Annotated in this window: 51 protein-coding genes (2 of these 51 cut by a window edge); 29 read left to right on the top strand and 22 right to left on the bottom strand. The window is 74.0% G+C overall.

Features of this window, described 5'->3' with window-relative positions:
* On the bottom strand, positions 1-132 hold the 5' end (the start) of the coding sequence (locus V1L54_RS08385) for a hypothetical protein (RefSeq protein WP_330117254.1). The gene continues 807 nt to the left of window position 1, outside the view; 132 of the gene's 939 nt are visible here — the first part of the coding sequence; it begins with the start codon at positions 130-132; the stop codon falls past the left edge of the window.
* A 260-nt stretch (positions 133-392) separates the two neighbouring features.
* Between V1L54_RS08385 and purN the strand changes: the two genes are divergently transcribed.
* Both purN and purH read left to right on the top strand, forming a co-directional pair.
* Entirely contained in the window at positions 393-1,046 is a 654-nt protein-coding gene (gene purN, locus V1L54_RS08380) for a phosphoribosylglycinamide formyltransferase (protein ID WP_330117253.1), read from the top strand.
* A complete protein-coding gene (gene purH / locus V1L54_RS08375; protein ID WP_330117252.1) occupies positions 1,039-2,616 on the top strand; it encodes a bifunctional phosphoribosylaminoimidazolecarboxamide formyltransferase/IMP cyclohydrolase in 1,578 nt (525 codons plus the stop codon). Before purN ends, purH begins: the two co-directional genes overlap by 8 nt.
* A gap of 96 nt (positions 2,617-2,712) precedes the next feature.
* Here purH and V1L54_RS08370 read toward each other — a convergent pair whose 3' ends face one another.
* Together V1L54_RS08370 and V1L54_RS08365 are read right to left on the bottom strand one after the other, a co-directional pair.
* Complete coding sequence (locus V1L54_RS08370) at positions 2,713-3,258, bottom strand: hypothetical protein (protein WP_330117251.1); 546 nt, start codon at positions 3,256-3,258, stop codon at positions 2,713-2,715.
* A 119-nt stretch (positions 3,259-3,377) separates the two neighbouring features.
* Positions 3,378-4,094: an RDD family protein gene (locus tag V1L54_RS08365; protein ID WP_330117250.1), complete on the bottom strand. Its 717-nt coding sequence runs from the start codon at positions 4,092-4,094 to the stop codon at positions 3,378-3,380.
* Between the two features lie 392 nt (positions 4,095-4,486).
* Between V1L54_RS08365 and V1L54_RS08360 the strand changes: the two genes are divergently transcribed.
* The 7 genes from V1L54_RS08360 (at position 4,487) to V1L54_RS08330 (ending at position 11,546) form a co-directional block, all read left to right on the top strand.
* Positions 4,487-5,356 carry a bifunctional methylenetetrahydrofolate dehydrogenase/methenyltetrahydrofolate cyclohydrolase gene (locus V1L54_RS08360; protein ID WP_330117249.1) on the top strand — a complete coding sequence of 290 codons (870 nt, stop codon included), beginning with the start codon at positions 4,487-4,489 and terminating at the stop codon, positions 5,354-5,356.
* Positions 5,346-5,888, top strand: coding sequence for a DUF3017 domain-containing protein (locus V1L54_RS08355; RefSeq protein ID WP_443076537.1), 543 nt, complete (start codon positions 5,346-5,348; stop codon positions 5,886-5,888). The genes V1L54_RS08360 and V1L54_RS08355 overlap by 11 nt, the downstream gene beginning before the upstream one ends.
* A 225-nt stretch (positions 5,889-6,113) precedes the next feature.
* Positions 6,114-7,043: a helix-turn-helix domain-containing protein gene (locus V1L54_RS08350; protein ID WP_330117248.1), complete on the top strand. Its 930-nt coding sequence runs from the start codon at positions 6,114-6,116 to the stop codon at positions 7,041-7,043.
* A gap of 236 nt (positions 7,044-7,279) precedes the next feature.
* Positions 7,280-8,269 carry a malate dehydrogenase gene (locus tag V1L54_RS08345; RefSeq protein WP_330117247.1) on the top strand — a complete coding sequence of 330 codons (990 nt, stop codon included), beginning with the start codon at positions 7,280-7,282 and terminating at the stop codon, positions 8,267-8,269.
* Between the two features lie 185 nt (positions 8,270-8,454).
* Entirely contained in the window at positions 8,455-10,227 is a 1,773-nt protein-coding gene (locus V1L54_RS08340) for an AbeC-like domain-containing protein (RefSeq protein ID WP_330117246.1), read from the top strand.
* The gene (locus V1L54_RS08335) at positions 10,214-10,594 is read left to right on the top strand and encodes a hypothetical protein (protein ID WP_330117245.1); all 381 of its coding nucleotides are present in this window, start codon (positions 10,214-10,216) and stop codon (positions 10,592-10,594) included. The genes V1L54_RS08340 and V1L54_RS08335 overlap by 14 nt, the downstream gene beginning before the upstream one ends.
* A 22-nt stretch (positions 10,595-10,616) precedes the next feature.
* Positions 10,617-11,546: a serine/threonine kinase C-terminal domain-containing protein gene (locus V1L54_RS08330; RefSeq protein ID WP_330117244.1), complete on the top strand. Its 930-nt coding sequence runs from the start codon at positions 10,617-10,619 to the stop codon at positions 11,544-11,546.
* A gap of 233 nt (positions 11,547-11,779) precedes the next feature.
* Here V1L54_RS08330 and V1L54_RS08325 read toward each other — a convergent pair whose 3' ends face one another.
* Together V1L54_RS08325 and rocD are read right to left on the bottom strand one after the other, a co-directional pair.
* Positions 11,780-12,283 (bottom strand): carboxymuconolactone decarboxylase family protein, encoded by a 504-nt coding sequence (locus tag V1L54_RS08325; RefSeq protein ID WP_330117243.1) that lies wholly within the window; start codon positions 12,281-12,283, stop codon positions 11,780-11,782.
* A gap of 89 nt (positions 12,284-12,372) precedes the next feature.
* Positions 12,373-13,623, bottom strand: a complete 1,251-nt coding sequence (gene rocD / locus V1L54_RS08320) for an ornithine--oxo-acid transaminase (RefSeq protein ID WP_330117242.1) — start codon at positions 13,621-13,623, stop codon at positions 12,373-12,375.
* 258 nt (positions 13,624-13,881) lie between these two features.
* Between rocD and trpS the strand changes: the two genes are divergently transcribed.
* Both trpS and V1L54_RS08310 read left to right on the top strand, forming a co-directional pair.
* Positions 13,882-14,907 (top strand): tryptophan--tRNA ligase, encoded by a 1,026-nt coding sequence (gene trpS / locus V1L54_RS08315; protein ID WP_330117241.1) that lies wholly within the window; start codon positions 13,882-13,884, stop codon positions 14,905-14,907.
* Positions 14,908-14,978: 71 nt separating this feature from the next.
* The gene (locus tag V1L54_RS08310; RefSeq protein WP_330117240.1) at positions 14,979-15,563 is read left to right on the top strand and encodes a 2'-5' RNA ligase family protein; all 585 of its coding nucleotides are present in this window, start codon (positions 14,979-14,981) and stop codon (positions 15,561-15,563) included.
* 44 nt (positions 15,564-15,607) lie between these two features.
* Here V1L54_RS08310 and V1L54_RS08305 read toward each other — a convergent pair whose 3' ends face one another.
* Positions 15,608-17,047, bottom strand: coding sequence for a D-alanyl-D-alanine carboxypeptidase family protein (locus V1L54_RS08305; protein ID WP_330117239.1), 1,440 nt, complete (start codon positions 17,045-17,047; stop codon positions 15,608-15,610).
* Between the two features lie 111 nt (positions 17,048-17,158).
* On the opposite strand from V1L54_RS08305, the gene V1L54_RS08300 reads away from it, so the two are divergent.
* The 3 genes from V1L54_RS08300 (at position 17,159) to V1L54_RS08290 (ending at position 20,576) form a co-directional block, all read left to right on the top strand.
* Positions 17,159-17,401 carry an SCO4848 family membrane protein gene (locus V1L54_RS08300; protein ID WP_330117238.1) on the top strand — a complete coding sequence of 81 codons (243 nt, stop codon included), beginning with the start codon at positions 17,159-17,161 and terminating at the stop codon, positions 17,399-17,401.
* Between the two features lie 73 nt (positions 17,402-17,474).
* Positions 17,475-18,833 (top strand): metallophosphoesterase, encoded by a 1,359-nt coding sequence (locus V1L54_RS08295; RefSeq protein WP_330117237.1) that lies wholly within the window; start codon positions 17,475-17,477, stop codon positions 18,831-18,833.
* A 171-nt stretch (positions 18,834-19,004) separates the two neighbouring features.
* The gene (locus V1L54_RS08290) at positions 19,005-20,576 is read left to right on the top strand and encodes an ABC transporter substrate-binding protein (protein WP_330117236.1); all 1,572 of its coding nucleotides are present in this window, start codon (positions 19,005-19,007) and stop codon (positions 20,574-20,576) included.
* A 492-nt stretch (positions 20,577-21,068) separates the two neighbouring features.
* On the opposite strand, the gene V1L54_RS08285 is transcribed toward V1L54_RS08290, so the two are convergent.
* The 8 genes from V1L54_RS08285 to V1L54_RS08255 form a co-directional block, all read right to left on the bottom strand.
* Complete coding sequence (locus V1L54_RS08285) at positions 21,069-21,653, bottom strand: TetR/AcrR family transcriptional regulator (RefSeq protein WP_330117235.1); 585 nt, start codon at positions 21,651-21,653, stop codon at positions 21,069-21,071.
* Complete coding sequence (locus tag V1L54_RS08280) at positions 21,650-22,015, bottom strand: DUF1304 domain-containing protein (RefSeq protein ID WP_330117234.1); 366 nt, start codon at positions 22,013-22,015, stop codon at positions 21,650-21,652. The genes V1L54_RS08285 and V1L54_RS08280 overlap by 4 nt, the downstream gene beginning before the upstream one ends.
* Before the next feature lie 88 nt (positions 22,016-22,103).
* Positions 22,104-22,322 (bottom strand): DUF5980 family protein, encoded by a 219-nt coding sequence (locus tag V1L54_RS29445; protein WP_443076535.1) that lies wholly within the window; start codon positions 22,320-22,322, stop codon positions 22,104-22,106.
* Between the two features lie 77 nt (positions 22,323-22,399).
* Positions 22,400-23,176, bottom strand: a complete 777-nt coding sequence (locus V1L54_RS08275; RefSeq protein ID WP_330117233.1) for a succinate dehydrogenase iron-sulfur subunit — start codon at positions 23,174-23,176, stop codon at positions 22,400-22,402.
* Positions 23,176-24,930: a succinate dehydrogenase flavoprotein subunit gene (gene sdhA, locus V1L54_RS08270; protein WP_330117232.1), complete on the bottom strand. Its 1,755-nt coding sequence runs from the start codon at positions 24,928-24,930 to the stop codon at positions 23,176-23,178. The genes V1L54_RS08275 and sdhA overlap by 1 nt, the downstream gene beginning before the upstream one ends.
* 23 nt (positions 24,931-24,953) lie before the next feature.
* Entirely contained in the window at positions 24,954-25,385 is a 432-nt protein-coding gene (locus tag V1L54_RS08265) for a succinate dehydrogenase hydrophobic membrane anchor subunit (protein ID WP_330117231.1), read from the bottom strand.
* A gap of 3 nt (positions 25,386-25,388) precedes the next feature.
* The gene (gene sdhC, locus V1L54_RS08260; RefSeq protein WP_330117230.1) at positions 25,389-25,769 is read right to left on the bottom strand and encodes a succinate dehydrogenase, cytochrome b556 subunit; all 381 of its coding nucleotides are present in this window, start codon (positions 25,767-25,769) and stop codon (positions 25,389-25,391) included.
* A gap of 133 nt (positions 25,770-25,902) precedes the next feature.
* Entirely contained in the window at positions 25,903-26,520 is a 618-nt protein-coding gene (locus tag V1L54_RS08255; protein ID WP_330117229.1) for a 2-oxo-4-hydroxy-4-carboxy-5-ureidoimidazoline decarboxylase, read from the bottom strand.
* Between the two features lie 396 nt (positions 26,521-26,916).
* Between V1L54_RS08255 and V1L54_RS08250 the strand changes: the two genes are divergently transcribed.
* Complete coding sequence (locus tag V1L54_RS08250) at positions 26,917-28,626, top strand: beta-N-acetylhexosaminidase (protein WP_443076534.1); 1,710 nt, start codon at positions 26,917-26,919, stop codon at positions 28,624-28,626.
* 36 nt (positions 28,627-28,662) lie between these two features.
* Here V1L54_RS08250 and V1L54_RS08245 read toward each other — a convergent pair whose 3' ends face one another.
* From V1L54_RS08245 to V1L54_RS08230, 4 genes are all read right to left on the bottom strand, one after another.
* On the bottom strand, positions 28,663-29,571 hold the full coding sequence (locus V1L54_RS08245; protein ID WP_330117227.1) for an ABC transporter permease: 909 nt from the start codon (positions 29,569-29,571) through the stop codon (positions 28,663-28,665).
* A complete protein-coding gene (locus V1L54_RS08240) occupies positions 29,568-32,339 on the bottom strand; it encodes a CocE/NonD family hydrolase (protein WP_330117226.1) in 2,772 nt (923 codons plus the stop codon). Before V1L54_RS08240 ends, V1L54_RS08245 begins: the two co-directional genes overlap by 4 nt.
* 129 nt (positions 32,340-32,468) lie before the next feature.
* A complete protein-coding gene (locus tag V1L54_RS08235) occupies positions 32,469-33,662 on the bottom strand; it encodes a hypothetical protein (protein ID WP_330117225.1) in 1,194 nt (397 codons plus the stop codon).
* Positions 33,659-34,291 carry an RNA polymerase sigma factor gene (locus V1L54_RS08230; protein WP_330117224.1) on the bottom strand — a complete coding sequence of 211 codons (633 nt, stop codon included), beginning with the start codon at positions 34,289-34,291 and terminating at the stop codon, positions 33,659-33,661. Before V1L54_RS08230 ends, V1L54_RS08235 begins: the two co-directional genes overlap by 4 nt.
* A 1,073-nt stretch (positions 34,292-35,364) precedes the next feature.
* Here V1L54_RS08230 and V1L54_RS08225 point away from each other — a divergent pair.
* Both V1L54_RS08225 and V1L54_RS08220 read left to right on the top strand, forming a co-directional pair.
* Positions 35,365-36,012 carry an RNA polymerase sigma factor gene (locus tag V1L54_RS08225; protein ID WP_330117223.1) on the top strand — a complete coding sequence of 216 codons (648 nt, stop codon included), beginning with the start codon at positions 35,365-35,367 and terminating at the stop codon, positions 36,010-36,012.
* Entirely contained in the window at positions 36,009-37,277 is a 1,269-nt protein-coding gene (locus V1L54_RS08220) for a hypothetical protein (protein WP_330117222.1), read from the top strand. The genes V1L54_RS08225 and V1L54_RS08220 overlap by 4 nt, the downstream gene beginning before the upstream one ends.
* A 197-nt stretch (positions 37,278-37,474) precedes the next feature.
* Here the strand turns inward: V1L54_RS08220 and V1L54_RS08215 are convergent, their stop codons facing one another.
* The gene (locus V1L54_RS08215) at positions 37,475-38,449 is read right to left on the bottom strand and encodes a L,D-transpeptidase family protein (RefSeq protein WP_330117221.1); all 975 of its coding nucleotides are present in this window, start codon (positions 38,447-38,449) and stop codon (positions 37,475-37,477) included.
* Positions 38,450-38,743: 294 nt separating this feature from the next.
* Between V1L54_RS08215 and V1L54_RS08210 the strand changes: the two genes are divergently transcribed.
* Positions 38,744-40,342, top strand: a complete 1,599-nt coding sequence (locus tag V1L54_RS08210) for an acyl-CoA mutase large subunit family protein (protein ID WP_330117220.1) — start codon at positions 38,744-38,746, stop codon at positions 40,340-40,342.
* A gap of 114 nt (positions 40,343-40,456) precedes the next feature.
* On the opposite strand, the gene V1L54_RS08205 is transcribed toward V1L54_RS08210, so the two are convergent.
* The 3 genes from V1L54_RS08205 to V1L54_RS08195 all read right to left on the bottom strand — a co-directional run bounded on the left by V1L54_RS08205 (position 40,457) and on the right by V1L54_RS08195 (position 43,326).
* Complete coding sequence (locus V1L54_RS08205) at positions 40,457-40,609, bottom strand: SCO1431 family membrane protein (protein WP_330117219.1); 153 nt, start codon at positions 40,607-40,609, stop codon at positions 40,457-40,459.
* Positions 40,610-40,903: 294 nt separating this feature from the next.
* Positions 40,904-42,307, bottom strand: a complete 1,404-nt coding sequence (locus tag V1L54_RS08200; protein WP_330117218.1) for a polysialyltransferase family glycosyltransferase — start codon at positions 42,305-42,307, stop codon at positions 40,904-40,906.
* Entirely contained in the window at positions 42,304-43,326 is a 1,023-nt protein-coding gene (locus V1L54_RS08195) for a glycosyltransferase family 2 protein (RefSeq protein WP_330117278.1), read from the bottom strand. Before V1L54_RS08195 ends, V1L54_RS08200 begins: the two co-directional genes overlap by 4 nt.
* A gap of 187 nt (positions 43,327-43,513) precedes the next feature.
* Between V1L54_RS08195 and V1L54_RS08190 the strand changes: the two genes are divergently transcribed.
* From V1L54_RS08190 to V1L54_RS08140, 11 genes are all read left to right on the top strand, one after another.
* On the top strand, positions 43,514-44,875 hold the full coding sequence (locus tag V1L54_RS08190; RefSeq protein WP_330117217.1) for a DUF6716 putative glycosyltransferase: 1,362 nt from the start codon (positions 43,514-43,516) through the stop codon (positions 44,873-44,875).
* A 77-nt stretch (positions 44,876-44,952) separates the two neighbouring features.
* Complete coding sequence (locus V1L54_RS08185) at positions 44,953-46,200, top strand: cytidylyltransferase domain-containing protein (RefSeq protein ID WP_330117216.1); 1,248 nt, start codon at positions 44,953-44,955, stop codon at positions 46,198-46,200.
* A gap of 2 nt (positions 46,201-46,202) precedes the next feature.
* Positions 46,203-47,147 (top strand): N-acetylneuraminate synthase family protein, encoded by a 945-nt coding sequence (locus V1L54_RS08180; RefSeq protein WP_330117215.1) that lies wholly within the window; start codon positions 46,203-46,205, stop codon positions 47,145-47,147.
* 74 nt (positions 47,148-47,221) lie between these two features.
* Complete coding sequence (locus tag V1L54_RS08175) at positions 47,222-48,412, top strand: hypothetical protein (protein ID WP_330117214.1); 1,191 nt, start codon at positions 47,222-47,224, stop codon at positions 48,410-48,412.
* Positions 48,413-48,680: 268 nt separating this feature from the next.
* Complete coding sequence (locus V1L54_RS08170; protein ID WP_330117213.1) at positions 48,681-49,928, top strand: amidohydrolase; 1,248 nt, start codon at positions 48,681-48,683, stop codon at positions 49,926-49,928.
* Between the two features lie 324 nt (positions 49,929-50,252).
* A complete protein-coding gene (locus tag V1L54_RS08165) occupies positions 50,253-51,317 on the top strand; it encodes a BMP family lipoprotein (protein WP_330117212.1) in 1,065 nt (354 codons plus the stop codon).
* 280 nt (positions 51,318-51,597) lie between these two features.
* Positions 51,598-53,223, top strand: a complete 1,626-nt coding sequence (locus V1L54_RS08160) for an ABC transporter ATP-binding protein (protein ID WP_330117277.1) — start codon at positions 51,598-51,600, stop codon at positions 53,221-53,223.
* Complete coding sequence (locus V1L54_RS08155) at positions 53,220-54,344, top strand: ABC transporter permease (protein ID WP_330117211.1); 1,125 nt, start codon at positions 53,220-53,222, stop codon at positions 54,342-54,344. Before V1L54_RS08160 ends, V1L54_RS08155 begins: the two co-directional genes overlap by 4 nt.
* Positions 54,341-55,600 carry an ABC transporter permease gene (locus V1L54_RS08150; RefSeq protein WP_330117210.1) on the top strand — a complete coding sequence of 420 codons (1,260 nt, stop codon included), beginning with the start codon at positions 54,341-54,343 and terminating at the stop codon, positions 55,598-55,600. Before V1L54_RS08155 ends, V1L54_RS08150 begins: the two co-directional genes overlap by 4 nt.
* Complete coding sequence (locus tag V1L54_RS08145) at positions 55,597-56,010, top strand: cytidine deaminase (protein WP_330117209.1); 414 nt, start codon at positions 55,597-55,599, stop codon at positions 56,008-56,010. The genes V1L54_RS08150 and V1L54_RS08145 overlap by 4 nt, the downstream gene beginning before the upstream one ends.
* A 42-nt stretch (positions 56,011-56,052) precedes the next feature.
* A protein-coding gene (locus V1L54_RS08140; protein ID WP_330117208.1) for a thymidine phosphorylase crosses the window boundary here: on the top strand, positions 56,053-56,771 show its 5' portion. Its footprint extends 571 nt past the window's final position; only the first 719 of its 1,290 coding nucleotides appear in the window; it begins with the start codon at positions 56,053-56,055; its stop codon lies off the right edge, out of view.

Genomic DNA, 56,771 nt, shown 5'->3' with positions numbered 1-56,771 from the left:
GCTGCGGGTGTCCCGGGTGTCCCGGCCGGCCGGTCCGGAGAAGGACCACCGCTTCCGGAGCAGGACCGAGACAGTCCCGGTCGTGGTGCCGGTCGAAGGTGCGAGGGCCGCACGGCGGCGTCGGTCCGTCATGTGGTCTGATTCTTCCCCTTGGTGTCGTCCCGGCCCGGTGCTGACGGCCCCGGTGCGGCGCGCCGCCGGATACCGGTGCGTAGCGCAGACGCTACCGGGCGGCCGTCCCCCCGTCCCGAGGGGGCTGCCCGGTGTGCCGGTATCGTTGCCGACGGTCGGCCGTGCCACAGGGTTCCCCGGGACGAACGCCCCCGTGAACCCGCACGACCGCACGGACGACCGCACACAGCCGCACCACCCATCCGAGAGAGAGCCCCGTCGTGGCTTCCGCTTCCCGATCCTCCGCCCCCCACTCCCCGGCCCGCCTCGTGGTGCTCGTGTCGGGTTCGGGAACGAACCTCCAGGCCCTGCTCGACACCGTGGCCGAACGGGGACCGGCCGGCTACGGCGCCGAGGTCGTCGCCGTCGGGGCCGACCGCGACGGCATCGCCGGGCTGGAGCGGGCCGAGCGCGCCGGGCTGCCGACGTTCGTGTGCCGGGTGCGGGACCACGACAGCCGGGCCGCCTGGGACCGGGCGCTGGCCGAGGCGGTGGCGGCGTACGAACCCGATCTGGTGGTGTCCGCCGGGTTCATGAAGATAGTGGGCGAGGAGTTCCTGGCCCGGTTCGGCGGGCGCTTCGTCAACACCCACCCCGCCCTGCTCCCCAGCTTTCCCGGCGCCCACGGGGTGCGTGACGCGCTCGCGTACGGCGTGAAGGTCACCGGGTGCACCGTCCACTTCGTCGACGACGGGGTCGACACCGGCCCGATCATCGCCCAGGGCGTGGTCGAGGTGCGGGATGAGGACGACGAGTCCGCCCTCCACGAGCGGATCAAGGAAGTCGAGCGACGGCTGCTCGTCGACACCGTGGGACGGCTCGCCCGCCACGGCTACCGCATTGAGGCAAGAAAGGTCATCCTCGGTCATGACTGAAGGCTCCGAGAGCACCGCGCCCACCCGGCGTCCCGTCCGCCGCGCGCTGATCAGCGTCTACGACAAGACGGGCCTGGAGGAGCTGGCCCGCGGTCTGGACGCGGCGGGCGTGCGGCTCGTCTCGACCGGCTCGACGGCCGCGCGGATCGCCGCGGCGGGCGTGGCGGTCACCCCGGTCGAGGAGCTGACCGGCTTCCCCGAGTGCCTGGACGGCCGGGTGAAGACCCTGCACCCGCGCGTCCACGCGGGCATCCTCGCCGACCTGCGGCTGGACGACCACCGCCGGCAGCTCCAGGAGCTGGAGGTGGAGCCCTTCGACCTCGTCGTCGTCAACCTCTACCCCTTCCGGCAGACCGTCGCCTCCGGCGCCTCCCCGGACGAGTGCGTGGAGCAGATCGACATCGGCGGCCCCTCGATGGTCCGCGCCGCCGCCAAGAACCACCCGTCCGTGGCCGTCGTCGTCAACCCCGGCCGGTACGGCGAGGTGCTGAAGGCCGTCGACGGGGGCGGGTTCGACCTGGCGGAGCGCAGGCGGCTGGCCGCCGAGGCGTTCGCGCACACCGCCGCGTACGACGTGGCCGTCGCCTCCTGGTTCGCGGGCGACTACGCCCCGGCCGACGACTCCGGCTTCCCCGAGTTCCTGGGCGCCTCCTACGAGCGCCGCAGCGTCCTGCGGTACGGCGAGAACCCGCACCAGCCCGCCGCCCTCTACAGCGACGGCAGCGGCGGTCTGGCCGAGGCCGAGCAGCTGCACGGCAAGGAGATGTCCTACAACAACTACACGGACACCGAGGCCGCGCGGCGGGCCGCGTACGACCACGCCGAGCCGTGCGTGGCGATCATCAAGCACGCCAACCCCTGCGGCATCGCCGTCGGCGCGGACGTCGCCGAGGCGCACCGCAGGGCCCACGCCTGCGACCCGCTGTCCGCCTTCGGCGGCGTGATCGCCGTCAACCGCCCGGTGTCGGTGGCCATGGCCGAGCAGGTCGCCGAGATCTTCACCGAGGTCGTCGTCGCGCCGGACTACGAGGACGGCGCAGTGGAGGTGCTCGCCCGCAAGAAGAACATCCGGGTGCTGCGCTGCCCCGGGGCGCCCGCCGCGCGCCTGGAGCACAAGCCGGTCGACGGCGGCGCGCTGCTCCAGGTCGTCGACCGCCTCCAGGCCGGCGGCGACGACCCGGCGAACTGGACCCTGGCCGCCGGCGAGGCGCTCGGCGAGGCGGAGCTGGCCGAGCTGGCCTTCGCATGGCGCGCCTGCCGGGCGGTGAAGTCCAACGCGATCCTGCTGGCCAAGGAGGGCGCCACGGTCGGCGTCGGCATGGGCCAGGTCAACCGGGTGGACTCCGCGAAGCTCGCCGTCCAGCGGGCCGGCGAGGAGCGGGCCCGCGGCTCGTACGCCGCCTCCGACGCGTTCTTCCCCTTCCCCGACGGGTTCCAGGTCCTGGCGGACGCCGGGGTGCGGGCCGTGGTCCAGCCGGGCGGCTCCGTCCGCGACGAGCAGGTGGTCGAGGCCGCGAAGGCGGCGGGCGTGACGATGTACCTCACCGGCACCCGGCACTTCTTCCACTGAGTCCACTGAGCCCACCGGGCCCGGCGGCCCGGTACGGCACCGGGCCCGGCGGCCCCGCACCGCGGGGACGCCGGGCCCGTGCGCCCGTGCGGGGATTCAGGCCTGCGGGCGGTTGAACCAGGCCGCCGACTCGGCCGAGGCCAGCAGCACCAGGCAGAAGACGCCCACGGCCATCCACAGCAGGCCGAGCGGGATGGCGGCGATGCCGATCAGGACGAGGACGGCGGCCCAGACGATGGCCCCGATCCGCAGCCCGCTGCCGCCCTGCGGGAACCTCGTGGCGAGCGCGATGCCGACGAGCGCGTGGAGCAGGAAGAAGCCGAACATCACGTAGTACACGCCGGTGTCGACGTTCAGCTCGCCGTAGGTCTCCTCCAGCGTGTTCTGCGAGGCCGCGAAGACGACGATGGCCAGCAGCGAGAACAGCGCCTGGATCCCGCCGGCGATGTAGAGGATCAGCCGGGCCGAGTTGACCTTGCCCGGCATCGTCCCGGGCGGCCCGCCCGGTGAGCCGTACGGGCCGGGCGGCGGTGCCAGCGGGTGCCCGGAGGACGGTCCGTCCGGCCCGTGGCCGGGAGGGTGGTCCGAGGGGCTGTCGTAGGGGTTCTTCCGGTACGGGTTGTTCGGGTCGGAGCTGCTCATGGCGGTCCTCCGGGCGTAGGGGGCGGCGGCCGGACGGCGAGGGCCGCGCCGCGGGTTGCCCCCCGCGGCGCGGCCCTCGGCGTGTGAGCCCGAGCGCGGTGCCCGTACGACGGGCCGCGCTACTTCTTGATGACCACCGTTCCCGCTGCCCGGTCGTGCCATCCCTGCAACTTGCCGCTGTTGTCGAAGAACGGCGACAGGTAGACCAGGATCGCGCCGATGTAGCAGAGGAACGCGCCGACCATGGGGATGATGTAGCGGATGAAGCTGCCGCCGACACCCGGCAGCCGGCCGTCGGCCTCCTTGACGACCTTCAGGCCGAGCGCCATCTTCCCGACGGTGGCGCCCTTGAAGGCGATCATCAGCCACTCGTAGACCAGCATCAGCACCGAGAGCACGGCGATCACGGCGAAGATCGCGGCGATGCCGCCGAGGGCCTGCTCGGCGTTGTCGTTGACGCACTGGTTGTAGCCGGGGTCGAGGGAGCTGCCGCAGTCCTCCAGGTCGGAGGAGAGGCCGATCACGCCGCCCAGTCCGGCGAAGAGGGCGATCCAGTACACCACGGTGATGATCAGACCGTCGACGAGGCGGGCCAGGAAGCGCTGACCCATCGTGGCGACCTTGACCGTGCCCAGGTAGGCGATGTTCAGGTAGCCGTTGTTCGCCTGGACGGTGCCGGGCGGGACGGGGTAGCCCCCGGCCGGGGGCTGCTGCGGGTAGCCGTAACCGCCCTGCGGAGGCACGCCCTGCTGCGGGTAGCCGTAACCGGGCTGCTGGGGCTGCTGGGGCTGCTGGTAGGGGTTCGGCTGGCCGCCGGGCGGCGGGGGGTAACTCATGAGCGGTTTCCTCCGAGCGGAAGAGTCGGGGACGATCAGGGCCGGTAGGGCGTCCCGGAGGACGCCCGGGGGCACACTTCGCCGTCCCAGCAGCCGCGCTGCGTGAGAGCCGGACCGTGCATGAGTGTGTCTCCCCCCGTTCGCCGTACCGCCGGCCTCGCGGCGGTGACGGCACGGCGCCTCATGGTGGTGGGCGGACGGGTGTACTGTCCAGCCAGGATCGGGGGATGTGGCGATTCCGCAACGCACCGGGAACGCTCCGCGGACCTGCGCGCACGCGGCGCCGCGGCCGTGTGGCGGCGTCGGCACGCTCCGTGGCGGACCGGCGGCCGCGGGCCCCGGCGGGCCGGGGCGATTGGAGACCGGCCCCCCGTATCCGGGAGGATGGGCCCATGACCGCCCAGATTCTCGACGGCAAGGCCACCGCAGCCGCGATCAAGTCCGAACTCACCGCCCGGGTCGAGGCCCTGAAGGCCCGCGGCGTCCAGCCCGGCCTGGGCACGCTCCTGGTCGGGGACGACGTGGGCAGCCAGAAGTACGTGGCGGGCAAGCACCGCGACTGCGCCCAGGTCGGCATCGCCTCCATCCAGCGCGAGCTGCCCGGCACCGCCGGGCAGGAGGAGATCGAGGCCGTCGTCCGCGAGCTGAACGAGGACCCCGCCTGCACCGGCTACATCGTGCAGCTCCCGCTGCCGCGCGGGGTGGACACCAACCGCGTCCTGGAGCTGATGGACCCGGCCAAGGACGCCGACGGACTGCACCCGACGAACCTCGGCCGGCTGGTGCTGAACGAGCCGGCGCCGCTGCCGTGCACACCCAACGGCATCATCGAGCTGCTCCGCCGGCACGGGGTGGAGATCAACGGGGCGAACGTGGCCGTCGTCGGCCGCGGCATCACCGTCGGCCGCTCCATCGGACTGCTGTTCACCCGCCGCACCGAGAACGCGACGGTGACCCTGTGCCACACCGGCACCCGTGACCTGGGCGCGCGGCTGCGCGAGGCGGACATCGTGGTGGCGGCGGCCGGTTCGCCGCACCTGGTGCTCCCCGAGTACGTCCGGCCGGGCGCGGCCGTGCTGGACGTGGGCGTCAGCCGGGACGCCACCGGGAAGATCGTCGGGGATGTCCACCCGGACGTCGCCGAGGTCGCCGGCTGGCTCTCCCCGAACCCGGGCGGCGTCGGCCCCATGACCCGGGCGATGCTGCTGGCGAACGTCGTCCGGGCCGCCGAGCGCGCCGTGGAGGCGGGCGGTGTCGGCTGAGGCCGGAAGCACCGGAAGCACCGGAAGCACCGGAAGCACCGGAAGCACCGGTGACGCCGTCTCCGCCGGGAACGACGGCGGCACGGCGGAGACGGCGGAGCACGACGGCATGGGGCGGCAGGCGGAGAAGGACGACGGGGCCCCGCGACGCCGCTCGCGGCGCTTCCCGCTGATCACCCGGGACACCGCCCGGCCCGAGGGCGGCGGACGGGCCGCCCCCGGGGACGCCCCCGCCCCCGCGCGGCAGTGGCCGCTGCTGTGCGTACTGGCCGGGGCGGCGGCCGGGCTGCTGGTGACCCTCGGCGACTTCCGCGCGGGCATCCTCACCATCGGCGCGGCCATGCTCCTCGGCGCCCTGCTGCGCTGGTCGGTGCCGTCGGTGGGGATGCTGGCGGTGCGCTCCCGCTTCACGGACGTGCTGACCTACGGTGTGCTGGGTGCCACGATCACACTGCTGGCGATGATGGCGCAGCCGAACCCCTGGCTGGAGATCCCTCTTCTGGAGGGCATCCTCCACTTCTCGATCCGGTAGCCGCCCGGACGGCGCCAGGGGGCGCTCTTCCGGCTGCGTGCGCCGGGGGAGCCCACCGCCGGGCCCACCGGTTTTCCGGTGGAGACGGGGCAGCCCGTGCGCGGTGGGACAATATTTCGGATTCACTCCGTGTGCCCCGCCGGGAACTGATGTCGCGGTCGCGCACATCCCCGTGGACGGGGGCAGGGACGGGGCACGGGCACACATGCACGAGGGGGGAGGCAGATGCCTCGCTGGAAGGCGTTGCCGCAGGAGCTGGATCCGCAGATCCGGGAGTTCACCGGGCAGCTCAGGCGCCTGGTCGACCGCTCCGGGCTGAGCGTGGTCGCGGTCGCCGACCGCACCGGCTACAGCAAGACGTCCTGGGAGCGCTATCTGGACGGCCGCCTGCTGCCTCCCCGTCGCGCGATCCAGGAGTTCGCCGAGGTGACCGGTACCGACATACGGCACCTCGGCACGCTGTGGGAGCTGGCGGAACGGGCCTGGAGCCGTGCCGAACTGCGGCACGACGAGACCATGGAGGCCGTCCGGGTGGCGCAGGCGCGTGCCGCGCTGGGGGAGGAGCCGCCCGGCGAGGAGCGGCCCGAGCGGGCGCCGCCCCCGGACCCCGGCGGGCAGCGGTCCGACGACCCGCCGGGCCCGGCCGGCCCGCCGTCCCCGGCCCGCCGCCCGCTCGGGCCGCTCCTCGCCGGAGCGGCGAGCGCACTGGTGCTGGTGGCCACCGGCGCGTTCGTCCTCTCCCTGCGCGGGGAGGGAGAGGGGGCCGCCGCCCCGTCGGCGACCTCCTCCCCGAGCGCGTCGGCGCCGGCCCCGCCCGAGGGCGTGGAGTGCGACGGACCGGACTGCACCGGCCGGGACCCGGAGGCCATGGGCTGCGGCGGACGGCACGCCGAGACCGTCGCGGACGCCATGCTGGGCGAGACGTACGTCGAGGTCCGGTACAGCGAGGTGTGCCGGGCGGCCTGGGCCCGGGCCAGTGGCGCCGGCCCCGGGGACACGCTGCGGATAACCGCGGCGGAGGCGGCGGAGCGCGGCGAGGTGGGCGAGTCCGGCGAGGCGTACACCCCGATGGTCGCCGCCGCGGACCCCAAGGCGCCGTCGGCCTGCCTGGTGACCCCGGAGGGCACCGAGAGGTGCACGGCCGGTGCACGGTGACCGGCGCGCGGACGGAGCGGCCGGCCGGAGGCGGGCCGCGGGTGGCGTGACACCGGGAAACCCGGGTATGCGCTCCGCCGCCCCCCATGGGTACGGCGCCATCCCGAGCAGCCGCCCGCCGCCCCGCGCGGGCGGCTGCAGCCGTGCCGGGGCCGTCGGATAGCCTGACACCAGGTCTCTTGATGTAGAGATATGTTGGAGACCCAGCCGCCACCGTCAGGTATACGGAGATCGCCATGACCCGCACTCCCGTCAATGTCACCGTCACCGGCGCCGCCGGCCAGATCGGCTACGCGCTGCTGTTCCGCATCGCCTCGGGCCACCTCCTCGGCGCGGACGTGCCGGTGGCGCTGCGCCTCCTGGAGATCCCCCAGGGGGTGAAGGCCGCCGAGGGCACCGCCATGGAGCTGGACGACTGCGCCTTCCCGCTGCTCAAGGGCATCGAGATCACCGACGACCCGAACGTCGCCTTCGACGGCGCCGGCGTCGCGCTGCTCGTCGGCGCCCGCCCGCGCACCAAGGGCATGGAGCGCGGCGACCTGCTGGAGGCCAACGGCGGGATCTTCAAGCCGCAGGGCAGGGCCATCAACGACCACGCCGCGGACGACGTGAAGGTCCTGGTCGTCGGCAACCCGGCCAACACCAACGCCCTGATCGCCCAGGCCGCCGCCCCGGACGTACCGGCCGAGCGGTTCACCGCGATGACCCGCCTGGACCACAACCGGGCGCTGTCGCAGCTCGCCAAGAAGACCGGCGCCCCGGTGGACGAGATCCGCCGGCTGACGATCTGGGGCAACCACTCCGCCACCCAGTACCCGGACATCTTCCACGCCGAGATCGCGGGCCGGAACGCCGCCGAGGCCGTGGGCGACGAGAAGTGGCTGGCGGAGGAGTTCATCCCGACCGTCGCCAAGCGCGGCGCCGCCATCATCGAGGCCCGCGGCGCCTCCTCGGCCGCCTCGGCCGCCAACGCCGCCATCGACCACGTCCACACCTGGGTCAACGGCACCCCCGAGGGCGACTGGACCTCCATGGCCGTTCCCTCCGACGGCTCCTACGGTGTCCCGGAGGGCCTGATCTCCTCCTTCCCCGTCACCTGCGCGGGCGGCAAGTACGAGATCGTGCAGGGTCTGGAGATCAACGACTTCTCCCGGCCGCGCATCGACGCCTCCGTGCGGGAGCTGGAGGAGGAGCGCGAGGCCGTCCGCGGTCTCGGCCTCCTCTGACGGCCCTCCGGCCCGAACTCCGTCCGGCCCCCGGACACCGCCCCGGTGTCCGGGGGCCGGGGCATGTCACGCGACGGCCCCAATGGGCCGATTCGGGTGACGGACAGCGTCGGCACTCCTACCCTGGGTCGATATTCGATGCCAACTTCCCTCCTTCGAGAGGAAGTTCGACCACGGGGGGAAGCGTGCCGCCCCAGCACACCGCGACCGTACCGGCCCAGCCGTCTCCCGCCGCCCGTACCGGACCGCCGCCCGATCCCGCGTACCGCAGCGAGGCCACCCGGCTGCTGTGCGCGGGCACCTATCTGGACGCGGACTTCCGGGACGCCGTCATCGACGAGCTCTACGTCCACGAGGAGCGCGTCACCGCCCCCTCCTCCGGCACCGACACCGCCCGGGTGCTCGCCCACGCGCTGCGCGCCCGCCGGCTGGAGGCGGGGTGGGCCGGGGCCGTCCTGCTCCTGTGTGTGCTGGGAGTGGTGCTGGGCGGCTACGCCTTCGCGCTGTTCCTGGTGCCGTGTGTGCTGCTGACGCTGGCGGCCCGGCTCCGCGGCGGTGTCCCGGGCCCCTTCCGCACCGACCATCCCGGCAGCCACGGTGTCTCCCGGCTCCGCCGGCTGGTCGCCGGCTACCTGCGTCTGACGGGCTGGTGGCTCATGGCGCTCTACCTGATGACGGTACTCGCCGCCGCCTCCGGCGGCGACGGGCGGGGAGCGGGATACGAGCCGGGGTACGAGGACTACGGGAGCACCTCGCAGAGCGGTGACCTGTCCGTCCCGGAGATCGGGACCGGCGCGGCCTGGGCGGTGCTTCTGATCCCACCGGTCCTGGTGGTGTGCGTCGCCCTCCACCGCAGGCAGGTCGCCGCGGTGCTCGGCGGCGACCTGCGCCCGGACGTCTTCGCCGCCGCGGACCGCGCGGACGAGGCCGAGCGGACGGCGGGACGGCGCTTCGCGCGGATCGCCGCGCTGATCAGGCGTGAACAGCACTCGCCGCTGGTCCTCTACCACCTCCAGCACCCCTTCCTCGGCGCGGGCACCCCCCAGGAGGCATGGACCCTCGCCGTGGAACTGCGCCCTCGGGCCGACAGGAAGCAGACCCCGCTCGACAACCGGGAGATCCTGCGGCGGATCGAACCGCTGGTGCGGGCGCTCGCCGTCCCGGCGGGCGGGGACGGCGAGCGGGCGGACCGGGTGCGCGACCGGCTGCGCCGGCTGGAGATCGACGAGTGCGTCTTCGTGCCGGTCACCGGGCTGCCCCTGCGCTCGGCGGCCCCCCTGGAGCCCCGCCACTTCCGGGCCGAGCGGGAGCGTGCGGTGGAGGAGGGCGGGGAGCACCGCAGGCACTTCCTGCGGATCCGGGTCGGGGCCTGGGAGCAGGAGGTGGTCACCACGGTCTTCGTCCGCGTCCACACCCAGGGGCGGCTGCTGGTGCTGGAGATCGCGCCGCATGTGCTGCGGCCGGTGAAGCCCGACTTCCACACCGCGGACCGGGTGGCCGAGACGTACCGCCGCACCGGCCCGGCCGGCCTGGTGCTCTGGGCGCTGGGCCGGACACCGGCCTTCACCGTCCACTCCCTCCTCCACACCGCCCGCGGCGTCCTCCTCCTGTGGCGGATGTGGACCGGCGGCAACGCGGCGGCCCCGGCGGACGGCCCCTGGTGCTCCGTACGCGAGCTCGGTGGTGACCAGGAGGCGTCCACCTTCCAGGAGATGGACGTCAGCCGCTATCTGAAGTCCATCCAGGACCGGGTGGCCAACGGAGTGCGGGAGGCGCTCGACGCGGCGGGCTGGCAGAGCGGCGAGTTCGCCCAGCAGGTCGTCAACGTCAGCGGCGTGTACGTCGGTTCGGCCGAGAACAGCGCCATCGCCGTGGGCAGCCACATCGACCTGCTGAACAAGCACACGGCACCGGCGGCAACAGCGACGGCAACGGGAGGCAGTGATGGGGACGACTGACGGCGGCACCGGCACCGGCAGTGGCGGTACGTACATCGGGAGCGCGAGCAACAGCGCCATTTCGGTCGGCGACAACAACAAGGTGAGCAACGAGGTCGTCTCCGCACCGGTGGACGGCGGCCACCGGGAGCTGCTCCGGGCGGTGCGCGAGCTGCGGGAGGACCTGGCACGGCTCGTGGTGACCCCCGAGACCCGCGCCCTTCGGGAGGAACTGGACGGCGCCGAGGAGGAGATCCGCAGCACCGGGCAGGCCGGAGCCACCCGGCGGGAGAGCCTGCGGCGGCGGTTCCAGGACGCCGCCACCGCCGTGGGGGCCCTGGCCTCCGGCGCCGCCCTCGGTCAGGCGCTGGCCGCGCTGGGCGGCTGAGGCACCGGGAACGGGAGGACACATGGACAGCAGCACCGACACCCGCACCGGCCCGGAGCACACCGAGCCGTACTGGGACGAGGACGCCGCGCGCTGGGTGACGGGCGCCCCGGTCCCGGCCCCGCTCCGGCCCCACCAGTGGCGGCTGCCGAGCCAGGTGTGGCCCCTGCCCCCCGACCACGCCCGTACGGTGGCCGCCGTGGCCGCCGCGGCGGTGCTGGTCACCGGCGGCGGTGTCGGCTGGGCGCTGTGGGGCGGGGACGGCGGAACGGAACGGACACCGGGCGCGGACACCGCCCCGGTGGGCGGCGGCACGCCGGAGGACGGGTTCCCGCTCTCCTCGCCGCCCCCCGCCACGCCGTCCGATCCCTCCGCCGACTCCTCCGGCCCCTTCTCGGACGCCGTCCCCTCCGAACCGGCCGCGTCCCCGGAAGGGCCGCCGGAGGGGATGCGGCGAGTGCGGGACGCGGCGGGCTTCACCCTCGACGTGCCCGAGGGGTGGGAGCGCAGCGAGAACGAGCAGGGCGTCTTCTACACCTCGCCCGACGGGGTGAGCCTCATCCAGGTGTTCTCCCTCACCGAGGTGGGGCAGACGCCGCGCGAGGCACTGGAGACGGCGAAGGAAGGCGTCTCCGCCAATCCCGGCTACGAGCTGATCCGGCTGGAGGAGACGGGACCGGACGCCGCGGAGCTGGAGTACGCCTACGACAGCGAGGAGGCCGGCGGGCGGCGCCGGGTGGTCGACCGGGCGTTCGAGGCCGCCGACGGTGTGCAGTACGCGGTGCTGGTCGCCGGCCCCGCCGACGACTGGCCCACCTACCGGAGGCTGCACCGGGACGTGCTGGCCGCCTTCTGCCCCGAGGACTTCTGCCCGGCGGGCCCCACCGGCCCCGCCGGTCCCGCGGCCTCCGCCGACCCCACCGACGCGGGCCTGTTCGGCGGGACCGGCTGACCCGGGCCGGTGCCGGTGCGCCGCCGCACCGGCACCGGCCCGGTCCCCGGCTCACTCCCGTACGAGCGCCGAGGTGTCGATCCCCAGACCGAACGGTCCGGGAAGCGCGAGCTTCTCGCCGAACAGCACCCGGTGCTCCACCCGGTACCGGCCCGCCCCGCCCCGCCGGGCTCGGCGAACACCGTCGCGCTCCCCGCCCGGTCGGCCGGTTCCCGCCGGAGGCGGGGAGGCGGCTACCGCCCGCCGCCGTCCCTGAGGGAGGCGGGGAGCGCGCGGGTGGTCACCTGGAAGCGGTTCCAGGCGTTGATGGCGATGATCTGGGCGATCAGACGGGCCAGCTCGTCCTCGTCGAAGTGCTCCGCCGCCCGCTCGTACACCTCGTCCGGGACGAAGTGCCCCTGCGGGGTGCCGCCGTCCAGCGAGGTGATCGCCTCGGTGAGGGCGAGCGCCGCCTGCTCCTTCTCGGTGTAGAGGCCGGGCGACTCGTCCCAGGCGTCGAGCAGGTCCAGCCGCAGCTGGGACTCGCCCGCCTTCCGGGCCTCGGTCAGGTGCATGTCGAGGCAGAACGCGCACTTGTTGAGCTGGGAGGCCCGGATCTTCACCAGTTCGGCGATCACCGGGTCCAGCCCCTCGGCCGCGGCGGCCTGGAAGGCCGACATCCCCTTGTAGACCTCGGGTGCGACCTTCCAGAGGTCCATGCGCGGGCCGTGTCCGGGAGTGTTCCGATCATTCGTCATGAGGCTGAGCATAGAGGGGTGTTGGTCCACGGGCACGGGCGTTTCCGTACCGGAGCCGCGGGCCGTTCCGGCGGTGATCCGCCGCCCCGTCAGCCGTCCAGCAGCACCGCGCGGAGCTGCTCCAGCCCCCAGTCCAGGTCCTCCTCACAGATCACCAGCGGTGGCGCGATGCGGATGGTCGACCCGTGGGTGTCCTTGACCAGCACGCCCCGCTCCAGCAGCCGCTCGGAGATCTCCCGGCCCGTGCCCAGGGCCGGGTCGACGTCCACTCCCGCCCACAGCCCCCGGCCGCGTACCGCCCGCACCGCGCCGTCGTCCGTCAGCGTGTCCAGCGCGCGGTGCAGGCGGTCGCCCAGCTCCGCGGCCCGCCGCTGGTACTCGCCGGTGCGCAGCATGGCGATCACCTCCAGCGCCACCGCGCAGGCCAGCGGGTTGCCGCCGAACGTCGAGCCGTGTTCGCCGGGCCGGAAGACGCCCAGCACCTCCGCCGAGGAGACCACCGCCGACACCGGCACGATGCCGCCGCCGAGCGCCTTGCCGAGCACGTAGACGTCCGGGACGACGCCCTCGTGCTCGCAGGCGAAGGTCCGCCCGGTGCGGCCCAGGCCCGACTGGATCTCGTCCGCCATGAACAGCACGTCCCGTTCCCGGGTCAGCTCGCGCACCCCTGCCAGATAGCCCGGTGGCGGCACCAGCACCCCCGCCTCGCCCTGGATCGGCTCCAGCAGCACGGCCACGGTGTCGTCGCCGTTCGCGTCGAGCACGGCCTCCAGTGCCGCCAGGTCGCCGTAGGGGACGATGTCGAAGCCCGGGGTGTAGGGGGCGTAGTCGGCGCGGGCCTCGGGGTCGGTGGAGAAGCTGACGATCGTGGTGGTGCGGCCGTGGAAGTTGTTCTCCGCGACGACGATCCTGGCCCGTCCCTCGGGTACTCCCCTGACCCGGTAGCCCCACTTGCGGGCCGTCTTGACCGCGGTCTCCACGGCCTCCGCTCCGGTGTTCATCGGCAGGACGGTCTCCATGCCGCACAGTCCGGCCAGCTCGGCGCAGAAGGCCGCGAAGCGGTCGTGGTGGAAGGCGCGGGAGGTGAGGGTGAGCCTCTCCAACTGCTCCCGGGCGGCCGCCAGCAGCCGGGGGTGGCCATGGCCGAAGTTGAGCGCCGAGTAGCCGGCGAGCAGGTCGAGGTGGCGCCGGCCGGTGACGTCGGTCAGCCACGCCCCCCGCCCGGAGGCGATGACGACCGGCAGGGGGCGGTAGTTGTGCGCGCTGTGCGCGTCGGCGGCGGTGATCAGTTCCGCGGGGTCCGCGGCGGGTTCTGCCGGGAGTTCCGCTGGGGCAGCCATGGCAACGCTCCGGTTCGGTTCGGCGGTCGGTTCTGCGGTCGGTTCGGCGCAGCGGCGTCGGCACCGGCGATCGTGCGGTGGCAGCCGCGTGTGACGCCTGTCTCTATGGTCGTACGCCCGCCTTCCCCGGAAACCCTCCCGGCTCTTCCTGCCGGGATTCTCCCGCCCCTCACCTGGGGTTCTCCGCCGCGCGCCCGCCGCCGAAGACGCCCCGCCACACGGGTGAGCATCCCCGGGGGGCTCTGCGAGAATGGCGCCATGGCCACTGACCGTCCCCGTGTACTCTCCGGCATCCAGCCCACCGCGGGCTCGTTCCACCTCGGCAACTATCTCGGTGCCGTACGCCAGTGGGTCGAGCTGCAGGACACCCACGACGCCTTCTACGCGGTCGTCGACCTGCACGCCATCACGGTCCCGCAGGACCCGGAGGAACTGCGCGCCGCCACCCGGCTGGCCGCCGCCCAGCTGCTGGCCGCCGGACTGGACCCCGACCGCTGCACCCTCTTCCTCCAGAGCCACGTGCCCGAGCACACCCAGCTCGCCTGGGTGATGAACTGCCTGACCGGTTTCGGCGAGGCCTCGCGCATGACCCAGTTCAAGGACAAGAGCGCGCGGCAGGGCGCCGAGGCGACGACGGTCGGCCTGTTCACCTACCCGGTCCTCCAGGTCGCGGACATCCTGCTGTACCAGGCCGACCGGGTGCCGGTGGGCGAGGACCAGCGCCAGCACATCGAGCTGACCCGCGATGTCGCCGAGCGCTTCAACAGCCGCTACGGCCACACCTTCACCGTCCCCTCGCCGTACATCCTCAAGGAGACGGCGAAGATCTACGACCTGCAGGACCCGACGGTCAAGATGAGCAAGTCGGCGGCCTCCCACAAGGGCGTGATCAGCCTGCTCGACGAGGCGAAGGTCTCGGCGAAGAAGATCAGGAGCGCGGTGACCGACACCGGGACCGAGATCCGCCACGACGAGAAGGAGAAGCCCGGCATCAGCAACCTGCTGGTGATCTACTCCACACTCACCGGCACCGGCATCCCGGAACTGGAGCAGCAGTACGCGGGCAAGGGTTACGGTGCCCTCAAGACGGACCTCGCCGAGGTCGTCGCCGCCTGGGTGGCGCCGTTCCGGGAGCGCACCCAGGAATACCTGGACGATCCCGGAACGCTGGACTCCGTGCTGGCCAAGGGAGCGGAGAAGGCGCGCGCGGTGGCCGCGGAGACACTGGCCGCGGCGTACGAGAAGGTGGGCTTCGTGCCCGCCAGGGTGCCCGCCCGGCAGTGACCGGCGCCGGCCGGCACCGAGCGGACAGACGGGGGAACGGAACGGACAGGGGAACGAGGAAGGAGAAGCTCGTGGGCACCGTCACGCTCGGCGTATCCATCGCGGTCCCGGAGCCCTACGGCAGCCTGCTCCAGCGGCGGCGCACGGGTTTCGGCGACACCGCCGCCCATGGCATTCCGACCCACGTGACCCTGCTGCCGCCCACCGAGGTGGACACCGCCCGCCGCCCCGGGATCGAGGAGCACCTCGCCGCGGTGGCCGCGGCGGGGAACCCCTTCGCCATGCGGCTGTCGGGCACGGGCACCTTCCGCCCGCTGTCGCCGGTGGTCTTCGTCCGGGTCGTCGAGGGTGCCGCGGCCTGCGACCTGCTCCAGGAGCGGATCCGCGACAAGGAGGGTCCGCTGGTGCGCGAGCTGCAGTTCCCGTACCACCCGCACGTCACGGTCGCCCACGGCATCGCGGAGGACGCGCTGGACCGGGCGTACGCCGAGCTCGCCGACTTCGAGGCGGCCTGGACGGTGGCCGGCTTCGCGCTGTACGAGCAGGGCGGGGACGGGGTGTGGCGCCTCCAGCGCGAGTTCGCCTTCGGCCTCGGGCCGCTGCCGCTGCCGCAGCAGCCGGCCCTCCTCTGCCGGCCGCCGGCCCCCTCGCTCTGACGTAAGGGGGCCGGTGTGCCGGGGCGGGGGGCCTGCCGGCCCGCTCAGGACCCGCGCGGCGGACCCCCGGGCCGTCCCGTCCCCGTCGTGCCGTCCGCGCCGCCCAGTCCGTCCGGTGTCCGCCGGGGCGGCTCCGCCGGGCCGGGGTTCTCCGGGCTGCCGAGCACCGCGGGCCGCCGCGGGCCGCGTCCCGGCCGGGCCGCGGCCGGCCGCGGGCGGCGACGGTACACTCCGTACGCTCCCGCGCCGAGCATGGCGAGGACCGCGGCCAGGGTCGTCAGCGCGGTACCGGCGCCGCCCGACGAGGGCTGGGCACCGGCCGCGGTGGGGCCGGAGGGCCGTGCCACGGCGGCGTCCTCGCCGCCGGGACCGTCGTCGGTGTTCTTGCCCTCACCGTCGCGGGCGCCCTGGGGCGCCACCAGTTCGCCGACCGGCTCGACCCGGTCCGCGGCGGCGAAGCCCCAGTCGAGGAGTTCGGCGGCCTCCTCGTAGACCCGCACACCACCCTCCTCGGGGTGCATGGTGGTCACCAGCAGCACCCGGTCGCCGCGCTCGGCGACACCGGTGAAGGTGAACCCGGCCTTGGAGGTGTAGCCGTTCTTGATCCCGGCGAGGCCCTTGTACGGCTCCAGGCCCGGGGTGCCGGTGAGCAGCCGGTTGGTGTTCTGGATCTCGAACGTCTCCCGTTCGGCCTTGCCGGTCTTCTTGTCCTCCTTCATCAGTCCGGGGAACTCGGCCCGGACGGTCGCCGCGTACTCGCGGAAGTCCGGCTTCTGCATCCCGGAGCGGGCGAACAGCGTCAGGTCGTACGCGGAGGAGACCTGCCCCGGGGCGTCGTAGCCGTCGGGACTGACGACGTGGGTGTCGGTCGCGCCCAGTCTGCGGGCGTGCTCGTTCATCTCCCGCACGGTCTTCTCCCGGCCGCCGTTCATGGCGGCCAGGACGTGCACGGCGTCGTTGCCGGAGCGGAGGAAGACGCCCAGCCACAGGTCGTGGACCGTGTAGGTGAGGTCCTCCTTGATGCCGACCAGACTGCTGCCCGGACCGAGCTCCGCCAGGTCCTCCGGGGCGACCTTGTGGACGGTGTCCCTGTCGAACTTCGGCAGCAGCGTGTCGGCGAACAGCATCTTGATGGTGCTGGCCGGGGCGAGCGGCCAGTGCGCGTTCTTCGCCGCCAGTACGTCACCGGTCTCGGCGTCCGCGACGATCCAGGCGCGCGAAGTGGTCGACTTCGGCAGTGCGGGTGCCCCGGCAAGGGGTGCTATCTGGACCCCGGGCAGGCCGAGGCGTTCACCGCCGACGGTGGACATGTTCGCGGGCGGACTCGGCTGCCTCGGCCCGTCCGCCGGAGCCGGGGACGGGGCCGCGGCGGCCGGTGCGCCGGCGAACAGGCAGGAGAGGAGAAGGAGGGGAGTGGCGGCCACGAGGCCGCGGGCGCCGCGCACGCGGCGCGCCCGGATGATGACGGGGTGAGTCGTGGACACGCAGCGAACGTACCGGCATATCGGCGACACGGCGCCGCCGAGAGGACCATCGCGGTGGCTCCTACCGCCCCTGCCGGTGATTCCGTTGGTCCGATAGACATACTGAGAGGTGTGAAACTCTCCCGACCCGTCTCGTGGTTCCTGCTCGCCTTCGGAGTGTGGAGCTGGTTCCTGTGGCCCAACTTCATCAGGAACCTGTGGAAGGACACCAGCGGCCTGGCGTTCGACGGCGCGGGCGACCCGACCGCCTACTTCTGTATCCATCTGCTGATGGCCCTCACCTCGCTCGTGCTGGGCACGGCCGTCGGGGTCGTCGGGCTGCGCGGGGTGCGCGCGCTGCGCGCCGCCCGGTGACCGGCGGAACACCCGACCGGCCGCGGAACGTTGCGCGGGGGACGGGCAAGCGGGCAGGGGAGTGGAACGGGACATGGTCGTGGTCTTCATAGCCGTCGCGGTGCTGGTGGTCGGTCTGCTGGTGGCGGCGCACTGGTACGTGTGGCGCCGCATGGTGCGCGACGTGGCGGCGCGCGGCACCTGGTACAGACGGGCGGGCACGGCGCTGGTCGTCCTGCTGCCGCTCACCACCGTCGCGACCCAGGTCGCCCACCGCGCCGGACTGCCCTTCGCCGTGGAGCGTGTGCTGGCCTGGCCGGGCTACCTCTGGCTCGCCGTGCTGCTCTACCTGGTGCTGGCCCTGCTGGTGGGCGAGGCCGTACGGCCGCTGCTGCGGCGCTTCCTGGCGCGGCGGGACGCCGCCCGGGCGCCCGGGGAGACCGCGGGCGACTCCCGTACCGCACCGGCCGGTGCCGTCGAACCGTCCGAACCGGCCGAACCGTCCGGGTCGTCCGGCGGCGGTACGGCCGCCACCGGGCGGTCCGCGCCCACCGCGCTGGCGGTGCGCGGCGACGACGGTGCGAGCGGCGGGGCGAGCGGTGCCGGGGCGGACCGCCCGGCCCCCGGACCCTCACGGCGGCTGTTCGTGGCGCGCACCGTGGCCGTCGCCGCGGGCACCGTGGCGGCGGGCACCGTCGGGTACGGCACCCACGGCGTGCTGCGGGGCCCGCGGCTCAAGCGCGTCACCGTGCCGCTGGCCAAGCTGCCCCGGGCCGCCCACGGCTACCGCATCGCCGTGGTCAGCGACATCCACCTCGGCCCCCTCCTGGGCCGCGCCCACACCCAGCGCATCGTGGACACCATCAACCGGGCGGACCCCGACCTGGTCGCCGTCGTCGGCGACCTGGTGGACGGCACCGTGGCCGACCTCGGCCCGGCCGCCGAGCCGCTGTCGCGGCTGCGCTCCCGGGACGGCTCGTACTTCGTCACCGGCAACCACGAGTACTTCGGCGACGCCGGCGAGTGGGTCGACCACGTCCGCGAACTGGGCGTGGAACCGCTGGAGAACGCCCGCCGCGAGCTGCCCCACTTCGATCTGGCGGGGGTCAACGACCTCGCGGGCGAGGAGGAGGGCCAGGGGCCGGACTTCCGGCGCGCGCTCGGTGACCGCGACACCTCCCGGGCGGTGGTCCTCCTGGCCCACCAGCCGGTCCTGATCCACGAGGCGGTGGACCACGGGGTGGACCTCCAGCTCTCCGGCCACACCCACGGCGGCCAGATGTGGCCCGCCACCTATGTGGCCGGGCTGGCCAACCCCACCCTCGCGGGCCTGGAGAGCTACGGCGACACCCAGCTCTACGTCACCCGCGGGGCGGGCGCCTGGGGGCCGCCGGTGCGGGTGGGCGCCGAGTCGGACATCACCGTGGTGGAGCTGGCCGCGAAGCGGGCCTGAGCCGTCCGCCGTGATCCACCGTGAGCCGCCGCGCCTCATAACCGTAGGATTTATCCGACTGTAACCGGCCGACTCCTTCCGTTCTGCGATCTTCCTCCTGTTCTCTGAGGCTCTGGCGCGGTCCCGGTACCACGACCGCGCCACGGAAACGGTACGGAAGGGGACCGCCGTATGGGTGGGGCCGACAGCAAGCGGGCCGTCTGGGCCGGAGTGATCGCGGGGGCGCTCGTCATCACGGGGGTCAGCGGCTGGGCCGTGAACCAGCAGGGCGGCACGGAACAGCGGCTCATCACCGTGGGCACCACCGACCGGGTCGTCTCGGTCGACCCGGCGGGCGCGCAAGACCCGGGCTCCTCGCGGCTGGTCAGCAACGTCTTCCAGTCGCTGATGACCTTCACTCCCGGCAGCGCCCAGCCGGCGCCGGACGCCGCCGAGCAGTGCCGCTTCACCAACAGCTCGCTCATGCGCTACAGCTGCACCCTGCGCCAGGGTCTGGAGTTCAGCGACGGCAGCCCGCTGACCGCGCAGGACGTCAAGCACTCCTTCGACCGGGTGCTGAGGATCAACCATCCGCAGGGGCCGGCCCGGGCACTGGACACCCTGAAGGAAGTGCGGGTGGTCAACGGGAAGGTGGAGTTCTGGCTGAAGAGCCCCGACGCCACCTTCCCGTACAAGATCGCCGGCAGCGCGGGCGCGATCGTCCCCGACGAGATCTACCCGGCTGACGCGCTGCTGGAGGGGAACCGGGCGGTCGGCTCGGGCCCGTACGTCCTCCAGTCGTACACCCCGGGCAGCGCCGCGCGGCTGGCGCCCAACGCCAAGTACCGGGGCATGCTGGAGGAACGGCCCGTCCACATGGTGCTGGTGCGCTACTACGACCGGCCCGCCGAGCTGCTCGGCGCCTGGCGGGAGAAGCTGATCGACGTCAGCACCGGTCAGCTGCCGCCCGAGGAGGCGGCCGAGATCAGACCCACCGACGAGGGCATCCGGGTCTACGAGCAGTCCGGACTCGGCATGCGCTCCCTGGCGTTCAACCACCGCTCCGGCTCGCCCGCGGCCGAGCTCCCGGTCCGCCGGGCCGTCGCCTCCCTGGTGAGCCGCACGGCGCTGGCCGGCGGCGTCCACCGCCACATGGTGGAGCCGCTCTACTCGCTGATACCGCAGGGCGTCAACGGCCACGGCGCGCCGTTCCACGAGCGCTACGGGGACCCCGACGCCGACGCCGCGCGGGAGTTCCTGGCGGAGGCGGGCATCACCGAACCGGTGCGCTTCGAGATCGCCCACTCGAAGGACGCGGCGGCGGCGGCCGAGGACGCCGAGACACTGCGCCTCCAGCTGGACGCCTCGGGCCTGTTCCAGGTCACCGTCCGGCAGTACGAGGCGGAGGAGTTCCGCGAGGGGGTGGCCGAGGGGGAGTTCGACGCCTACCTCGCCGACTGGTTCCCGGACTTCCCCGAGGCCGACGCGTACACCACGCCCCTGGTGGGCACGGACGGCGTGTACCGCACCGGGTACAGCGACGGGGAGATCGACGAGGTGATCGACCGGACCCGGCGCAGCTACGACCGGACCGCGGTGATCGAGGAGTTCGCGCGGATCGACCGGAAGGTGGCCACCGAGGTGCCGCTGCTCCCGCTGTGGCAGAAGAAGGAGCACGTGGTCAGCAAGGACGACATCTCCGGGGTGCAGTACCTGACGGACAACAGCGGCGTGTGGCGGCTGTGGGAGCTGGACCGCTTCTGAGCCCCACCCGCTCCCGGACGGCCGTCCCCGCTCCCGTACTCGGTCCGCGGACCGGCGGACTGGGCGGAAGGACTCATCCGGCCGGCCGGCGGACGCCGTAGCGTCCCCGGCATGAAGCACAGCGACAGCGGCTCCGCCTCCGTGCCCCCGTCCCCGGGCCGCTCCGGCGCCGACGGTGCCGGAGCGGCCCTCCTCGCGGTACTGGTGATGCTCACCGGGGCCTTCGCGGCGACCCTCGGACCGCTGCCGGCCGTCGCCTGTGAGTCCTGCCGGGACGGCGTCCGCGGCCCGCTGCGCTTCGACGGGGCCCTCTTCGCCCTCGCCTGGTACGCGGTGCCGCTCACCACCCTGGGAACGCTGCTCGGCATCCTCCTGTCCCGGCGCGGGGCGCGGGCGGGCGGCATCGGTCTGGGGGGTGCTGGTGCTGCTGCTGACCGCGATGCTGGTCCTCGGCCGGTTCACGGCCTGACCCGGCCCGCGGCGGACCGGCGGCTACCGGGGCGGCGGGCCGAAGGCCCGGTGGACGGTGAGCACCAGGCGCCAGACCTGGTGGGCCAGGTCCCCGGGAGCGGCCTCGACCAGACCGTGCAGCCAGTCGGCGAACACCCCGGTGAACGCGGCTGCGACGGCCGAGTCGGCCGCCGCGGCGTACGGCAGTCCGGCGCGCGCCCGTTCCCGCCGGGAGCGGTCCCGGAGCTCACGGTGCAGCAGTTCCCCCAGGGGCCCGCCGCCACCGGGGTGGAGCAGCCCCCGGTACAGCCCGGCGCGGGCCGCCGCCGAGGTGAGGAACGCCGTGAGCGCGGGCGGGGGCACTGCCGGGTCCGGCGGGCCGTCGACGGCGTGGACCGCCTCCACGGCGTCCCGCACCACCTCCGCGCAGGCGTCGACGGCCAGTGCCGGGAGGTCCTCGTAGTGCAGGTAGAAGGTGGCCCGGCCGACCCCCGCGCGGCGGGTCACGGCCGAGACGCTGACCTCCGCCAGCGGGCGGTCGGCGCACTCGGCGAGCAGTGCCCGGCGCAGCCGCGCCCGGGTCCGTACGGTGCGCGGGTCCCGTCCCGCCGTCTCCTCGCCGCTCACCCGGCGAAGAGTACCGCCGCCAGGGCGAGCGCTCCGGGGACGACCTGTACGTACAGGATGTTGCGGACCCCGGTGCTGATCACTCCGTAGACCCCGGCCACCAGGACGCAGGCCAGGAAGAAGACCGTCACCTGGAAGCCCACCGGGTCGTCCGCGGCCAGACCCCAGACCAGACCGGCCGCCAGGAAGCCGTTGTACAGGCCCTGGTTCGCGGCCAGCGGGGCGGTGGTGCGGGCCGTCTCCTCGTCCATGCCGAAGGCGGCGCGGCCGCGCGGACCCCGCCAGAGGAACATCTCCAGCACCGCGATGTACACGTGCAGCGCCGCCACCACACCGACCAGCACCCCGGCGACGGTCTGCACCGTGGCCCACCCTCTTCCAGTCCCCACCCCGGCCACGACTCCCGCCGCCGACTTCTGGACAACTGTACAGGAATTTCTGGACACCTGTTCAGGAACCGCCCGGGCCCCGGCCCGCCCGACGGAGCGTTGCCGCTCGGACCTCCTTCCAGGGGCCCGCGCAGTCCTTTCGGACGACGATCCGCACCGGGACGGCCTGGGTCTCCGTGCCGTCGGAGGCCCAGACCTCGGCGACGTGCTCGCCCGCCGTGTGCGGGAGCCCCGGCGGACACCCCCGGCGCCGGGGCTCCCGGCGTCCGCCGGCGCGCACACGCCGAGGTGCCCGACCGGAATCCCCGGTCGGGCACCTCGGCGTGTCGGACTGCCGGGCCGACGGGCCCGCGGCCCTCAGTAGCGCCGCGTGATCAGCGCGCGCTTGACCTCCTGGATGGCCTTGGTGATCTCGATGCCGCGCGGGCAGGCCTCCGTGCAGTTGAAGACGGTGCGGCAGCGCCACACGCCGTCGCGGTCGTTGAGGATCTCCAGGCGCTGCTCACCGCCCTCGTCGCGGGAGTCGTAGATGAAGCGGTGCGCGTTGACGATCGCCGCCGGGCCGAAGTACTGGCCGTCCACCCAGAACACCGGGCACGCGGAGGTGCAGGCGGCGCACAGGATGCACTTGGTGGTGTCGTCGAAGCGCTCGCGGTCCTCGGGGGACTGCAGACGCTCCCGGGTCGGCTCGTTGCCCTTGGTGATCAGGAAGGGCATCACGTCCCGGTACGCCTGGAAGAACGGCTCCATGTCGACGATCAGGTCCTTCTGGACCGCGAGTCCCTTTATGGGCTCGACGGTGATCGGCTTCTCCGGGCTGATGTCCTTGATCAGCGTCTTGCACGCCAACCGGTTGCGGCCGTTGATGCGCATCGCGTCGGAGCCGCAGATGCCGTGCGCGCAGGAGCGCCGGAAGGTCAGGGTGCCGTCCAGCTCCCACTTGATCTTGTGGAGGGCGTCCAGGACGCGCTCCTTGGGGTCGATCTCCAGCCGGAAGTCCTCCCAGCGGACCTCGTCGGAGACCTCCGGGTTGAAGCGCCGGATGCGGAAGACGGCGGTGATGTAGGGGGTCGCCTCGGCCGTGGCGTCGGCACCGCCCTCGGGCTGGCTCTTGTCCATGACGGGAGTGGCCATCAGTACTTACGCTCCATCGGCTGGTAGCGGGTCTGCACGACCGGCTTGTAGTCCAGCCGGATCGACTCGGCGCCGTCGTCGGCGACCTCGCGGTACGCCATCGTGTGACGCATGAAGTTGACGTCGTCGCGGTTCGGGTAGTCCTCGCGGTAGTGACCGCCGCGCGACTCCTTGCGGGCCAGCGCGGACACGGCCGTCACCTCGGCCAGGTCGAGCAGGTTGCCCAGCTCGATGGCCTCCAGCAGGTCGGTGTTGAACCGCTTGCCCTTGTCCTGCACCGACACGTTCCGGTACCGCTTGCGCAGGGCGCCGATCTCCTCGACGGCCTCCTTCAGCGTCTGCTCGGTGCGGAAGACCATGACGTTCTTGTCCATGGTCTCCTGGAGCGCCTTGCGGATCTCGGTGACCCGCTCGGTGCCCTCCGAGGAGCGCAGCGCCTCGACCTGGCCGACGACGAAGGACGCCGGGTCCTCCGGCAGCTCGACGTGGTCGGCGGTCGCGGCGTACTGGGCGGCGGCGACGCCCGCCCGGCGGCCGAAGACGTTGATGTCCAGCAGCGAGTTGGTGCCCAGCCGGTTGGCGCCGTGCACCGACACGCAGGCGACCTCGCCGGCGGCGTACAGGCCCGGCACCACCGTGGTGTTGTCGGCCAACACCTCGCCCATGACGTTGGTCGGGATGCCGCCCATCGCGTAGTGCGCGGTCGGCTGGATCGGGATCGGGTCGGTGTACGGCTCGATGCCCAGGTAGGTGCGCGCGAACTCGGTGATGTCCGGCAGCTTGGCGTCGAGCTGCTCCGGCGGCAGGTGGGTGAGGTCCAGGAAGACGTGGTCGCCCTCGGGGCCGCAGCCGCGGCCCTCGCGGATCTCGGTGTAGATCGAGCGGGAGACCACGTCGCGGGAGGCGAGGTCCTTCATGACGGGCGCGTACTTCTCCATGAAGCGCTCGCCGTCCTTGTTGCGCAGGATGCCGCCCTCGCCGCGGGCGCCCTCGGTGAGCAGGATGCCCATGCGCCAGATGCCGGTCGGGTGGAACTGGAAGAACTCCATGTCCTCCAGCGGCAGGCCCCGGCGGAACGCGGCGGCCTGGCCGTCGCCGGTGAGGGTGTGCGCGTTGGAGGTGACCTTGAAGAACTTGCCGCTGCCGCCCGAGGCGAAGACCACGGCCTTCGCCCGGAAGACGTGGATCTCGCCGGTGGCCAGCTCGTAGGCGACGACGCCCGCGGTCCGCCGGACCCCGTCCACCTCGGTGAGCAGCAGGTCCAGGACGTAGAACTCGTTGTAGAACTCCACGCCCTCCTTGACGCAGTTCTGGTACAGCGTCTGGAGGATCATGTGGCCGGTGCGGTCCGCCGCGTAGCAGGAGCGGCGCACCGGGGCCTCGCCGTGGCTGCGGGAGTGGCCGCCGAAGCGGCGCTGGTCGATCCGCCCCTCCGGGGTCCGGTTGAACGGCAGACCCATCTTCTCCAGGTCGAGGACGGCGTCGATGGCCTCCTTCGCCAGGATCTCGGCGGCGTCCTGGTCGACCAGGTAGTCACCGCCCTTGACCGTGTCGAAGGTGTGCCACTCCCAGTTGTCCTCCTCGACGTTGGCCAGGGCCGCGGCCATGCCGCCCTGGGCGGCGCCGGTGTGGGAGCGGGTGGGGTAGAGCTTGGTCAGTACGGCGGTACGGCTGCGCTTCGTCGCCTCGATGGCGGCGCGCATCCCGGCGCCGCCGGCGCCGACGATGACGGTGTCGTACTTGTGGATCTGCATGAGTTAACGCCTCAGCCCCGGCTCTAGCGGATGTTCGGGTCGAAGGTGAAGATCACCAGCGTGCCCAGCAGGACGGTGAACACCGTGGCGGTGTACAGCAGCATCTTCAGCCAGAAGCGGGTGCTGTTCCGTTCGGCGTAGTCGTTGATGACGGTCCGCAGGCCGTTGGCGCCGTGCAGCATCGCCAGCCACAGCATCAGCAGGTCCCAGGTCATCCAGAACGGCGATGCCCAGCGGCCGGCCACGAAGGCGAAGTTGATCTTGCTGACGCCGCCGTCGAGGACGAGCTGGATCAGCAGGTGGCCGATCACCAGCGCGACCAGCACGATGCCGGACAGCCGCATGAAGAGCCAGGCGTGCAGCTCGAAGTTGCCGCGCGTGGCCCGGGGGGTCTTGCCGGTACGGGCCCGGGGCGGCTCGATGACCGGTGCGGGGTTGTCTACGTCGAAGGCCATGCCTCAGCTCCCGAACAGTTCGTTCGCGGCGTGCCCGAGGACCGGGTAGACCGCCCCGGCCATCAGCACGATCCAGATGCCCATCACGGCCCACAGCATCTGCCGCTGGTACTTGGTGCCCTTCGACCAGAAGTCGACGGCGACCACACGCAGACCGTTGAGGGCGTGGAACAGGACGGCGGCCACCAGGCCGTACTCCATCAGCGCGACGATCGGAGTCTTGTAGACCTCCACGGTCTCGTCGTACGCCTCCGGGGAGACGCGGACCAGTGAGGTGTCCAGGACGTGCACGAACAGGAAGAAGAAGATGAGGACCCCGGTGACTCGGTGAGCCACCCAGGACCACATGCCTTCCCGGCCGCGGTAAAGCGTTCCAGCCGGCACGGAAAATCCTCCGGGAGCGGGTACGGGGCCGGCCGGCTTCGTGTCGGTCTGGCCCGGCCGGATACGGTTCACCGGCCGTCTGCCATGGTATCGACGCCCTGTCGGTTCTCTTCGCCCGGGGGGCCAGGTGTGATCAATCAGGCACTGACGGGCTAGGGACCCCGCCGGTGCCGCATCCCGGGCGGGCGGTCCCGGGACCGCCCCGGTGGCCGGGGCGCCGGACCGGACGCCCCTCCCGGACCAGCCGAAGCAGCCGGCCGCGCGCGATGCGGCGCAGCTCGTCGGCGGCGACGGCGCGCTCCCGCTCCGCCTCGTTGCCCAGCCGGCCGTGGAGCGCGGCCAGCACGTGCCCGAGGGCCTCCTCCTCGCGGACGCCGTCCACGCACAGCACGAAGACGTAGCCGAACCGGCTCTCGTAGGCGGCGTGCGCGGCGCGCAGCGCCGTGTGCGCGGCGAGCGTGCCGGAGACGGGGAGGTGGCGCCCGCCGTACAGCAGCTCCCCGTAGCCCGGACCGCCGGCGGCCTCCTGGGCCAGCGCCTCGGTCAGGTCCTCGTCGGTGAGGTCGTAGCCGGCCTCGTCGGCGGCGGCGAGCAGCGACTCCAGGTCCGGGTACGGGCGGTGGGCGGCGATGTCACGGGCCCAGCGCCGGCTGCCGCAGCAGGTGAGCAGGGCCGCCGTGAGATCGGCCGCCGGGGCGGTGTTGAGGCGGTGGAGCGGCGTTGCCTCGCTTCGCTGAGGGGGCAGGCGCATGGGCTCCTCGGGCGCGGGGAGACGTCGGGGACGTCCGCGGGACGTCGGGGGCACAGAAAGAGGCGCAGGACCGCGGCGGGTCCGCGGGCGGACCGGCGCCGGCGGGCACCGGTGTCCACCGGTCGACGGAGACGGCTGGTGGGCTGAGCGGACTGAGATGGACTGAGTGGGCCGAGGTGGGCGAGGTGACAGTGGGACGGAAGATGTCGCAAAGGTAACGATACGTGAGAGCACACACCTGGGGTCAGGGGTTTTTCACCCGGACGGCAGGGAGTGGAGGCGCATGGTTGACGGATGGGCCTCACCGGCGGGCAACGCGGCCGCCCGGGGGGACGTAACCTCCGGAACGGGGGCGCCGCACGGCGCTCCGGGTACGCCGGACACACCGGGCACGTCATGAGGAAGAAGTCGTTGGGCAGGCACTCCGCAGGGAAAAGGGCCGAGGGCAGGGACGGCGGAACACCGCGCCGGAGGACGCGGCGGAGGACACCGGCGGGCGGCCGGCGGCCCCTGCTGGTCGCGGCCGCGGCCGCCGCGGCCGCGCTGGCGGCGGTGGCCGTCGTCCTCGCCGTACTGCCCGGCGGGACACCGGACCGTGCCCCCGGCGGTGGCACCCGGGACACTCCCGGGGACGCCCCCCGGGTCCCCGCCGTGGCCCTTCCCGCGGCGCCCGGCACCGTCCCCGCCGTACGGCAGTGGACGCCCGAGCCCGGCCTCGGCTGGCAGCCCGGCCCGCGCACCCGGGTGGTGGCCGACCCCGGCGGCGCGCTGGCAGACGAGGCGGAACTGCTCGCCGGCGAGCTGGACCTCGCGCACTCGGGCGGTCCCGCGGGGCCCGGCGACATCGAACTCGTCCTGGACCCCGAGGTCCCCGGGGAACGCGTCCGGGGCCCCGAGGGCTACGAGCTGACCGCCGCCTTCGGCCGGGTCACCGTCACCGGCCGCACCGAGGCCGGGGTCTTCTACGGGACCCGCACCCTGAAGCAAGCCCTCCGCGGCGGCGGCCGGATCCCCGCGGGCACCGTCCGGGACTGGCCCGACCGCCCGCAGCGCGGTCTGATGCTCGACATCGCGCGCAAGCACTTCAGCGCCGACTGGATCGAGGACCGCGTCCGCGAGATGGCCGACCTCAAGCTCAACCAGCTCCAGCTCCACCTCTCCGACGACCAGGCGTTCCGCGTCGAGAGCGAGAGCCACCCCGAGGTCGTCTCCGACCCGCACCTGACCAAGGCCGAGCTGCGCCGGATCATCGAGCTCGCCAACTCCCGGCACATCGCCGTCATCCCGGAGATCGACTCGCCCGGCCACCTCGACGCCGTGCTCGACGCCCACCCGGAACTGCGGCTGCGCGACGCCGACGGCGACCCGGTGCGCGGCGCGATCGACATCGCCGACCCACGTGCCGCCGAGCTGGTGGACGACCTGCTGCGCGAGTACGCCCCCCTCTTCCGCGACCAGCCCGGCGACGGCCCGTACTGGCATCTGGGCGGCGACGAGTACCTGGCGCTGATGCGCTCCGATCCCGAGGCCGCGTTCCCCGAGCTGGCCGCGGCCGCCCGCCGGGAGCACGGCCGCGGGGCCGGTGTCCGGGACCTGGCCGCGGCCTGGCTCAACGACCGCGCCGAGACGGTGCGCGAGGCGGGCTTCGTCCCGCAGGTGTGGAACGACGGGCAGCACCGCGGCGGCGAGGTCCGTCCCAGCCGCCCCCGCCAGGTGGCCTACTGGACGGGCAAGGAGATCGGTGCCCGGCCGCCGGCGGAGTACCTGAAGGAGGGCTGGGAGGTGGTCAACCTCAACGACGAGTACCTCTACTACGTGCTCGGCGAGCCGCACCAGTTCGTCTATCCGACCGGCGAGCGCGTCTACGAGGAGTGGACCCCGGCCGTGCTGCGCGGCACCAAGCCCGTGTCCGCCGAGCTCGCGGAGCAGGTGGTGGGCGCCCGGCTGGCCGTGTGGTGCGACCTGGCCGGGGCACAGACCCCCGCCCAGGTCGCCGACGGCATCCGGCTGCCGCTGCGGGCCCTGGCCCAGAAGGTGTGGGACCCCGCCCCGCCCGCCCTTCAGTGGGCGCAGTTCCGGCGGCTGGCCGAACGGGTCGCCCCCTGACCCGCCGGGGAGCCGCCCCGGGGCGCGGGACGCCCCTCAGGACACGATGTCCTTGCTCCGGAAGTGCCGGAAGGCCAGCGCGAACAGCACCAGCGCGTACGCCACCGAGACCGACGCGCCGCGCAGCATCCCGTCCCATGCCGGCCCGCCCTGGAAGACGTCCACCCAGGCGTACTGCCGGTGCGCGGGCAGCAGCTCGCGCCAGTCGCCCAGCGCGGTGACCGCGTCCAGGATGTTGCCGACGATCGTCAGCCCGATCGCGCCGCCCACCGCGCCCAGCGGCGCGTCGGTGACCGTCGACAGCCAGAACGCCAGCGCGGCCGTGACCAGCTGCGAGACGAAGATGTAGGCCACGGTGATCCCCAGCCGGACCACCGCCTCACCGGCCGGCAGCGTCCCGCCGGTGGGCAGCACCAGCGGCCCCCAGCCGTACGCCACCGCGCCCGCCGCCAGCGCCACCAGCGGCAGCAGCACCATCGCGGCGGCGCTGAAGGCCAGCGCCACGGCGAGCTTGCTCAGCAGCAGCCGGGAGCGCGGCACCGGGGCGGCCAGCAGATAGCGCAGCGAGGACCAGCCCGCCTCGGCGGCCACCGTGTCGCCGCAGAACAGCGCCACCGGCACCACCAGCAGGAAGCCGGCCGAGACGAACAGCGCCATGGCGGCGAAGTTGGCGCCCGAGGCGGTGGCGGTGTCCATCAGGTTGATCCGGCGGCCGCCCTGCTCCGGCTCGCCGCCGATCGCGAAGGCCGCGATCAGCACGAACGGCAGCGCGGCCAGGATCAGCCCGGTCACCAGGGTGCGGCGGCGCCGCAGCTGCCGCACCGCCTCCACGCGCAGCGGCAGGGTCCGCCGCGGCCGGTAGCCGGGCGCGGCCTCCCCTGCCGGGGACGGCGGGGCCGTGCCGGAGACGGAGGGGGGAGTGGGCGGGGGAGTGGACGCGGTCATCGTGCGCCTCCGATCAGGGTGAGGAAGGCGTCCTCCAGCCCGCGGTGCGGTCCGACCCGCTCCACCGGCACTTCCAGACGCAGGAGCTCGGCCAGCAGCAGCGGTGTGGTGGCACCGTCGAGCCGCACCAGCAGCCCGTCCTCGGCCCGTACGGCCGAGCCGACGCCGGGCAGCGCGGCCACCTTCTCCGCCAGGGCCTCCGGCACCGGGCCGGCCACCCCGACGAGCACGGTGTCGCCGGAGCCGGTGATCTCCGCCACCGGGCCGGCCCGCACCAGTTCGCCGCGGTCCATGACCACCAGGTGCGTGCACGTCTGTTCGACCTCGGCCAGCAGATGGCTGGAGACGATGACGGTACGGCCGCCGGCCGCGTAGCGGATCATCACCTCGCGCATCTCGCGGATCTGCGGCGGGTCCAGACCGTTGGTCGGCTCGTCCAGGATCAGCAGGTCCGGCAGTCCCAGCATGGCCTGGGCGATGGCCAGCCGCTGCCGCATGCCCTGCGAGTAGGTGCGCACCGCGCGCTCCAGGGCGTCGCCGAGCCCGGCGATCTCCAGTGCCTCGTCCAGGTGCGCGTCCTCGGCCGGGCGGCCGGTGGCCCGCCAGTACAGCTCCAGATTGGCCCGGCCGGACAGGTGCGGCAGGAAGCCCGCGCCCTCGACGAACGACCCGACCCGCGACAGGACGGGCGCCCCCGGGCGGATGAGGTGGCCGAAGACCCGGATCTCGCCGCTGTCGGGGATGATCAGACCCATCAGCATCCGCAGGGTGGTCGTCTTGCCCGCGCCGTTGGGACCGAGCAGGCCGAGCACCTGGCCGCGTTCGACCCGGAAGGACAGCCCGCGCACCGCGTAGCGGTCCTCCGAGCCCGCGTACCGCTTGGACAGCCCGCTGATCTCCAGCGGGACCGCGGCCGCCACCGCCTCCCGCTGCTCCTCCGCCGTCTCCTCCGTGCTCTCCTCCGCCGCCGCGCCCGCGCCGGGCGCGTCCGGGGCGGTACGGCGCCGGCGCCCGGTCAGCACCAGGGCGGCGGCCGCCGCCGCGCCGAGCAGCGGCAGGCCCCACACCCACCACGGCAGCGGCTCCCCGGCCGGCTCCAGCCCCGGCACGGCCGGCACGCGCACCCCGTCGCCGGCGAGGGAGACGGTGTAGTCGGCCGGTTCGTCCGGCGAGGCGTAGGCCAGATCGGTGGCGGACAGCACCAGCCGCATACGGTGTCCGGCCTCGAAGCGGTGGTCGACCGCGGGCAGCCGTACCGTCACCTCCCGGCCGTCCCCGGCGCCGGTGACCCGTACCGGGGTCACCAGCTGGGCGGGCAGCGTCAGCCGGCGCCCGTCGGGGCTCACGTCGTAGAGCTTGGCGAACAGCACCGCCTCCCCGGAGTCGGAGGCGACCCGCACCCGTACCGACGGCGCGCCGGTGACCCGCACGGGCTCCTTCAGCGGTGCCGAGTCGAAGCGGGCGTGCTGCCCGGGGTGGTCCAGCGACGCCCCCAGCCCCAGCTGGGACAGCGCGCCCAGACCGCCGCCCAGGGCGCCCAGGCCCGGCACGGCGGAGATCGCGGGCGGGCCGCCGCCGGCCGGGTTGGCGAAGGTCTGCTCGTCGCCGCGCAGCGCGACGGTCCGGACGTCCGCCGACAGCCCGGGGTAGTCCCCGGCGGTGGCGGTGCGCAGCCGTACGTCCCCGTCGGTGGTGTTCATGCCGCCGCTGCGGGTGATCTGGAAGGCCGGGCCGGTGTCCGCACCGGTGTCGCCCTTGAGATGGCGGTCGAACCAGGCCCGGGTGCGGTCCGCCAGCCGTGCGGTCTCCCCCTCCGGGTAACCGCCGTCATGGCCGCCCGCGAGCCAGTCCACCGCCACGGGCGCCCCGTTCGCGCCGATCGCCTCGGCCATGGCGTCGGCCTGGCCGAGCGGGAAGAGCGAGTCGGTCTGTCCCTGGAGGATCAGCGTCGGCACGTCGATCCGGTCGGCGACCGCCACCGGGCTGCGCTCCCGCAGCAGTCCGCGCGCCGCGTCGTCCGGCTGCCCGGCGACGGCGACCCGCTCGTACATCTCGCACAGCTCCGCGGTGAACCGGCCGCAGCCGGTGTCCCCGGGCGCCGCCGCGGCGGGACCGTCCGCCCCGTCCGTACCGGTGGTGGAGCCGGTGGTGAAGAAGATCCCGGCCCACAGCTCCTTGAAGACGCCGTTCGGGAAGAGCGCCTCGGACAGGTCCCAGTAGGTGACGGCGGGGGCGACGGCGTCGATCCGGTCGTCGTGCCCGGCGGCCAGCAGCGCGATCGCGCCGCCGTAGGAGGCGCCCGCCATGCCCACCCGGGGGTCGCCGTCGCCGTCGAGCCGGACCTCCGGCCGCTTCGCCAGCCAGTCGACGAGCCGGCTGACGTCGGCCACCTCGTGCTCCGGGTCGTTCAGCCCGATCCGGCCGGTGGAGTCGCCGAAGCCGCGGGCGGACCAGGTCAGCACGGCGTATCCGGAACGTGCCAGCTCCTCGGCCCGCTCCCGCATGTCCGCCTTGCTGCCGCCGAAGCCGTGGCCCAGCAGCACCGCCGGACGGCGTCCGGCGGTGCCGCCGGCGGTGAAGTAGGAGGTGTCGATCCGGACCGTGCCGCCGCCGGGCGACTCGGGCAGGGTGAAGGCGCGTTCCAGGTGCCGTACGGCCGGTTCGTCGTCCGGGAGGGCCGCCCACACACCGGCTCCGGCGAGGACGGCGACGGTGGCGGCCACCGCCGCGAACAGGCGTCCGCGGGGCCTGGGCAGTCGGAGTTCCATGGCCCGACCCTACGGCGTGCGGGGAAGGGCCCGCGGTGGCCCCCGGAGGATCCCCGGCTCCTCCCTGGGACGCAGGGTGCCCGGGCCGCGTACTGCCTCGGCAGTACGCGCGGGGCCCGGGACGCGGGCTCAGCGCTCCCGCGCGGCGGCCCGCGGGCCGGCCACGGGGTGGTCCGGACGGCCCTGGGCGGCCTGTGGCGCGGCGCCGCCGCCCGGCTTGCCGTTGCCGTTGTCCCCGCTGCCCGGGGCGCCGTTGCCGTTCCCCCGGTTTCCGTTGCCGTTGTCGCCCTTGCCGCCCGTGTCGGCGCGGCCCTGGTTGCCGCTCCCCGGCCTGCCGTTGGCGTTGCTGTTTCCGTTCCCCTGGTTCCCGCCGTTCCGGCTGCCGGGGTTCTGCCCCTCTCCGCCGGGGTTCTGGGGGTTGCCGTTGTCCGTACCGCCGCTGTTGGCGTTGCCCGGGTTGCCGTTCGCGCTCCCGGGGTTGCTGTTGGCGTTGCCCGGGTTGCCGTTCGCGCTCCCGGGGTTGCTGTTGGCGTTGCCCGGGTTGCCGTTCGCGCTCCCGGGGTTGCTGTTGGCGTTGCCCGGGTTGCCGTTCGCGCTCCCGTTGCCCCGGTTCCCGCCGCCGGGAGCGGCCCCGGCCGGGAGCGCGCTCAGGAGCTCCGCGCAGTAGGCGTCGACCCGGTCGCCGCCGCCCGCGGCGGCGACCAGCGGCTTTCCGGGCTTGGCCGACGGCTTCTCCTGGTGGGACCGGCACAGCTTCACCAGCTTCGGCGAGGCGCTCGCACGGGCGTCGCCGGAGGCGCCGGTGTGCGGCTGCGCCGAGGCGGAGTTCCGGCCGGCCGGGGCACCGCCCGGAGCCGGAGCCGGAGCCGTGTCCACCGGTACCGGGGAGGAACCGGCTCTTCCGTCCGGATCGTCGCCGCCCAGGAACGCCACGCCGCCGGCCGCCACCGCCACGCCACTGCCCAGAACGGCGGCCACGACCACACCGAGCGCCCCCGTACGCGGCCGGCCCAGGCGGCGGGCCAGCCGGGCCAGGCGGCCCCGGACGCCGTTCGGCTCCGCGGGGAGAGCCGTCGCCCGCTCCGCGCGGGCGGCCAGGAAAGCGGCCACCGCCGCCTCCTCGCCCTTGCGCTCGTCGGGGCCGGAGGACGGCTCCGCCATGGTGTTGAGGAGGGTCGCCAGGGCGCGAAGACTCTGGTCCGACGGCTGGTCGGCCTGGCCCCGGCGGCCGGAACCCGCTCTGCCGCCCTCCGCGATCAGACGGCGCAGTACGGCCTCGTCCACACGGGCGCCTTCGTCCCCGTCCCGCATCAGGTCGTTCACCTCCGTACCGCCGTTGCCTCGGGTCGCTCCATCAGCCGGGCCAGTTTCTTCAGGCCGCGTGACAGCGCCATCGCCACCGCTCCCGGTCTCTTGCCGAGGATCTCGGCAGTGCTCCTCGTGTCCAGGTCCAGGACCACCCTCAGCAGAACCGCCTCCGCCTGCGGGCCGGGCAGGGTGGAGACGAGAGAGACGATCTCACGCGTCGACAGTTCGGCTCCGGCCACCTCCGCCGTGTCCAGCGCGCTTCCCCCGCAGGGGGCACCGGACGCCCGCGGTTCGGGTAACTCCTCGGTCGGTACGGTGATTTCCTGCACCCGCCTCCTTCTGCGGCGCAACACGTCCCGGGCCCGGTTGCGGGTCACCGCCAGGGCGAAACGGCGGAACGCGGCGCCGTCCCCCTCGAAACGCAGGACGTCCCGGGCTATCTGTAACCAGGTCTCGGCCACCACGTCCTCGGCGTCCTGGCCGACGATGACGGCCGCGTAGCGGAGGAGTTCGGAATTGAGGGACCGGTAGAGGGCGCGGAAGGCCGCCTCGTCGCCCTGCTGGGCGCCGACGACCGCAGCGCTCAGGTCCCCGAGGGGCTCCGGGGACACACCGTTGCCGCCGCAATGCGCCGCATCACTCACGGACGCGATCCTTCCACGCCCGCGAGCGGAGCGTCGACACGAGACGGACGCCGCGCGGTAGTTGGCGAGATTTGACCGGTCCGTCGTCCGCGCACGGCGTTCCCCGGCGCGCGCCGTCCGGCGGGACGGCGTCCCATCAGGTGTTCCACGGCCGGTGCCGGCCGGGCGGGGACCGACTCGTTCCGGTCGGACGTCCGCCCGCGCACGGCGTACCCGTCCTCGGGCGGAGGACCCCGCGCACGGTGCGGGTGCGGACGGATCCCGGCGGCGGGAACGGAGGCCCGGCAGCGCCGCCGCGCCGCGCGACGCCCGCCGTGAGGTGCGCGGAGCGCGCCGGGCGCCGGGCACCGCCGTCCCGCCGTCCGGAAGCCCGGTTCCCTTCCGCGAACACGGGCCGGCGCGGCCGGTACGGGCCTCCGCCCGGCCGCCGCCCGGAGCGGACGGCTCCGGCACGCGCGCGGCACCGCCCACGGGACGGCGGGCGCGCGGAACGGGCCCCGGAACGGGCGGAGCGGGGTGTGATCCGCGCCACCCCGGAGCGGGGGAGCCGCCGCCGGGCGGGAGGCGGCTCCCGGACCGCCGCCCGCCCGTGCCGCACCCGGCTGCCGGGCTCCGCGCGGCGGTCGTCCGGTCGGCGGGGACCGGTCGGGAGGAGATCTTCACGAAATGGCCACAAGTCCGGGATGTCGGTGATGTGCGGCACGGAAGCGCCGCGCGGACGCGAAGACGGCCGGGGTCGCCACCCCCCACAGGAGAGACCCCGGCCGTCGTCGAGTACGGGCACCGCGCCGAGCGAAGCCCGCTTGTTCACATCAGCGCCGGGGGTCCGGAAACTGTTACTCCCGCCCTCCGCGCCCGCTCCGCCGGGCCTCCGGGACCTCCCCCGGACCTGCCCCGAGTCCTCTTCCGGACAACCAATCTCCGCAACTACCGGTTCATCCGCATGGACGGAGGAGCACACTAGGTCGTAGCGTGCTGCTTCGCATCGACGCAGATCGAAGCATCACGGCGGGACCGCGCTCGGCCAGGGGCGTGGGAGAGCGCTACATCGCGAAGTGGGGCAGGACGAGGGCGTGCAGGGGGAAGACGCGGAACTCACCGCTGCGGTGCGAGCGGCGCAGGAGGGAGACGAATGCGCCTTCCGTACCGTCTACCGCGCCGTACATCCTCGACTGCTGGGGTACGTACGGACACTGGTCCCGGAGGCCGACGTCGAGGACGTCGCCTCCGAGGCGTGGCTGCAGATCGCCCGTGACCTGCACCGTTTCGAGGGCGACGCCGACCGCTTCCGCGGCTGGACGGCGCGGATCGCCCGCAACCGGGCGCTCGACCACATCCGCGCGCGGGGGCGGCGGCCCGCCACCACCTCCGCCGACGACGAGACCGAGCTGGCGGTGCTGCCGGCCGGGTCCGACACGGTGGACGAGGCGCTGGAGTCGATCGGCACCGGTCACACCATGGCGCTGATCTCCCGGCTGCCGCGCGACCAGGCGGAGGCGGTCGTCCTGCGGGTGGTGGTCGGCCTCGACGCCAAGGGCGCCGCGAAGGTGCTGGGCAAGCGGCCGGGTGCGGTCAGGACCGCCGCGCACCGCGGTCTGCGGAAGCTGGCGGAACTGCTCGACGCCGAGGAGGGGACGAGCGACGGGGTCCCCGTCGTCCCGCGCGCGGGCGCGGCCCGGGGTGTGACGGAAAAGACCAGACGGACGCTGAGGGAAACGTGAGGGCCGACGACCGGTACAGCTGGCTGGACGAGGAGGCTGCGGAGCGGCTGCTGCGCGGCCGTCCGTCCGACGGGCTCCCGCATCCGGACTCCGCGTCCCTGAAGGCGCTGGCGGAGACCCTCGACGAACTCGCCGCCCTCCGCACGGCCGCCGCCGTCACCACCGGTCACCCCTTCACGGCCGGTTTCCCAACCGACTCCGCGCCCGGCGGGCCCGACGCGCGCGGCGACCGTGAGCTGCCGGGTGAGGCCGCCGCGCTGGCGGCCTTCCGGATGGCGCGTGACGCCCGGGCCTCGGCCCGTACCGCCGCCGGCCCGCAGCACCACCGCTACCGCCGGCTGCCCCGGATGGGCGTGTTCGGGCGCCCCCTGCGGGCGGGGGTCGCCGCGGCGGTCCTCGGCGGTGTGCTGGGCGGAGTCGCCGTCGCGACGGGCACCGGAGTGCTGCCCGCGCCGTTCCGCGGTACGGACGGTTCACCCGCGCCGGGCTCGACCCTCTCCTCCGGCCCGGACGGGAAGGCCTCCCCGGCTCCGGGCCCCGCGGGCACCGGCACCCCCTCCGGCGGACACCGGCAGGACGGGAGGCCGGGCGGTACGGAGCGCGGGGAGCCGGGAAGCCCGGGCACGCCGGGTGACGGCGGTCCCGTGGGGGCCGAGTCCAGGGGCCCCGGCGACCCCACCGCGGACCCGGACGGTCCGGACGGCCCGGCGGTGTCGCGGACGCGTGCCGTGGTGCTGTGCGGCGGGTACCGGAAGGCGGAGCTGGGTTCGGACGAGCGTGCGGAGCTGGAACGCGCCGCGGGCGGTCCGGAACGGATCGGGGACTTCTGCCGCGCCCGGAGCGGTCCGGACGGCGGCTCCGCCGGCGCCGGCCCGTCCGGCGGGAGCGGCGTCCCCGACGGCGGCAGCGGCAGCGGGAACCCCGGCAACGGCGACCCCGGCAACGGAGAGCCCGGGAGCGGCGGGAACCCCGGGAACGGCAACGGAGGGGTCGCGGGTCCCGCCGCCGGCGGCGCCGGCGGTGACGGTACCGAGGGCGGCGACGGCATCGAAGGCGGCGACTGGCTGCCCGAGGAGGAGGGCGAGGGCGGCGACTGGCTGCCCGGGGAGCCCGAGGAGCCCGGCCCCGAGGGCGGCGGCGCCTTCCCCGCCACCGAACCCGCCACCGGATCCACCGGCGGCGGCACCGGCACCGGCACCGGCACCGGCACCGGCGGTACGGACGGCGGGGAGACCCCGTACGCCCCCGCGGTCCCCACTCCCTGAGCATCCCCGGGAGCCGTGCCCGGCGGCCGCGCCCGGCCGGTGTGACACTTTTCGGCCCACCGGCGCAGTACAGAACAAGCCGACTGGTCATCGGCGAGCGCGCCACCCAAGGTTCCCCCCGTACCTGAGGGATGCGCGTCGGCGCGGGTGGGGCACGTTCCCCCGGCCCCGCCCGCGCCCCTTCTTCCTTCCGACCCTCAGAAGACGATCACTTTGTCGCCCGGCCGCACCTGTTCGAAGAGCGCGGCGATCCTCTTCCTGTCCCGCACGTTCACACAGCCGTGCGAGGCGCCGTTGTAGCCGTTGGCGGCGAAGTCCGCGGAGTAGTGCACCGCCTGCCCGCCGCTGAAGAACATCGCGTACGGCATCGGGGTGTCGTACAGCGTCGAGTGGTGGTCCCGGCTCTTGAAGGTGACGCTGAACGCGCCCTCCCGGGTCGGGGTGAGCTGTGAGCCGAAGCGCACGTCCATCGCCGACACCACCTCGCCGTCGACCATCCAGGCCAGCGTCCGGCTCTCCTTGCTGACGCACAGCGCCCGGCCCGTCAGACAGCGCGGGTCGGGCTTCGCGAGCGGCCGGGTGGTAGGCGGGTACAGCTCCAGCCGGGTGGGCGGCCTCGTCCGTGCCGTGAGGGCGTTCCAGGTGGCGGTCGTCACCTGGCCGCCGGCCGGGAGCCCCTGCCGCTTCTGGAAGGCGGACACGGACCCGGTGGTGATCGAGCCGTAGTAGCCGGTCGGGTTGAGCCCGAAGTGCCCCGCCTGGCGCAGCCGCGCCTGCAGCTCGCGGACCTTCTCCCCCTCGTCGCCCTCCCGCAGCACCGGCGGGGGCGCCGCGGGCCGGGAGGGCCGGGCGGACGGGGGCGCCGCGGGCGGCGGCGGTGGCGGTGGTGGCGGTGGCGCGGACCGGGGCGCCGCCGGTGGCCGGGTGCGCTCCTTCTCCGCCGGGCCGCCGGTCTGCCCGGTCCGCTCCGTCCGCCCGGGGCTCGCGGTGACGGACGGCGCGGCCGCGGACGGCGGCGCCGTCGGCGCCGACGCGGGCGCCCCCGGCCCGGGCCGGTGCGCCCCCGCCTCCGCCCCCGCGGGCGGTACGGTGCAGCCCGCGCCCAGCAGCACGACGGCCGCCGCGGCGAGCGCCGCGCGCCCGGCGGAACCGTGCGGCAGTCTCCGGAACATGGGAGTCCCCCCTCGGGCGATCCGGTCGCCCGTCGCTCGTGTGCGTCCCCCCACTCCTGTGGGTTCCCGGCCGACACCATGCCCGATCCCGGAGCGGTACGCGAGACCGCCTCCGCGCGCCGCCGCGCCGCGCCGTACCGGCCGCACGCATCGGTCCGCGGATCCCGGGCAGCTCATCCGTGGGAAGGCCGCATCCTGTGAGCAAGGTCCCAGCCGGCGGACCTCCCCACGCTCCGGAACCGATCGCTACAGTCCGTTCTCCGACAGGGCAGCGGAAACGGGAGGCACCGACACATGGCACGCGAGACTGGCAAGGCGCGACTCACGGAGTCCGGGCTGCCGATCGAGCCGGTCTACGGACCCGAGGCGCTCGAGGACTGGGACGCGGCGAGCAGGCTGGGCGAGCCGGGGGCGTACCCGTACACCCGCGGTGTCTACCCGACCATGTACACCGGACGGCCGTGGACGATGCGGCAGTACGCCGGGTTCGGCACGGCCACCGAGTCCAACGCGCGCTACAAGCAGCTGATCGCCAACGGCACCATGGGCCTGTCGGTCGCCTTCGACCTGCCCACCCAGATGGGACACGACTCCGACGCGCCCATCGCGAGCGGCGAGGTCGGCAAGGTCGGCGTGGCGATCGACTCGATCGAGGACATGCGGGTGCTGTTCGACGGCATCCCGCTGGGCGAGGTCTCCACCTCGATGACGATCAACGCGCCCGCCGCCGTGCTGCTGCTGCTCTACCAGCTGGTGGCCGAGGAGCAGGGCGTGCCGGCGGCGAAGCTGACCGGCACCATCCAGAACGACGTGCTCAAGGAGTACATCGCCCGCGGCACCTACATCTTCCCGCCCAAGCCCTCGCTGCGGCTGATCTCGGACATCTTCCGCTACTGCCGGGCCGAGATCCCGCGCTGGAACACCATCTCCATCTCCGGCTACCACATGGCCGAGGCCGGGGCGACACCCGCGCAGGAGATCGCCTTCACCCTGGCCGACGGCATCGAGTACGTGCGCACCGCGGTGGCGGCCGGGATGGACGTGGACGACTTCGCGCCGCGGCTGTCGTTCTTCTTCGTCGCCCGCACCACGATCCTGGAGGAGGTGGCGAAGTTCCGCGCCGCCCGCCGGATCTGGGCGCGGGTGATGAGGGAGACCTTCGGCGCGAGGAACCCCAAGTCGATGATGCTGCGGTTCCACACCCAGACCGCGGGGGTGCAGCTCACCGCCCAGCAGCCCGAGGTGAACCTGGTGCGGGTGGCCGTCCAGGGCCTGGCGGCGGTGCTGGGCGGCACCCAGTCGCTGCACACCAACTCCTACGACGAGGCCATCGCGCTGCCCACCGACAAGTCGGCCCGGCTGGCGCTGCGCACCCAGCAGGTGCTGGCCCACGAGACCGACGTGACCGCCACCGTCGACCCCTTCGCCGGGTCCTACGTCGTCGAGAGGATGACCGACGAGATCGAGGAGCTGGCCACCGAGCTGATCGGGAAGGTCGAGGAGCTGGGCGGCGCGGTGGCCGCCATCGAGCACGGCTACCAGAAGGGCGAGATCGAGCGCAGCGCGTACCGCATCGCCCAGGAGACCGACTCCGGCGAGCGGGTGGTCGTCGGGGTCAACCGCTTCCAGCTCGACGAGGAGGAGCCCTACGAGCCGCTGCGGGTGGACCCGGCCATCGAGGCCCAGCAGGCCGAGCGCCTGGCCCGGCTGCGCGCCGAGCGCGACCAGCCGGCCGTCGACGCGGCCCTGGCCGGGCTGCGGAAGGCCGCCGAGGGCGGTGACAACGTGCTGTACCCGATGAAGGAGGCGCTGCGCGAGCGCGCCACGGTCGGCGAGGTCTGCAACACGCTGCGCGAGGTGTGGGGCGCCTACGTCCCCACCGACGCCTTCTGACCCGCCCGGTCACCGGCCCGGCGGGCGGGCCGGTGCCGGTACGCGGGAGGCCCCCGGCAGCCGCTGCCGGGGGCCTCCCGCGTACCGGCCGGTCTCAGCCGGCGGACCCGGATGTCACAGCAGGCCGAGACCGGTGACGATCACGGCGACCAGCACGGTGAGCGTCCAGCCGAGCGCCTGGTCGATGAGCCTGTCCCGCTCCTCGTCCGACGGTCCGCCGGTGCGGACTCCGGATGCCGCGGCCGTCGCCGCCATCGTGTGGGCCATGGGGTGTCCTCGTCTCGCGCGTGACAGGCCGGTGAACCGGCACTCCGCTGGTCTGGGGGTGCTCCGGGTGTGGTCCGGGCGCACGCGGCCGGGGCCGCGACCCGTCCAGCATGCGGGGGGCCGTGCCGTTTAAACAGAGACGCAGCTCACTTCCGCGATCGGGGCCCGGTGGGATGTTCCGCCCGCCACACCCCTTCTGTACTGGGCCGATGAGCCCCGGGGCGGTCCGCCGTCGACCGGCGGCTGTGACGAAGCACACGTGGCGCCCCACATGTCCGCAGACGTCCGCGCACCTCATCGCACCGCGCGCACCACGGCGCGTGCCCGGCGGGCCGTGCGCCGTACGGCGGTGCTGCGGGCCAGGGGCGCCAGGGAGGCGGGGACCGCGCCGGGCAGGGCGAGCGTGGCCAGCCGGCGGCGCGCGAAGTGGCGCCGGAGGCGGTCCCGGGAGCAGGCGGCCAGGAAGCGCTCGGCCTCACCGCGCAGTTCGGGGCGGACCCGCGGCCACATGCAGTAGGCCACCGCCCGCACCAGCCCGGCCAGTTCGGCCGTCCCGGCCGGCTCCTCCGGTTCGGCCGGGACGACGGTCGCCGGCTCCCCGGCCGCCAGATCCGGCAGCAGCTCGTGGACGAGCACCGCCGGCACCCGGTCGGCGTTCTCGTACGGGACCATCCGTTCCAGCAGCTCGCCGGTGCCCAGCCGGGCGGACGGCAGTCCGTACAGGGCGCCCGCGGTCAGCAGCGCGCCCGAGGCGCAGCCGGCCACCAGCGCCGGACGCAGCCGCTCGTACAGCGCCTCCGCGGGGGGCGCGCCCCCGGGCACGCCCAGCGTCACCCCCAGCTCCCCGGCCAGCGCCGCCAGGCCCCGCACCCGGTGCGCGGGGGCGGCCGGATGCGGGGTCCAGACCACCGTGCGATGGCCCAGCTCCCGCACCCGGCGCAGCATCCGCCCGTACAGCCGTTCCTCCTCGGTGGGCGGCAGGGCGCCCGGCGCCGCCGGGTCCTGCCCGAGCAGCAGCGCGCACCCCTCGAACGCGTCCTCCCCGGGCGCCCGCCCCCCGGCCTCGGGCACCGGCGGCTCCAGCTCCCGCGCCCACCCGGCCGCCACCGCACGCAGCGCCGCGGCCGGTACCGCCCGCGCCGCCGCCCCGAACTCCGCCAGCAGCAGCGGACGCAGCCCGGGCAGCACGTCCGGGTGGAGCACCCGGCGCACCCGGGTGCCCGTCAGCGGGTCCAGCTTGCCGGGAGTGGGCCCGTACGCCGACAGCCCGGGGGCCAGGACGGTCAGCGGGGCGTCGGGGAAGATCCGCGCCAGCGCCCGCGCCGGAGCCGACTCCAGCCGCTCCACCACCAGCTCCACCCCGGCGCCGCCCAGCCCCCACAGCGCGCGCAGCTGCCGCTCCCACAGCGGCGCGTCGTCGGCGCGCGGCACCCAGCCGCCGGGGTGGAGGGGGCGGACGACGGCGTCCCAGGACAGCACCCGGCCGAAGCGGCCCAGCGGCGGGGCGGCGCCGGGCAGCACGGCCCGCGCGGGGACGGCCTCGGGCACGGGGGCGGCGGACGCCACCACCGGCAGCCGCTCCCGGGCCGGCCCCAGCAGCCCCGCGTCCGCGGCGGCGGCCAGCAGCGCGGCGCCGTGCGAGGTGGTGACCACCAGCAGCTGCACGGGGGAGCCGCCGTACGGGACGGACACGCTCATCGGGCGGCCTCCGTACGGCCGGGCGACGGGCGGAGGGACCGGCCCGCAAGCCGCGGGGGGACGGCCGCCGGGCGGCGGCGCAGCCGCCGCAGCCGCGCCGCGCGGGCGGCGTCCATGCCGTCCAGGGCGTCCGCCAGCACCCCGGCGGGCAGCCGCCGCAGAGCGGCCGCGCAGCGGGCGCGCAGGGTGCGGGCCAGCCGCGGTTCGAAGCGGTCGCCGGTCAGATGGTGGTGGAGCACCGCGCAGTAGGTGCGCACCGCCTTCGGCAGCAGCGCGGCGGCGTCCGGGTCGCGGGAGGTCTCCTCGACCAGCAGGTCGAAGGCGGGGATGAAGTCGAGCTGCCGCTCGTCGCCGATCCGGGTGAGCGAGCCGGCCACCCCGCGCCGGTAGAAGACGCCCGTCAAGCCGACCACGGCGAAGGACGACGCCTCGCGGTGCAGCCGCCAGATCCACGGCCGGTCCTCGGCGGTGCGCAGCGCCGCGTCGAAGCGCAGCACGCCGCTCTCCAGCAGCCGCCGGTGGTAGACGCCCGCCCAGGCGTAGGCGTAGTCCACGGAGGTGGAGCGGTGCGCGGGCAGGATCGCGTCGCGCGGGTCCAGCACGGTGCCCCGGCGGCCCTCGGGGACGCGCACCAGGGTGCGGGCGCGGCCGGTGCAGCGGACGTGGTCGGTGCGGAGGAAGTCGCAGCCCAGCGCCTCGGCGGCGGCCAGCAGTTCGCGGTAGTGGCCGGGCGCCGCCCAGTCGTCGCCGTCGAGGAAGGCGAGGAACCGCCCGCGGGCGGCCTCCATACCGGTGTTGCGGGCGGCGGACACCCCGCCCTGCTCGCCGCGGCGCACGACGACGGCTCCGGGAATATCCTTTCCGGCCCTTTCCAGAAGGTCTTCCGTGCCATCGGTGGAAAAGTCGTCGACCAGGACGAATTCAATGCCCTCCGCCGCGTTCGCGCGCAGGCTCCGGAGCGTGTCGGGGGCGTAGGGCCGAACATTGCGGAACGGCACGACGACGGAGAGGTTCACCACCCGGGTGACCTTAGGTGTCCAGGTGACGCCGGTGCCGACCGGCACCGTACGCCTCGGTGAAATCGTGGCGTACGGCAGGTGAACTCCTTTCCCCGGGAGGCCGGTTGGGTTTCCGTCGGCATCCTGTTAACCAGTTGTTGTGGTCACGTTGGGCGGACAATCGGAAAGGCTTCCTAGCGTCTGCGGCGTGCCACCACGTACCGATCCTGACTCCTCGGAATCCCAGGACCCCCAAGAAGCGCCGCTGCGCGTCGCCGTGCTCGCGGATTCCGACACCCGCTGGAAATGGGGTGCGCTCACCGCGCACCGCATCGCCCCCGGCGCGCGTGTCGACGGGCTGCTGCTGCGCGGTCGCGCCACCCCGACCGTCCGCCAGCTCGACGAGGTCGGGGTGCGGGCGGCCGGGCTGCGCGAGGTGACGGCCGCGGAGTTCCTGCGCGCCGCCGACCGCGGGACGTACGACGTGGTGGTCCTCTCCTGTGTCGGCGGCACCGTCCAGGCGATGCTGCACGGTCTGGCGCACGAGCTGAACGGGGCGGAGCGCCGTCCGGTCACCGTCACCGGCTATGTCGGCGTCGTCTACGAGAAGCTCGCCGACGGGCTGCTGCTGCGGCACGGCGCGGACGTCGTCCTGGCCAACTCCACCCATGACGCGGAGCGCTTCCGCGCGGTCTACGAGGGCGTCGGCGCCGACCCCGGCAGCGTGGTGGAGTGCGCGCTGCCCTTCCTCGGCGGCGCCCCGTACGTCCCGTGGACCGAGGCGGCCGGCCGGCCCCGCACCGTGGTCTTCGCCGTCCAGCCCTCCGTGCCCGCCTCCCGGGCCGACCGCGAGTACCTGCTGCGCCGCGCCGCCGGCCACGCCCGCGCCCACCCCGACCGCGAGGTGCTGGTCAAGCTGCGCAGCAGGCCCGGCGAGCACACCACGCACATCGAGGAGCAGCCGTACCAGAAGCTCGCGGCCCGGCTCCCCGGCGGGCTGCCGCCCAACTGCCGCCTGGTGTACGGCCACATGAGCGAGGTGCTGGACCGCACCGACCTGCTGGTCACCGTCAGCTCCACCGCCGCCCTGGAGTCGCTGCACCGCGGCATCCCCACCGCGGTCCTCACCGACCTCGGCGTCCGCGAGGCGCTGGGCAACCACCACTTCCTCGGCTCGGGCTGCCTCACCTCCTGGGACCGGCTCGACGCCGGGCTGCTCCCCGAGGCCGACCCGGCCTGGACCGCCCGGCAGGGAGTGGCGTCCGGGGGCTCCTACGAGGCGGCCTTCGACGCCGCCCGCGCCCGCGTCGCCGCGCTGGCCGCCCGCCCGGCACTGCCGCCGGTCACCCCCTACTACACGCTCACCACCGCGCCCGGCTACCTCCCCGGCATCCTCGCCCGCCACGGCCTCGACCCCTCGGGCGCGCCCCGGCCCGGTACGGCCGCCGACCGGCCGGCCTCCGGGCTGCGCCGGGCCGTCCGGTCGGCGGTACGGGACGCGGCGCGCGGTGCGTACCGCCACGGCGTCCAGCGTGTGGCGCCCGTCATCCGCCGCATGGGGGAGCTGTGAGCGGGGGGCGCGCGGAAGGCGCCGCGCCCGGCGCGGCCACCACCGACGAGACCCCAGTCCAGCGAGGAGCCACCACCGTGTCCCTTACCGCCCCGGCGGCCTCGGCCGACTCCGCGGTCCCCGCCGCCCCCGCCGTCCTGGCCGTGATCCCCGCCCGCGGCGGGTCCAAGGGCGTGCCCGCCAAGAACCTGGCCACCGTCGGCGGCGTGCCGCTGGTCGTCCGCGCCGTACGGGAGTGCCTGGCGGCCCGGGGCGTGACCCATGTGCTGGTCTCCACCGACGATCCGGCCATCGCCGAGGCCGCCCGGGGCGCGGGCGCCGAGGTCGTCGAACGGCCCGCCGACATCGCGGGCGACACCGCCACCAGTGAGGCCGCCGTCCTGCACGCCATGGACGCGCACGCCGAGCGGCACGGCCGGGCGGCCGGGGTGGTGCTGCTGGTGCAGTGCACCAGCCCGTTCCTCACCCGCGAGGACATCGAGGGCGTGGCCGCCGCGGTGACCGACGGCGGCGCCGACAGCGCGCTGACCGTCGCGCCCTTCCACGGCTTCGTCTGGCGGGACGGAAGCCCCGGAGACGCCTCGGACGGCGGCCACGGCGTCAACCACGACAAGGCGTACCGCCCGCGCCGCCAGGACCGTCCGCAGGACCTGCTGGAGACCGGCGCCGCCTACGCCATGCGCGCCGACGGCTTCCGCGCCGCCGGACACCGCTTCTTCGGCCGCACCGAACTGGTGCGCACCGACCCCGCGCGCGTGCTGGAGGTCGACGACCCGCACGACCTGGCCCGCGCCCGCGCGCTGGCGCCGCTGCTGGACGGCGGGACGCCGGGGCGGCCCGGCGCGCTGCCGGCCCGCGACGACGTCGACGCGGTCGTACTCGACTTCGACGGCACCCAGACCGACGACCGGGTGTACGTCGACTCCGACGGACGGGAGACCGTCGCGGTCCACCGCGGCGACGGGCTGGGCATCGCCGCCCTGCGCCGCGCCGGGCTGCCGCTGCTGATCCTGTCCACGGAGGAGAACCCGGTGGTCGCCGCCCGGGCCCGCAAGCTGCGGATCCCGGTGCTCCACGGCGTCGACCGGAAGGACCTCGCCCTCAAGCAGTGGTGCGAGGAGCAGGGCATCGCGCCGGAGCGCGTGCTCTACGTCGGAAACGACGTCAACGACCTGCCGTGCTTCGGCCTGGTCGGCTGGCCCGTCGCGGTGGCCAGTGCCCATGACGTCGTGCGCGGCGCAGCCCGCGCGGTCACCTCCGTACCCGGAGGGGCCGGCGCGATCCGCGAGATCGCCTCGTGGATCCTCGGAAAGGAACTGTCTTGACCATGACCAGCCCCCGCCTCCGTACCCTCGGCAGCAAGCTCGTGGGCCCGGGCCACCCGGTCTACGTCACCGGTGAGATCGGCATCAACCACAACGGCGACCTGGAGAACGCGTTCGCGCTGATCGACGCGGCCGCCGAAGCGGGCTGCGACGCCGTGAAGTTCCAGAAGCGGACCCCGGAGATCTGCACTCCCCGCGACCAGTGGGACATCGAGCGCGACACCCCCTGGGGCCGGATGACGTACATCGACTACCGGCACCGCGTCGAGTTCGACGAGGACGGCTACCGGGCCATCGACGAGCACTGCCGCAAGCGCGGCATCGACTGGTTCGCCTCGCCGTGGGACACCGAGGCCGTCGCCTTCCTGGAGAAGTTCGACGTGCCCGCCCACAAGGTGGCCTCCGCCTCCCTGACCGACGACGAGCTGCTGCGCGCCCTGCGCGCCACCGGCCGCACGGTCATCCTCTCCACCGGCATGTCCACCCCGAAGCAGATCCGGCACGCGGTAGAGGTGCTGGGCAGCGAGAACATCGTCCTGTGCCACGCCACCAGCACCTACCCGGCGAAGGCCGCCGAGCTGAACCTGCGGATGATCCACACCCTGCAGGCCGAGTACCCGAACGTGCCGATCGGCTACTCCGGCCACGAGACCGGCCTGCAGACCACGCTGGCCGCCGTCGCGCTGGGCGCCGCCTTCGTGGAGCGGCACATCACCCTGGACCGCGCCATGTGGGGCTCGGACCAGGCCGCCTCCGTCGAGCCGCAGGGCCTGCAGCGCCTGGTGCGCGACATCCGGACCATCGAGGAGTCCCTCGGTGACGGGGTCAAGCGGGTCTACGACAGCGAGCTGGCCCCGATGAAGAAGCTGCGCCGGGTCAAGGGCGTCGTGGCCGAGGCGGAGGAGACCGGCGTCTCCGCCGCCGACCGCGAGCCCGCGGCGGTCTGACGGGACCGGCGGCGGTGAGCACCGGCGGAATCCCTCCGCACTCCGACCCCGGACCCGCACCCGGTTCCGGGCCCGTGCCGGGCCCGGAACCGGCCGCGGCACGGCGCGCCCCGCGCCGCGGCCGGGCCGCGCCCCGCGCGGGCACGGTCGCCCTCGTCGAGAGCCCGGTACAGCTCCTCAACGTCCTGGAGTGGGCGTACGCCACCGGCGGCGGCCGGGACGGCGGCGCGGGGACCGGGAGCCACGGGGAAGACGAGGGGGAAGCGGAGGCGGGGGAGGAAGAGGGGGGCGCCGCCGGTCTCACCGTGGTCGTCCTGCCGCCGCGGGAGGCCATGACCCGCGGCCAGCTGCGCCGGATGGCCGAGCTGGCCCGCGACGAGGGGATCGCCGTCCGCTGGCAGGAGGCCCGCGGCGGCACCACCGCGCCGCTGCGGACGGTCGGCTCGCTGCTCGGACCGCTGCGCCGGGCGGCGCGGATCGTGGTGGGCGACCCGTTCTCGCGGTACGTGCAGCTGCTGCTGTCCCTCGTCCGCACCGGGCCCGGCGGCGCGAGGCTGGTGGTGGTCGACGACGGGACGGCCACCATGGAGTTCGTCACCCAGCTCGCCCGCGGCGAGCGGCTGGTGCGCTGGCACCGCAGGGGTGCCGGGGGAGCGCGCGCCGCGCTCCTGGCGCCGGTCTCGGCGGCGGCCCGCCGCCGTATGACCCCCTCGGCGGACCACCGGGTCGAGGTGTTCAGCTCGATGCCGGTCGAGCCGCCCGAGCACGTGCGGGCCGTCCGCAACGACTTCGGCTGGACCAGGGCCCGCTTCGGCCCGCCCGCGCTCACCGGCGGCACCGATCTGGTGGGCACCTCGCTGGTCGAGACCGGGGTGGTGGACGACGGGCACTATCTGGCGGCCGTCACCGCCCTGGCCCGGACCCACGGCGCGACCCGCTACTTCGCCCACCGCCGGGAGAGCGCCGACAAGCTGCACCGGATAGCGGCCGGTACGGGGCTGGAGATAGTCCGGCCCGACCTCCCGCTGGAGCTGGTGGCCCGCCGCGGGCCCGTCGGCCGCACGATCCTGAGCTTCCCGTCCACCGTCGTGCACACCCTGCCGCTGGCGCTGGCGGGCACCGGGGTGACGGTCGCCGTCTGCGAGGTGGATCCGGCCTGGCTGACGGAGAACGCCTCACCGCGTGCCCGGGGTTTCCTGGCCGGGGTCACCGGGACCGCGCGGGACGTACGGCGGCTGCCGCCGGCGGCCCCGACCTCCTCCTGAGCCCTCTGGGCCGCTCCCGTACCGCCCCGCTCCTCCCCGGCTCCCCTCCCGGAACCGCCGCACGGTGCCCGTCCGGATGGTCCGCAACATCTGAACCGTCCGCCCCGCGGCCGCTCCGTGACCACATCGTGAAACAAATAAAATCGAGGTTCATACCCATCCACACCAGGCCGTATGCGGTCGCCGATCCGGTTTTTCCCGCCCCGAGGGGATGAACTTTGGCCGTTACTCCAGCGCGCGGCTGTCACCTGGGCTTACCCTCGATGGGGTGAGCCAGTTGTTGTCGCCAGAGTCCAGTATCCGGACCACCGGTGAGACGCCGCTGCCCGGCGCCCTGCCGGAGGCCCTCCGTGCCGAGCTCATCTCCTTCCGCCGGGACCTCCACATGCATCCCGAGCTGGGGCACCAGGAGTTCCGGACCACCGCCGCCCTCCGGGCGCGGCTGGAGCAGGCCGGGCTGCGCCCCCGCGTACTCCCGGGCGGCACGGGACTGATCTGCGACATCCACCCCGCCGGTGCGGTCCCCGGTGAGAGCGTGCGGCCGATGCTGGCGCTGCGCGCCGACATCGACGCGCTCCCCATCCCGGACACCAAGACGGTGCCCTACCGGTCCACCGTCCCGGACCGGGCGCACGCCTGCGGCCACGACGTGCACACCACCACCGTGCTCGGCGCCGGACTCGTCCTGGCCGGGCTGGCCCGGGCCGGCCGGCTGCCCCACTCGGTGCGGCTGCTGTTCCAGCCCGCCGAGGAGGTGCTGCCCGGCGGCGCCACCGACGCCATCGAGGCCGGGGTGCTGGAGGGGGTGGGCCGGATCATCGGGGTGCACTGCGACCCCAAGGTCGAGGCCGGCCGGATCGGGCTGCGCGCCGGCCCCATCACCTCCGCCTGCGACCGGCTGGAGGTCTCCCTGGACGGGCCCGGCGGCCACACCGCGCGCCCCCACCTGACCACCGACCTGGTCACCGCGGCGGCCAGGATCGTCACCGAGGTCCCGGCGCTGCTGGCCCGCCGGGTCGACACCCGCGCCGGACTCGCCGTGACCTGGGGGCGGCTCGAGGCCGGGCACGCCCCCAACGTCATCCCGCAGCACGCCGAGCTGTCCGGCACCCTGCGCTGCCTGGACCTGCCCGCCTGGCGGATCGCGCCCGACCTGGTGCACGCCGCGATCGACGAGGTGGCGACGCTGTACCGGGCCAAGTTCGAGCTCAACTACATCCGCGGCGTTCCCCCGGTGGTCAACGAGCGGGGCACCGCCGAACTGCTGCGCGACGCCATGATCGCCCGCCGCGGCCACGGCTCGGTGGAGGACACCGAGCAGAGCCTGGGCGGCGAGGACTTCTCCTGGTACCTGGAGCACGTCCCCGGCGCGATGGCCCGGCTCGGGGTGCGCCCGCCCGGCGACCGCTCCCCGCGCGACCTGCACCAGGGCGACTTCGACGTCGACGAGAGCGCGATCGCCGCGGGCGTGGAGCTGTTCACGGCCGCGGCCCTGCTGGACGCGGAGCGCGAGTAGCCCCACGGACCCCGGCACGGGGCGCGGCCCGGCCGGACCGCTGTGGTTTCCCGCACATCCGCGGCCCGGCCGGGCCGGGCCGTGCCCCGCCCGGCGCCGGGCACCGGCTGTCCGTCCGTCCGCGCTGGTGGGACGAGGTGACACGGCCCGGTGCGTCAGGTGCCCGCCACCCCGGTGTCACCCGTCGGCAGGGGCTCGGCACGCCCCGTTCACACCGAAGTGATAACGGCCCCCGCAGGGGATCTCTTCCGGACATCTACGCGCGTTACGATGCGGCGGAAAGCCAGCGCCAACGGAGGCGCTTTCGAGCGAAGGGAAGTCCTCTTGCGCCGGGTAAGCAAGCTCTTTGCCGCGGTCGGGACCGCCGCGGCCCTCGCCCTCAGCGCCACCGCGTGTGGCAGCACATCCACGGAGTCGTCCTCCGGTTCCGACTCCTCGGAGTCGGCCAAGGGCAAGGGCATAGCTCTCGCCTACGACGTCGGCGGCCGTGGTGACCAGTCCTTCAACGACGCGGCCTACGCCGGCTTCGAGAAGGCCAGGAAGGACTTCGGCATCGGTGGCAAGGACATCGAGCCCTCCGACGGCGAGGCGGACGCCGACAAGGTGCAGCGCCTCACCGAGCTGGCCCGGCAGGGCTACAACCCGGTGATCGGGGTCGGGTTCGCCTACGCGCCGTCCATCAAGGAGGTCTCGGAGAAGTTCCCCAAGACCACCTTCGGCCTGATCGACGACAACACCGTCCAGGCGGAGAACGTCGCCAACCTCGTCTTCAGCGAGGAGCAGGGCTCCTACCTGGCGGGTGTGGCGGCCGCCAAGGCCACCGAGTCCAAGGTCGTCGGCTTCGTCGGCGGCGTCGAGGTCCCGCTGATCAAGAAGTTCGAGGCGGGCTTCGTGCAGGGCGTCAAGGACACCGACCCGTCGGTGACGGTGAAGACCCAGTACCTCACCCAGCCGCCGGACATGGGCGGCTTCTCCAAGCCCGACCTGGGCAAGGAGGCCGCGCGCGGCCAGCTCGACGCCGACGCCGACGTGATCTACCACGCCGCCGGTCTGGCCGGCCAGGGCGTCATCGAGGCGGTCGCCGCGCAGGACAAGTGGGTCATCGGCGTCGACTCCGACCAGTACGAGCAGAAGACGCTGGCCAAGTACAAGGACCGCATCCTGACCTCCATGACCAAGGACGTCTCCGGTGCCGTCTACAACCTGGTCAAGTCGGTGCAGGACGGCGACCCGCTGTCGGGCGAGGTCCGCTTCGACCTGGAGTCCGGCGGGGTCGGCCTGGCCGACTCCAACCCGGAGTTCACGAAGATGACCGAGCTCCAGGAGGCCGTGAAGAAGGCCAAGGAGGACATCGTGAGCGGTGAGATCGAGGTCAAGACCGCTCCCTGAGTCCCGACCCGGAAACGGGACGATCCAGTACGGCCGGAGGCGGCCGGTGCGCCCACCGCACCGGCCGTCCGGCTCCCGCCCTGGCCCGGCGGCGCGGATCCCACGGGTTCCCGCCGCCCGGGCCGGGCAGCGGAGCGGGCTCTACGCGCGTAGTAAGCCGTTGACGCGATAGCGTCGCCCTCGCCACCCACGCCCCGGCGGACCAGCCCGGCACAGCCGGTCCGCCCGCCCCGCCGGGGCGCTCCTACGAGCCACTCCTTAGCCCCGAGGAGAGTGCACCATCAACGCGTCCAGCAGTCCTCCCGCCGTCGAGCTGACCGGGATCACCAAACGCTTCCCCGGTGTCGTCGCCAACCACGACATCCACCTGTCCGTCCGCAAGGGCACCGTGCACGCCATCGTGGGCGAGAACGGTGCGGGCAAGTCGACCCTGATGAAGATCCTCTACGGCATGCAGAAGCCGGACGAGGGCACCATCGCGGTCGACGGGGAGCGCGTGAGCCTGGCCGACCCCGGTGACGCCATCGAGCGGGGCATCGGCATGGTCCACCAGCACTTCATGCTGGCCGACAACCTCACCGTCCTGGAGAACACCGTCCTGGGCGGCGAGAAGCTGCACGGGATCGGCGCGAAGGCCCGCGCCCGCATCAGGGAGATCTCCGACACCTACGGCCTGGGCGTCCGCCCCGACGCCTACGTGGAGGACCTCGGCGTCGCCGACCGGCAGCGCGTGGAGATCCTCAAGGTCCTCTACCGCGGCGCCCGCACCCTCATCCTCGACGAGCCCACCGCCGTACTGGTGCCGCAGGAGGTGGACGCGCTCTTCGCCAACCTCCGCGAGCTGAAGGCCGAGGGCCTGACCGTCATCTTCATCTCCCACAAGCTGGGCGAGGTCCTCTCGGTCGCCGACGACATCACCGTGATACGGCGCGGCACCACCGTCGCCTCCGTCGAACCGGCCGACGTCACCGCCAGACAGCTCGCCGAGCTGATGGTCGGCACCGAGCTGCCCTCGCCGGAGACCCGGGAGTCCACCGTCACCGACACCCCGATGCTCCAGGTCGACGGGCTCACCCTCACCGAGGACGGCGGTGTGGACGGCGCCCGTACCGTCCTGGACGGGATCACCTTCACCATCCGCAAGGGCGAGGTGCTGGGCCTGGCCGGAGTCGAGGGCAACGGGCAGACCGAACTGATCCAGGCCCTGATCGGTACCCGCCGCCCCGACGGCGGCACCGTCACCCTCGCCGGCGAGGACGTCACCGCCTGGCCCACCCGCAGGCGCCGCGAGGGCGGCATCGGCTACATCCCCGAGGACCGCCACCGGCACGGGCTGCTGCTGGAGGCGCCCCTGTGGGAGAACCGCATCCTCGGCCATGTCACCGAGCCTCCCAACAGCAGGGGCGTCTGGCTCGACCTCAAGGCCGCCCGGGCCGACACCGAACGGATCGTCGCCGAGTACGACGTCCGCACCCCCGGGATCGACGTCACCGCCGCCTCCCTGTCCGGCGGCAACCAGCAGAAGCTGATCGTCGGCCGCGAGATGAGCCACCAGCCCCGGCTGCTGATCGCCGCCCACCCCACCCGTGGTGTGGACGTCGGCGCCCAGGCGCAGATCTGGGACCAGATACGCGCCGCGCGCCGCGACGGCCTGGCCGTCCTGCTGATCTCCGCCGACCTGGACGAGCTGATCGGCCTGTCCGACACCCTGCGCGTGATGTACCGCGGGCGGCTGGTCGCCGACGCCGATCCCGCCACGATCACCCCCGAGGCCCTGGGCTCCGCCATGACCGGCGCCGCCTCCGGCCGCCTCGCCGACGAGACCGCCGACCCGGCGTCCGAGGCCCCCGACGAGACCTCCGACGGCGCCCGCGGCGCGGGCCGGGACGGGGGAGAGGACCGATGAAGAAGTTCGACAAGGACCGGCTGATCCTGGCGGCCGGCGGGCCGGTGCTCGCCATCGCCGTCGCCATGGTGCTGACGTCGGTGGTGCTGATCGCGTCCGGACGGAACCCCGTCCAGCCGTACGCCCTGATGATCGAGTACGCGGTGCACTCCGACATCCAGGTGCTCATCGTCAACCAGGCGGCCACCTACTACCTGGCCGCGCTCGCGGTGGCCGTCGGCTTCCGGATGAACCTGTTCAACATCGGGGTCGACGGCCAGTACCGGCTCGCCGCGATGGCCGCCGCCCTGGTCGGCGCCTCGGTGGAACTGCCCGGACCGCTGCACATCCTGCTGATCCTGCTCGTCGCGGTGCTGGTCGGCGGCTTCTGGGCCGGTATCGCGGGCATCCTCAAGACCACCCGCGGGGTGAGCGAGGTCGTCTCGACGATCATGCTGAACGCCATCGCGACCAGCATCATCGCCTACCTGATCCTGCCCGACCAGTTCGGCGAGCAGCGCGGCAACAACCTCACCACCGGCGAGATCCCCGAATCCGGCTGGTTCCCCGGCCTCGACCTCGGCGCCGCCGGCGAGATCTACGGTTTCACCCTCGTCGCCGCGCTCTGCGGTGTCGCGTACTGGCTGGTGCTGAACCGCACCCGCTTCGGCTTCGACCTGCGCGCCACCGGCGCCAGCGAGAGCGCCGCGGTCGCCAGCGGTGTCGACGCCAGACGGATGGTGCTCACCAGCATGCTGATCTCCGGCGCCGTCGCCGGACTGACCGGCATGCCCGTCCTGCTCGGCGACGCCCACACCTACAGCCTCGACTTCCCCGCCGGAGTCGGCTTCACCGGCATCACCATCGCCCTGCTCGGCCGCAACCACCCGCTCGGCATCGCGTTCGGCGCACTGCTCATCGCCTTCCTCGACAAGGCGTCCGCGACGCTCGACTACAACGGCTACGAGAAGGAGATCGCCACGATCATGCAGGGACTGATCGTGATGGCGGTCGTCATCAGCTACGAGGCCGTACGCCGCTACGGCCTGCGACGCCAGCAGCAGAAGGTCGGCGAGGAACTCGCCGCCGCCTCCGGCGACGGCGGCACCGTCCCGAAGACCAGCAAGGAGGTGTCGGCATGAGCACCGTCCTCACCAAGCCGGCCGCGCAGTCCAGGCCGACCGCCCGCCGCCGCCTCACCCTCGCCGAGTGGATGCTCGTCGTCGCGGGCGTCCTGTTCCTGGTCGCCGCGGTACGGGTGATCACCGGCGCCCACGGCATCACCTCCGTCGGCCAGACCTCCACCGCCCTGCGGCTGGCCGTGCCGATCGGACTGGCGGGCCTGGGCGGCCTGTGGGCCGAACGGGCCGGTGTGATCAACATCGGCCTGGAGGGCATGATGATCCTGGGCACCTGGTTCGGTGCCTGGGCCGGGGTCCAGTGGGGCCCGTGGACGGGCGTGCTCGTGGGCATCCTCGGCGGCGCGCTGGGCGGTCTGCTGCACGCGATCGCCACCGTCACCTTCGGCGTCAACCACATCGTCTCCGGTGTGGCCATCAACATCCTCGCCGTCGGCGCCACCCGCTACCTGTCCAGCTTCACCTTCGCCGACATGGAGGGGGGCACCAGCAAGCAGTCCCCGCCGATCGAGTCGATAGGGCGGATCACCGTGCCGGGGCTCTCCGACGCGCTGGCCACGCTCAACGACAAGCACTGGTTCCTCGTCTCGGACGTCGCCGGGCTCGCCGGCGGCCTGGTCACCAACCTCTCCCTGCTGACGGTCGTGGCCGTCGCGCTGATCCCGTTCAGCCGGTGGGCGCTGTGGCACACCGCCTTCGGGCTGCGGCTGCGCTCCTGCGGCGAGAACCCCTCCGCCGCGGAGACCCTGGGCGTCAACGTCTACAAGTACAAGTACATCGCCGTGGTCATCTCCGGCGGCTTCGCCGGTCTGGGCGGCGTCTTCCTCGCCGAGGTCGCCTCCAACATCTACCAGGAGGGCCAGACCGGCGGGCGCGGCTACATCGGCCTCGCCGCGATGATCTTCGGCAACTGGATGCCCGGCGGACTGGCGCTGGGCGCGGGCCTGTTCGGCTACACCGACAGCCTCAACCTGCGCGGCGGCGGGCAGAACGTCCACGCACTGCTGCTGCTTCTGGCGATCCTGCTGGTGCTGGCCACCGCCTGGGCGCTGTACCGGAAGAAGTACGTGACCGGCGCGGTCTCGGCCGCCACCGCCCTGGTGCTGTTCGTGTGGTACCTGTCGGTGGACGAGGTGCCCAGCCAGTTCGTGAGCGCCGCCCCGTACGTCGCCACCCTGCTGGTGCTGGCGATGTCCGCGCAGCGGCTGCGGATGCCCAGGGCGAACGGCAGGCCCTACCGGAAGGGCGAGGGCACGTGAGCGGCCCCCGTACGGCGGGCGCGGTCGACTGGACCGCCCTGCGGGAGCGGGCCCGGGAGATGATGTCCCGGGCCTACGCCCCCTACTCCGGCTACCCCGTCGGCGCCGCCGCGCTGGTGGACGACGGCCGGACCGTCGCCGGCTGCAACGTGGAGAACGCCGCCTACGGTGTCACGCTGTGCGCCGAGTGCGGTCTGGTCTCGGAGCTGGCCGCCACCGGCGGCGGCCGGCTGGTGGCCTTCACCTGCTGCGACATCCGGGGCGAGGTGCTGATGCCGTGCGGCCGCTGCCGCCAGCTGCTGTGGGAGCACGGCGGTCCGGAGCTGGCGGTCGACACCGCCGCCGGCGTCCGCCCGCTGTCCGACCTCCTGCCGGACGCCTTCGGCCCCGAGAACCTCGCGGACCGCTGACCCCATCCCGCCACACATCCAGCCAAGGAGCCGCACCCGACGATGGACGCCATCTCCGTCATCCGTACCAAGCGCGACCGGGGCCGCCTCGACGACGCCCAGATCGACTGGGTCGTCGACGCCTACACCCGCGGCGAGGTCGCCGACGAGCAGATGTCGGCCCTGGCCATGGCGATCCTGCTGAACGGCATGGACCGGGCGGAGATCGCCCGCTGGACCGCCGCGATGATCGCCAGCGGCGAGCGCATGGACTTCTCCGCCCTGCCCCGCCCGACGGCCGACAAGCACTCCACGGGCGGCGTCGGGGACAAGATCACCCTGCCGCTGGCCCCGCTGGTCGCCGCCTGCGGCGCGGCCGTCCCCCAGCTCTCCGGCCGCGGTCTGGGCCACACCGGCGGCACCCTCGACAAGCTGGAGTCGATCCCCGGCTGGCGGGCGTCCCTGTCGAACGAGGAGATGCTGGACGTCCTGCGCGAGGTCGGCGCGGTGATCTGCGCGGCGGGTGAGGGGCTGGCGCCCGCCGACCGCAGGCTCTACGCGCTGCGCGACGTCACCGGCACCGTCGAGGCGATCCCGCTGATCGCCTCCTCGATCATGTCGAAGAAGATCGCCGAGGGTACGGGCGCACTGGTGCTGGACGTCAAGGTCGGCTCCGGCGCCTTCATGAAGAACCTCGACGACGCCCGTGAACTGGCCCGCACGATGGTCGGCCTCGGCACCGACCACGGCGTGCGGACCGTGGCCCTGCTCACCGACATGTC

Origin of the sequence: Streptomyces rubellus (genome assembly GCF_036323805.1) — a bacterium.
GTDB lineage: Bacteria > Actinomycetota > Actinomycetes > Streptomycetales > Streptomycetaceae > Streptomyces.
This window is presented reverse-complemented; position numbering and strand designations above follow the sequence as displayed.

What these genes read in the sequence shown, in the direction of transcription:
- purH (WP_330117252.1), top strand. Translation starts at nt 1,039, where the DNA reads ATGACTGAAGGCTCCGAGAGCACCGCGCCCACCCGGCGTCCCGTCCGC.
- V1L54_RS08370 (WP_330117251.1), bottom strand. Translation starts at nt 3,258, where the DNA reads ATGAGCAGCTCCGACCCGAACAACCCGTACCGGAAGAACCCCTACGAC.
- V1L54_RS08365 (WP_330117250.1), bottom strand. Translation starts at nt 4,094, where the DNA reads ATGAGTTACCCCCCGCCGCCCGGCGGCCAGCCGAACCCCTACCAGCAG.
- V1L54_RS08360 (WP_330117249.1), top strand. Translation starts at nt 4,487, where the DNA reads ATGACCGCCCAGATTCTCGACGGCAAGGCCACCGCAGCCGCGATCAAG.
- V1L54_RS08350 (WP_330117248.1), top strand. Translation starts at nt 6,114, where the DNA reads ATGCCTCGCTGGAAGGCGTTGCCGCAGGAGCTGGATCCGCAGATCCGG.
- V1L54_RS08345 (WP_330117247.1), top strand. Translation starts at nt 7,280, where the DNA reads ATGACCCGCACTCCCGTCAATGTCACCGTCACCGGCGCCGCCGGCCAG.
- V1L54_RS08335 (WP_330117245.1), top strand. Translation starts at nt 10,214, where the DNA reads ATGGGGACGACTGACGGCGGCACCGGCACCGGCAGTGGCGGTACGTAC.
- V1L54_RS08330 (WP_330117244.1), top strand. Translation starts at nt 10,617, where the DNA reads ATGGACAGCAGCACCGACACCCGCACCGGCCCGGAGCACACCGAGCCG.
- V1L54_RS08325 (WP_330117243.1), bottom strand. Translation starts at nt 12,283, where the DNA reads ATGACGAATGATCGGAACACTCCCGGACACGGCCCGCGCATGGACCTC.
- rocD (WP_330117242.1), bottom strand. Translation starts at nt 13,623, where the DNA reads ATGGCTGCCCCAGCGGAACTCCCGGCAGAACCCGCCGCGGACCCCGCG.
- trpS (WP_330117241.1), top strand. Translation starts at nt 13,882, where the DNA reads ATGGCCACTGACCGTCCCCGTGTACTCTCCGGCATCCAGCCCACCGCG.
- V1L54_RS08295 (WP_330117237.1), top strand. Translation starts at nt 17,475, where the DNA reads ATGGTCGTGGTCTTCATAGCCGTCGCGGTGCTGGTGGTCGGTCTGCTG.
- V1L54_RS08290 (WP_330117236.1), top strand. Translation starts at nt 19,005, where the DNA reads ATGGGTGGGGCCGACAGCAAGCGGGCCGTCTGGGCCGGAGTGATCGCG.
- V1L54_RS08275 (WP_330117233.1), bottom strand. Translation starts at nt 23,176, where the DNA reads ATGGCCACTCCCGTCATGGACAAGAGCCAGCCCGAGGGCGGTGCCGAC.
- sdhA (WP_330117232.1), bottom strand. Translation starts at nt 24,930, where the DNA reads ATGCAGATCCACAAGTACGACACCGTCATCGTCGGCGCCGGCGGCGCC.
- V1L54_RS08265 (WP_330117231.1), bottom strand. Translation starts at nt 25,385, where the DNA reads ATGGCCTTCGACGTAGACAACCCCGCACCGGTCATCGAGCCGCCCCGG.
- V1L54_RS08255 (WP_330117229.1), bottom strand. Translation starts at nt 26,520, where the DNA reads ATGCGCCTGCCCCCTCAGCGAAGCGAGGCAACGCCGCTCCACCGCCTC.
- V1L54_RS08250 (WP_443076534.1), top strand. Translation starts at nt 26,917, where the DNA reads ATGAGGAAGAAGTCGTTGGGCAGGCACTCCGCAGGGAAAAGGGCCGAG.
- V1L54_RS08245 (WP_330117227.1), bottom strand. Translation starts at nt 29,571, where the DNA reads ATGACCGCGTCCACTCCCCCGCCCACTCCCCCCTCCGTCTCCGGCACG.
- V1L54_RS08240 (WP_330117226.1), bottom strand. Translation starts at nt 32,339, where the DNA reads ATGGAACTCCGACTGCCCAGGCCCCGCGGACGCCTGTTCGCGGCGGTG.
- V1L54_RS08215 (WP_330117221.1), bottom strand. Translation starts at nt 38,449, where the DNA reads ATGTTCCGGAGACTGCCGCACGGTTCCGCCGGGCGCGCGGCGCTCGCC.
- V1L54_RS08210 (WP_330117220.1), top strand. Translation starts at nt 38,744, where the DNA reads ATGGCACGCGAGACTGGCAAGGCGCGACTCACGGAGTCCGGGCTGCCG.
- V1L54_RS08205 (WP_330117219.1), bottom strand. Translation starts at nt 40,609, where the DNA reads ATGGCCCACACGATGGCGGCGACGGCCGCGGCATCCGGAGTCCGCACC.
- V1L54_RS08200 (WP_330117218.1), bottom strand. Translation starts at nt 42,307, where the DNA reads ATGAGCGTGTCCGTCCCGTACGGCGGCTCCCCCGTGCAGCTGCTGGTG.
- V1L54_RS08180 (WP_330117215.1), top strand. Translation starts at nt 46,203, where the DNA reads ATGACCAGCCCCCGCCTCCGTACCCTCGGCAGCAAGCTCGTGGGCCCG.
- V1L54_RS08155 (WP_330117211.1), top strand. Translation starts at nt 53,220, where the DNA reads ATGAAGAAGTTCGACAAGGACCGGCTGATCCTGGCGGCCGGCGGGCCG.
- V1L54_RS08150 (WP_330117210.1), top strand. Translation starts at nt 54,341, where the DNA reads ATGAGCACCGTCCTCACCAAGCCGGCCGCGCAGTCCAGGCCGACCGCC.